The organism is Paenibacillus sp. OAS669 (assembly GCF_014873645.1).
GTDB lineage: Bacteria > Bacillota > Bacilli > Paenibacillales > NBRC-103111 > Paenibacillus_S > Paenibacillus_S vulneris.
In genome coordinates this window covers 288,358-346,028 of record NZ_JADBDR010000002.1, presented here as the reverse complement: position 1 = coordinate 346,028, position 57,671 = coordinate 288,358, and the positions used below count along the sequence as shown (strand labels likewise).

Annotated in this window: 36 protein-coding genes (2 of these 36 only partly in view); 1 reads left to right on the top strand and 35 read right to left on the bottom strand. The window is 50.0% G+C overall.

Annotation, left to right across the window (positions count from 1 at the left end):
- The 4 genes from GGC63_RS06860 to GGC63_RS06845 form a co-directional block, all read right to left on the bottom strand.
- Positions 1–126, bottom strand: partial view of a phosphonate ABC transporter ATP-binding protein gene (locus GGC63_RS06860; RefSeq protein WP_192701657.1) — the 5' portion only. It extends 603 nt beyond the left edge of the window; 126 of the gene's 729 nt are visible here — the first part of the coding sequence; its start codon is at positions 124–126; the stop codon falls past the left edge of the window.
- 77 nt (positions 127–203) lie between these two features.
- On the bottom strand, positions 204–2,003 hold the full coding sequence (locus tag GGC63_RS06855) for a stalk domain-containing protein (protein ID WP_192701656.1): 1,800 nt from the start codon (positions 2,001–2,003) through the stop codon (positions 204–206).
- A gap of 44 nt (positions 2,004–2,047) precedes the next feature.
- A complete protein-coding gene (locus tag GGC63_RS06850; RefSeq protein WP_192701655.1) occupies positions 2,048–3,823 on the bottom strand; it encodes a stalk domain-containing protein in 1,776 nt (591 codons plus the stop codon).
- A 62-nt stretch (positions 3,824–3,885) separates the two neighbouring features.
- Positions 3,886–5,022, bottom strand: coding sequence for a glycerate kinase (locus GGC63_RS06845; protein ID WP_192701654.1), 1,137 nt, complete (start codon positions 5,020–5,022; stop codon positions 3,886–3,888).
- 263 nt (positions 5,023–5,285) lie between these two features.
- Here GGC63_RS06845 and GGC63_RS06840 point away from each other — a divergent pair, with 263 nt between their 5' ends.
- Positions 5,286–9,155 (top strand): hypothetical protein, encoded by a 3,870-nt coding sequence (locus GGC63_RS06840; RefSeq protein ID WP_225948004.1) that lies wholly within the window; start codon positions 5,286–5,288, stop codon positions 9,153–9,155.
- 137 nt (positions 9,156–9,292) lie between these two features.
- Here GGC63_RS06840 and GGC63_RS06835 read toward each other — a convergent pair whose 3' ends face one another.
- From GGC63_RS06835 to GGC63_RS06685, 31 genes are all read right to left on the bottom strand, one after another.
- A complete protein-coding gene (locus tag GGC63_RS06835) occupies positions 9,293–10,402 on the bottom strand; it encodes a Gfo/Idh/MocA family protein (protein WP_192701652.1) in 1,110 nt (369 codons plus the stop codon).
- 25 nt (positions 10,403–10,427) lie between these two features.
- Positions 10,428–11,678 (bottom strand): extracellular solute-binding protein, encoded by a 1,251-nt coding sequence (locus tag GGC63_RS06830; RefSeq protein ID WP_192701651.1) that lies wholly within the window; start codon positions 11,676–11,678, stop codon positions 10,428–10,430.
- Positions 11,675–12,130: a MaoC family dehydratase gene (locus GGC63_RS06825; RefSeq protein WP_192701650.1), complete on the bottom strand. Its 456-nt coding sequence runs from the start codon at positions 12,128–12,130 to the stop codon at positions 11,675–11,677. Before GGC63_RS06825 ends, GGC63_RS06830 begins: the two co-directional genes overlap by 4 nt.
- Positions 12,131–12,134: 4 nt before the next feature.
- The gene (locus GGC63_RS06820; RefSeq protein WP_192701649.1) at positions 12,135–13,292 is read right to left on the bottom strand and encodes a CaiB/BaiF CoA transferase family protein; all 1,158 of its coding nucleotides are present in this window, start codon (positions 13,290–13,292) and stop codon (positions 12,135–12,137) included.
- Positions 13,289–14,455 (bottom strand): extracellular solute-binding protein, encoded by a 1,167-nt coding sequence (locus GGC63_RS06815; RefSeq protein WP_192701648.1) that lies wholly within the window; start codon positions 14,453–14,455, stop codon positions 13,289–13,291. Before GGC63_RS06815 ends, GGC63_RS06820 begins: the two co-directional genes overlap by 4 nt.
- Positions 14,456–14,517: 62 nt before the next feature.
- A complete protein-coding gene (locus GGC63_RS06810; RefSeq protein WP_192701647.1) occupies positions 14,518–15,867 on the bottom strand; it encodes a four-carbon acid sugar kinase family protein in 1,350 nt (449 codons plus the stop codon).
- 33 nt (positions 15,868–15,900) lie between these two features.
- Positions 15,901–17,157, bottom strand: coding sequence for a ribulose-bisphosphate carboxylase large subunit family protein (locus GGC63_RS06805; protein WP_192701646.1), 1,257 nt, complete (start codon positions 17,155–17,157; stop codon positions 15,901–15,903).
- On the bottom strand, positions 17,154–17,831 hold the full coding sequence (locus GGC63_RS06800; RefSeq protein WP_192701645.1) for an aspartate/glutamate racemase family protein: 678 nt from the start codon (positions 17,829–17,831) through the stop codon (positions 17,154–17,156). Before GGC63_RS06800 ends, GGC63_RS06805 begins: the two co-directional genes overlap by 4 nt.
- Positions 17,832–17,854: 23 nt before the next feature.
- Positions 17,855–19,846 (bottom strand): alpha/beta hydrolase family protein, encoded by a 1,992-nt coding sequence (locus GGC63_RS06795; protein ID WP_192701644.1) that lies wholly within the window; start codon positions 19,844–19,846, stop codon positions 17,855–17,857.
- Positions 19,847–19,865: 19 nt separating this feature from the next.
- Positions 19,866–21,176 carry a Gfo/Idh/MocA family protein gene (locus GGC63_RS06790; protein ID WP_192701643.1) on the bottom strand — a complete coding sequence of 437 codons (1,311 nt, stop codon included), beginning with the start codon at positions 21,174–21,176 and terminating at the stop codon, positions 19,866–19,868.
- Positions 21,177–21,317: 141 nt separating this feature from the next.
- Positions 21,318–24,605, bottom strand: coding sequence for a hypothetical protein (locus tag GGC63_RS06785; RefSeq protein ID WP_192701642.1), 3,288 nt, complete (start codon positions 24,603–24,605; stop codon positions 21,318–21,320).
- A 276-nt stretch (positions 24,606–24,881) separates the two neighbouring features.
- The gene (locus GGC63_RS06780) at positions 24,882–26,615 is read right to left on the bottom strand and encodes a hypothetical protein (protein WP_192701641.1); all 1,734 of its coding nucleotides are present in this window, start codon (positions 26,613–26,615) and stop codon (positions 24,882–24,884) included.
- 37 nt (positions 26,616–26,652) lie between these two features.
- The gene (locus GGC63_RS06775; RefSeq protein ID WP_192701640.1) at positions 26,653–29,553 is read right to left on the bottom strand and encodes an ABC transporter permease; all 2,901 of its coding nucleotides are present in this window, start codon (positions 29,551–29,553) and stop codon (positions 26,653–26,655) included.
- 12 nt (positions 29,554–29,565) lie between these two features.
- Complete coding sequence (locus tag GGC63_RS06770; protein ID WP_192701639.1) at positions 29,566–30,603, bottom strand: efflux RND transporter periplasmic adaptor subunit; 1,038 nt, start codon at positions 30,601–30,603, stop codon at positions 29,566–29,568.
- Positions 30,604–30,801: 198 nt separating this feature from the next.
- Positions 30,802–32,199: an S-layer homology domain-containing protein gene (locus tag GGC63_RS06765; protein ID WP_192701638.1), complete on the bottom strand. Its 1,398-nt coding sequence runs from the start codon at positions 32,197–32,199 to the stop codon at positions 30,802–30,804.
- A 264-nt stretch (positions 32,200–32,463) separates the two neighbouring features.
- Positions 32,464–33,831, bottom strand: coding sequence for an S-layer homology domain-containing protein (locus tag GGC63_RS06760; protein ID WP_225948003.1), 1,368 nt, complete (start codon positions 33,829–33,831; stop codon positions 32,464–32,466).
- Positions 33,832–33,953: 122 nt separating this feature from the next.
- Positions 33,954–35,288: an ABC transporter substrate-binding protein gene (locus GGC63_RS06755; RefSeq protein WP_192701637.1), complete on the bottom strand. Its 1,335-nt coding sequence runs from the start codon at positions 35,286–35,288 to the stop codon at positions 33,954–33,956.
- Between the two features lie 82 nt (positions 35,289–35,370).
- Complete coding sequence (locus GGC63_RS06750) at positions 35,371–36,699, bottom strand: ABC transporter substrate-binding protein (protein WP_192701636.1); 1,329 nt, start codon at positions 36,697–36,699, stop codon at positions 35,371–35,373.
- A gap of 32 nt (positions 36,700–36,731) precedes the next feature.
- A complete protein-coding gene (locus GGC63_RS06745; protein WP_192701635.1) occupies positions 36,732–37,757 on the bottom strand; it encodes a hypothetical protein in 1,026 nt (341 codons plus the stop codon).
- 119 nt (positions 37,758–37,876) lie between these two features.
- Entirely contained in the window at positions 37,877–39,190 is a 1,314-nt protein-coding gene (locus tag GGC63_RS06740) for an ABC transporter substrate-binding protein (protein ID WP_192701634.1), read from the bottom strand.
- Between the two features lie 396 nt (positions 39,191–39,586).
- The gene (locus tag GGC63_RS06735; protein WP_192701633.1) at positions 39,587–40,279 is read right to left on the bottom strand and encodes a hypothetical protein; all 693 of its coding nucleotides are present in this window, start codon (positions 40,277–40,279) and stop codon (positions 39,587–39,589) included.
- A gap of 22 nt (positions 40,280–40,301) precedes the next feature.
- Complete coding sequence (locus GGC63_RS06730; protein ID WP_192701632.1) at positions 40,302–41,006, bottom strand: hypothetical protein; 705 nt, start codon at positions 41,004–41,006, stop codon at positions 40,302–40,304.
- Between the two features lie 78 nt (positions 41,007–41,084).
- Positions 41,085–41,813, bottom strand: coding sequence for a hypothetical protein (locus tag GGC63_RS06725; RefSeq protein WP_192701631.1), 729 nt, complete (start codon positions 41,811–41,813; stop codon positions 41,085–41,087).
- Positions 41,814–41,847: 34 nt separating this feature from the next.
- Positions 41,848–42,804, bottom strand: coding sequence for a carbohydrate ABC transporter permease (locus tag GGC63_RS06720; RefSeq protein ID WP_412973852.1), 957 nt, complete (start codon positions 42,802–42,804; stop codon positions 41,848–41,850).
- 33 nt (positions 42,805–42,837) lie between these two features.
- Positions 42,838–43,704 carry a carbohydrate ABC transporter permease gene (locus GGC63_RS06715; protein ID WP_192701630.1) on the bottom strand — a complete coding sequence of 289 codons (867 nt, stop codon included), beginning with the start codon at positions 43,702–43,704 and terminating at the stop codon, positions 42,838–42,840.
- Positions 43,701–45,974 carry a DUF5696 domain-containing protein gene (locus GGC63_RS06710; RefSeq protein WP_192701629.1) on the bottom strand — a complete coding sequence of 758 codons (2,274 nt, stop codon included), beginning with the start codon at positions 45,972–45,974 and terminating at the stop codon, positions 43,701–43,703. The genes GGC63_RS06715 and GGC63_RS06710 overlap by 4 nt, the downstream gene beginning before the upstream one ends.
- A complete protein-coding gene (locus GGC63_RS06705; protein WP_192701628.1) occupies positions 45,971–48,103 on the bottom strand; it encodes a YIP1 family protein in 2,133 nt (710 codons plus the stop codon). Before GGC63_RS06705 ends, GGC63_RS06710 begins: the two co-directional genes overlap by 4 nt.
- 18 nt (positions 48,104–48,121) lie before the next feature.
- Entirely contained in the window at positions 48,122–51,271 is a 3,150-nt protein-coding gene (locus tag GGC63_RS06700) for a glycosyl hydrolase (protein ID WP_192701627.1), read from the bottom strand.
- A gap of 45 nt (positions 51,272–51,316) precedes the next feature.
- Positions 51,317–53,371, bottom strand: coding sequence for a beta-galactosidase (locus tag GGC63_RS06695; protein WP_192701626.1), 2,055 nt, complete (start codon positions 53,369–53,371; stop codon positions 51,317–51,319).
- The gene (locus tag GGC63_RS06690) at positions 53,368–56,544 is read right to left on the bottom strand and encodes a glycoside hydrolase family 2 TIM barrel-domain containing protein (RefSeq protein ID WP_192701625.1); all 3,177 of its coding nucleotides are present in this window, start codon (positions 56,542–56,544) and stop codon (positions 53,368–53,370) included. The genes GGC63_RS06695 and GGC63_RS06690 overlap by 4 nt, the downstream gene beginning before the upstream one ends.
- A gap of 22 nt (positions 56,545–56,566) precedes the next feature.
- On the bottom strand, positions 56,567–57,671 hold the 3' portion of the coding sequence (locus GGC63_RS06685; RefSeq protein ID WP_192701624.1) for a hypothetical protein. The gene runs 986 nt beyond the window's last position; the window shows 1,105 of its 2,091 coding nt (coding positions 987–2,091); its start codon lies beyond the right edge, outside the window; it ends in the stop codon at positions 56,567–56,569.

The following is a 57,671-nucleotide window of genomic DNA, read 5'->3' as shown; positions in this document are numbered from 1 at the left end:
CGATTTGCCGCTGCCGCTGGCACCGACCAAGGCAATAAGCTCGCCTTCGTCCGCTTGGAAGCTGATCTTTGATAATATTTGATGATCCGGCGGAAATGATTTCGATAAATTGCGTACAATAATCATCCGATCGCTTCTCCTTCTCCCACCTTAATCCAATCGCTGCCTCTAGTATAACCTATATTGATCCTTCAACACACCGCTTATTTATCATCTAAAGGATAGAAGATGACATCCACAGGGAAAGCGGAGCCCGCTGCAGGCGTAAATTCAATATCCAAAGACGGCTCTGTTCCGTCCGTACGCGCCAATATGGTATATCCTTGGTAATCCATCATGACGCCTGATGGCGGCGTTTGGATAATTTTCCCATTCACCTCGAACGGACCTTTGAACACGCCGCCGCGCGGCAGCAGCAGAACGGACATTTTGCGCGGATTATCGATATGAATTTTGTATACGACTCCGTAGTTGCCGAGATTCAAGGAATCATGCTTTCTGAAAAAATCGTCGCCTGTTACGAATGGATCCGATGTGCCGTCTCCGATAGTCAAGCTCGAAGGCTTCTTGAATGATTTGGCATCTACGTTCCATGTAACGTCGGAGCCGTTGAAGGTCCCGCGGACATTGCCTGTGTAATCGAGACGGTCGAACATGCCGATAGAGCTCAAGTCCGCTCCTGCATCCATCGCTACAAAAGAGAAATATACTTCCCCATCGGTTTCTACATCATAAATGACGTTCATCCCTTGACCCGGGAAGAACTCCGGCATTTTTTTATAATATACGGTTTGATAAGGCCCTACAGTCAGCGTTTCCGGTTTGTCACCATTATCCTGCAAAAATTCGATGGACGCTTCATTACCGATCAAGTTGGCGTAAATGGATGGATACACTTCGCCGGAGCGTGTCGTCGTGATCTTAACCGTTTTATCCGGATTCGGGTTGCGGACAACTATAGCGAATTGTACCTTTTCGTTCATTCCGTTAACATGGTCAGCATATAATCTTGCCTTGCCGTTCACCTTTTCCTGATATAAAAATCCTTTCTCGGTAAAGGTCTCCGGGCTATCGCTTACGATAAGCGGACGGTCCTTGGATAAAGAAGCCACGTTAGGCAAAGTTGGAATGTCCCGCAAATATTTGCGCAGCGTCGCTTCCTCATCCTTGACGAAGGTTCCTACAGGCTCGTGGTACACTTTATATTCGAACGGGTCGAGATAAGGCTCATTGATGATCTCTACATTGCGGCTAAACACTTCGCTCTCCGTTCCTTTACTATCTGTGACTTGAAGCGAAACCTTGAATAAACCGGGTTCAAAAATCGCCTCGGCATTCCCGGTCCAGTTCACACTTGTAATCGCATCGCCGTCGGGATCATAGCTTGTATTGGAATAAATAATCGGCTCTCCCAGACGGTACTTGTCCTTATTAACTGAAAACTGGGCGATAGGCTTGGTATTCGGCATCGTATCATTGTGAAAGGATCCGTTACCCGGCATTTGAATGTATAACAGATCGATTCGTTTCAGATCCTCGTTCACCGAAGCCTTAAAACCGATATGCTTTTCCAGCCAGGACATGGAAATATATAAGCGGTCATTGATCAGGGAAGCCGACTTCTCAAAGCTTTCCGTGATGCCATTGACTTTCAATTGTTTGGCGGGGAGCTGAAACTCCGCAAAAGCGGAAGGCGTTGTCAGCTGCACACTTTGGCTTGCTTCCTGCCATTGTACGTTAACTCCAAACAACGAAGGAAGACTGACTGCCGGAAGATAGGCTTGTCCTCTCACTTCCAATACCGGTGCCTCCAGCTTCAAGGGAGTGCCGTTCCGATAGGCTTCATCCTTTCCTATATACAACAAGGACGATACGCTTCCGGGCACTGCTTTTGCTTCAGCCGTATCCGGCGCTGCCCAAGCAGCCGGCGCAGCCGCTAGCAAGGATGCGGCCGTTATAGTGAAAGCGGTCCATACTACACACCATTTTTTTGCAAACCACATGCTGTTTTAGAACTCCTTTGATATAAAATTGATAAGAACGGAAATTATTTGGCATTTACCGGATACAGCACGAGATCCACAGGAAGCTGCGAATTTCCGGCAGACATCCATTCGATATCCAGCTGCTTCTCCGAACCAGCGGTACGATACAGCAATAAGCCTTCATTAGAGGTCAATCCTCCTGCCGGAAACGGTACAACCTTGCCATTCACGCGTACTGCCCCTTGAACGAAGCCGTTTCGCGGATGAAGGGCTACGGCCATATGAGCCGCCTGATCCAAATGTATGCGATAGCGAACGCCGGTATTGCCATTATTCGGAATCGCATCTTTAGTCATTGCGTTCGTTCCCTTCAGTGCCGGTTCCAAAGCCGCTTCTCCTATGCCAAAGGTTGTGATATCCTTGACAGCACCGGCGTCGATCTGCCAGGTAACCTCCGATACCGGGAAGGTTCCGCTTTCCTTCTCTGCCGCTACCTGATAGCTTCCGAGAATATAGGCCGTATCGCCAGGCTTCATCATCACGTACGAAACGCTTATTTCACCGTCCGTCGTGATATCATACATGCCCTGGAATACTTGACCCGGATCCAGGTCCTTGCTCATCGTGTAATACGCGGTCGCTCCCGCCTCTACAACAAGCTCCTCATCCAGCTCCTTCGAGCTTAAGAAGTCTTCGGCGGTTTTGTTGGATCTGACCTCGCCATAGACGGTAGGGTTCGGCTCCGATTTGCGTGTCGTTGTCATATGTACGGCTTTCTCTCCGTTGTTCCGCAGCACGATGGCAAAGCGGGCCGTACGGTCCATTCCGTTCGTGAACTGCGGATATAATCTAGCCGCACCATTCACCTTATCCTGGTATAAAAATCCGTATTGGGTAACCGGCTTGTCGCTTCTCCCCTTGATCAGCACGCGGTCCTCAGGCTGACGCACCAATACCGGCACCTTACGTTCGGTTGGCAACTCACTGCTTAACAATCTTTTGCCTGCCTGGAATACGGTTCCGCTCTCCTTGTAATAATAAGGAAACACCTCGCGGTCCAGATAAGGGACATCCTCTACGGTTACCGAACGTGTGAAGGGCTCGCTGACATTCCCCTTGCCGTCCTTGACCCTTAGCGTAACGGGATAAGTACCGGGCTTGTAAAAGGCTTCCTTGTTCCCTTCCCATTCATATACCGGCAGTCCTTCTGCATCCGGATCATAGCTCAAGTCAACATAGTCGATTTTCTCTCCCAACCGGTAAGACGACTTGCCGAGGGCGAACAGAGCAATCGGCTTTGAGTTAGGCTGCGCGTCATCCTTCCTCAATTCGGATTCTTTATAGGCAGTTGGCGGTGTTCCTATGAAGCTGATGTCGGCGCTCTGCATATCCGATGCTAATTCGTAGCTGATATTGGTATATGGTGCGATCCATGACAGCTGAACGAGCAGCCTATCGTTGCGGATTTCAGCCGCTGAAGCAAATTCCTCCGGTTTCCCGTTCACCTGAATGATGCCATTGTTAGAATCAAACTCAATAAATGCCTTTGGTGTAACCAATCCGACTTTATTCGTGTCGGCATCCCAATGGAGCTTCAGTTGAAGCTTCTCGGCAAGCCACCTCACAGGAACGTAAAAACGATCCTGAATAACCGTCGCCGGTTCTTCGAGTACTTCCTTTTGTCCATTGACAACGATCTCGGTTTTCTCCGGAACAAGCTGAATGTGCTGCTGATAAACCGAGACGGCTCCTGCCGATGTGGGCAGCATAAATCCTACGGCAGCAACCGTACTTAGCAATGCTCCTGCTTTGAACGATGAAGTAAGATGACGAAGCATGAATCAATAACTCCTTTTTATGTACCGTAATAAAAATTAATGCTATGAATAATTAATATAACTTATTTTTTTCCTCCGATAAACAGCCGGACTACTCTTTCGGCTGCATCTGCGGCCAATCGAGCCGCTTCTCCCATTGCCTGCTCCAGCGCCATCGGTTTATCTACCATGGAAAATACGCTAGTAACGCCGCTATGGTACAAAACCTCAATTCCTTCGCCGATAGCTCCTGCTATCAACACACAAGGCACTCCTTGACGTTGGGCCGTTTTGGCCACTCCATAAGGAGTTTTTCCACGTTCGGTTTGAAAGTCGCACTGGCCTTCACCGGAAATCACCAGGCCGGCGCCTTTCAAGTGCTTCTCCAGTTGAGCCGCCTCAATGACAATTTCCACTCCCGGCTTCAGCTCTGCATTCAGGAATGCGACGGCTCCGCCTCCCATCCCTCCTGCTGCTCCTGCTCCGGGAAGCTGTTTGATATCGGCTCCTATATCCCGGCGAACCATATCGGCATATTGGTTCAAGCAGCTATCTAACTGCTGCACCATCTCCGGTGTAGCTCCCTTTTGCGGGCCGAACACCGCGCTAGCTCCCTGAGGGCCGCATAACGGATTATCCACATCGCATGCCACGATAAATCGACTTTCCCCGATGCGCGAATCCATCGAAGAAGCATCTATCGAATCCAAATCAGCCAATGCAGCCCCGCCCAAGCCTATTGGTTCTCCTGCTTTGTTCAGCAGCCTGGCTCCCAAGGCTTGTGCCATGCCGGCTCCGCCGTCATTGGTTGCGCTCCCGCCAAGGCCAATAATGAAGGATCTGCAGCCCTGGTCGAGCGCATGGCGAATCAGCCCACCCATACCATACGTAGAAGCGAGCAGCGGGTTTCTTTTTTCCTTATCAATCAAATAGAGACCGGAAGCCTCCGCAACTTCAATCACGGCGGTTACTCCGTCCCCCAAAATGCCGTACATCGCGTTAACGTCATCCCCTAAAGGACCTTGCACGCGTACGGTATGCAGGGTTCCTCCAGTAGCATCCACCAGGCTGCGCACCGTTCCTTCGCCGCCGTCGGCCATCGGCACCTTAATGATTTCAGCGTCCGCCAGCACGCGGCGTATGCCTTGCTCCATTGCATCACAGGCTTCTTTCGCTGACAAGCTTCCTTTATATGAATCCGGAGCCAAAACAATTTTCATTGCTGCGCCCCCTTTCCTTCGGTCTAATTGGCATATCCTTATTATGCCATGCGGCAAAACGGTGCGTCCATACCAAGCGCCAAATCTCTTCGGCAGAAAGAGGAACGCTGATTCGAGACGAAGTCTGCATAGCCTGCCGTCTGAAGCCCGGGAATGGTTGTTATCAGCTACTAAATGGCATGATCCTCCCATAGATTGCCGTACGATGCTTCATTATGATAGGGATAGAGCTTATTATCAGGATATAAAGGTAAGGTGATATCATGAACTTGTCTCAATTGCGACAAAAGTTCTCTCAAGCCGACCCCCGCTATGGACCGGTTCCCTTCTGGTGGTGGAGCGCCGAGGAAGTGACCGAGGAGAGGGTGCGCTGGCAAATGCGCAAGTTCCGCGAAGGAGGGCTGCGGAACATCGGCATCATCAATCTGGCCCCTACAGGCCCGCAATATGGATCGGTCAGCGATCGCCCCGCGTTTGCAAGCGAGGATTGGTGGCGTATGTTCGAGGTCGCGCTGCGGGAAGCGGAGCGGCTCGGCATGTACCTGTGGTTTTATGACCAAATCGGCTTCTCCGGCTCGAATATGCCCGCTCGAATTGTTACGGAGCGTCCGGAGACAGCCGGGTACCAGTTAAGAAGATTTGCGCCTGGCGAAGAAATCCCTCCATTCTCGGACATTTTGCATGAAAATAAGGATTATGTGTACGCGGCGGTTCGGCAAGGCTTTAATTGGCTCGACCCAACGGCTGCATCGGAGCTTATCGACCGGGTCCATGGGGAGATGGAACGGCGGTTTCCTCACGATCTCGGAAGGACCATCGCAGGAAGCTTCCAGGATGAACTGCCTCCTATGCCGTTATGGACGCCTGAGCTTGCCGATCTTTACAAGGAACGGTTTGGCGAAGAGCTTGAGCCGCTTCTGCCTGCTCTATTCGACTCTCTCCCCGGCTACGCACAGGTCCGCCGTCGTGTCTACCGTCTTGCTGCGGAGCTTGCGGAGCAATCGTTCTTTATTCCATTAGGCGAATGGCACCGTGAGCGTGGAATGCTGCTATGCTGCGACCAGGCAGGCCCGGCAAGAAGAGCCGATCCCCATGGGGCTCAACGGCTTTACTTGGATTATTTTCGGACGCACCGCTGGTATAACGCCCCTGGAAGCGATATGGACGGCGAGATCAAGCCACATTCGTCGATGGTTCATCTGCATGGCGGCTCAAGAGTCTTCTTGGAAGCGTTCCATTCGAGCGGCTGGGGCGGAACGCTGGAAGAAACGATGCATTGGCTGATTCCGTGGCTTCAAGCAGGTGCAACCGTCTACAGCCCTCATTCGATCTACTACAGCACAAGAGGCGGGTGGTGGGAATGGGCGCCCCCAGACACCGGATGGAGGCAGCCGTACTTCGAGCATTATCCTGTCTTCGCCGATACGATAAGCCGCTTATGCTTTATGCTGAGCGAAGGAACGCATGTTTGCGACATCGCAGTCCATTATCCGTCTTATGCGGTTTGCGGACATTTATCCTTGGCCGACGGGAAGAAGCATAATGAGCACCCAATGGGAATAGCCAACCGGGACCCGAATGAAGAGGTAACCCGGATTCAAACTATATACAAACATATTGCCGGCGGATGGAGCCGTCGGGATTACCGTCAACCGGGCGCGCTGCGTAAAGCAAAGCTCGATTTCGATATTGCCGATGATAGCGCGCTGCAAAAGGCCGTTCCGAAGGGACCGAATCTGCATATTGCCGATGAACAATTTGCCGTATTGCTGTTATGCGGAACGACGTTAATGGACGAAGCGGCACGCTCCCGAGTTCAAGCCTGGCTGCAGGAAGGCGGGCTTGTTATCGGCGTTGGAGTGCCGGAAGCGGAACGGGATTTGGCCGGAGCCGTCTATGTTGACACGGCGGAGGAGGCAGCCGGGCTGATCGAGACGCGTATCCCAAGCCGGGTGAAAGGTCCCGGGGAATCGCTGCACCGCCGAACGGATGATGCGGAGCTGTTCCTCCTTCTGCCGGAAAATGGGTCCCTTCTGGCGATGCATCAACCGGCCAGCCCGAATACCCAAGGTCCGGAATCGGCCGTATACCGGCTTCGAACGAACAGAGTGCCTCAGCTGTGGGACCCTGTCACAGGTGCTATGACGCCCCTAGAATATCAAAGAGAAGGCGAATGGATCGAGTTGACGGTGCCTTTTTACTCATGGCCCGCAGCGCTTATCGTTTGTGTGGAGCCGGATGCTGCGGATCAGCTACTAGACGTGGCTCCTCCTATATTGATTTCTTCTTCCGCCCCCTTCCCTGCCGCTGTCTTCAACAAAAGCGGGCAGACCGACTACAGGGTGCTTCCCGATAACAGCTGGCTGATCCGCGTGGAACCAACACTGGATAACCGGTATGGAGATTTCGATTTGCACGGCAGCGGAAGCGGGCTTGTACCAGTTGAGCGACGCAGTATGCGCATGAGCTTGGAAAAGGAAGCAGCCGATGGAATAAGCTCTGGTTGGCATTTGCCCGGCTTGGATGATGACGGTTGGACGACCAGGCTGTGGAGCGAGGCCGCATATTGGCTAATATGCCGAGGGGAAGAGTTTCGGGAGGAACAGTCAAGTCATAAGGTCTACAGCACCGTCTTTGGTGATCTGTCCATGCGGTCCTGGGCCGGGCGGATGGGTCGTGTTCCGCGCCGTTTTCTGAATTTGGGTGAGCTTGCCAAGGGGGAATTCGTTTGTGCCAGAACCTACGTTATGGCTCCTTCGGCTGGCCGATACTGGATCCGCACGGAAAGCAATTCGAATATTTCCGGCACTGTCAACGGCAAGACGATTGATTGGAGCGGCGGCCCGGAGGAGCAAACCGCGTGGATCGAGCTGCGTGAAGGCCCCAATGAGCTGCTGCTCAAAGCACAAGCTATCGGTAAAGGCCTATTGAGAGCGGCGGTTGAAGTGAACGAATCCGCCCGCGCTCCTCTACCCAAATGGCTGTTCACACGGAATCCGAATCTGGAGTCCAGCCTTTCGAAACAGATCTATTGCAGTGATGACAATCCCGTACAGCGTGTCCGGCTTGTGTTTGCCGCGCGCGGTCGCGCGTCCTTGCTCGTAAATGGTGTTAGAGTGACCGAGCACGGCGATTTTAATCCGTATATTCGGCAAGGCCAGGAAGAAGTCGATATTACCGGATGGTGGCGTAACGGGACAAATGAAGTTCGCTTTGAATTGCCTGAAGGCAAAGGAGAGGTTTTTGCTGACGGTGTGATTGAACTTCTCAACGGAGAGACGATGAGCTTCTTCACTGGAGAGGATTGGACGGATGAGCAAGGCAATGCGCCAGGTATACATCATTTCTCTGTCCTTCAGTTCGCGGAGACGGAGTCACTGTGGATCACCCCAAGACCGCATCCGCTACCAGGGGTGGGATGGCTGATGCCTGAATCCGTACCAGATAATCCCCCCCTCCCGTTTATCGCGGATCCGGATTATATTGGCCGTACAGTGTGGCTGCGTTTCCCTCTTCCTGTCGGTGCAAGAAGAATGCAGCTCGAATGTACGGGAGAGCCGCAAGTCTGGATTCATGGGACAGAGTATCACGTTCGTGATGGGTACGTGGAGTTCCCTCCTCAACCGGCCGGAGCCGTGGCCACTATCCGAATCACGCCGACAGGCCCCGCTGCAGAAGCGGCTGTTCTGCTGGCTCCGATAAGGTTTGAAACGGTTCCTGCACAAGGAAGGCTGGGCGATTGGCGGACCGCTCTTTGTCTGCCTCATCACAGCGGAGCGGTTGAATATGAGACTATCGTCGATACGGAAGCGCTCCAAGGCGCTGAGCTGGACTTGGGACACGTACGGGGCACGGCGGAAGCCTGGATAGACGGGCAGTCCTTAGGAGTCCGCCTCTGGAGACCTTACCTTTTCAAGCTGCCTTCATTGCCTAAGGGACAGCATCGGCTTCGTCTGCGTGTTACTAACACGCTCGGCACCCACTACGAAATCGGCAGGCCCACCAGCTTGGTCGGCGGCAACCCCGATGTGATGTACTGGAACCGGGACCGCACGGAGGAAGAGCTTGGCTGGCAGGAATGGTTCCCGAGCGGGGGTCTGTACGGCCCTGTTCGTATCGTGAAGCATCGGTAGGATATGATATAGGACGAACCGAAAGACGACCGTTCCGAGGATGGAATGGTCGTCTTTCGGATTCGTTCAAGTGTGCTGAACCGTTTCATTGCATATCGATTTTGTCAAAATGTAAATTTATACCATTTTTCTCGAACTTACTCTCGTATTTCCTGCAAATAAACCGGCCTGTTTTCGGCCATGGAGCGGTAAGCAGCAAACACGGTTTGCAGGGTGATCAAGTTATCTTCGATGCTGTTTTCCGGCTGCCGGTCTTCTTCAATGGCTCTCATCAATTCCCCCATGGTTCCCATGAACGCATGAGGAAACCATCGGCCTTCCAGCTGCGGCGCATACATGCAGCCCCGCTGCAGCTTGTTGCTATACAACGCTAGGGTATCGCCTCGTCCCGATGGGTAATTGTACAAAGCCCCGTTCGTCCCTTTAACAACTCCCTCGGTTCCTTCAAATCGAAATGTGGCGTACCAATCGTCCTGGGGCATTCCGTTATTGTGACTATCGTGGATTAAACCGCGGGCCTCACCAGGAAACTTAAGATGGATCATGGTGCGGGTTTCCCCGCGATACGGTTGGCCAGGAAATCGTGCTCCGTCCGCATATACATATTCCGGCTGAAGGCCCAGCACATAGCGTGCAGAATCCAAATAATGAATGCTGTGATACATGATTTCGAGCGTATCTATTTGGGTAAGCCAAGGCCAGTTCTCCCATGGGGTATGCACGTTGACCTGAATGGATGCTTGAAGCGGCTCCCCAATCCATCCGCGCTTTACGATGGAACGGCTTGCCTGAATACCCGGAGACCACCGCATCTGTTGGTTGATAGCCGCCTTAATACCCGAAGCGGCGCATACGTCAACTAAAGCCTGCGCTTCCTTATAGCTTTCAGCCAGCGGCTTCTGGCAAAGGATATGCTTGCCGTGACGGGCTGCTTGCCTGGCAATGTCCGGTTGAAACCGGGCGGGCACCGCAATATCGACGATCTGCACCTCCGGATGTTGGAGAAGCTCTTCCAGCGTTGAAAATACGATCGTGTCAGGATCGTTTCGGACGGCCGATTCTGCTTTGTCCCTATCCTTATCATAGATGCCTACTACCCGAAACCCGGCCATCCTATAAGCCGGTAAGTGGGCTTGAACAACGATTTCGCCCGCGCCTACAATGCCAATCCCTCTGCTCAAGTCCTTTGGCAGTCCAGGCTTATAGTCGATTTCTAAATAACCTTCGTTCTCTTCTTGCGGGTCCATGTAATCTCCCTCCAATCTATAGCAATCAGCAATAGCCGGCCCGGGCTAAAATGGAATCGACCTGCTCCGCCGCACGACCCAAAGCCTCCGGCACCGGAACCCGAAGGTGTAGCGCGTCATCGACCATTTGGGACAGCACCTCGTTAATGGCCGGATACTCTGGAATCGGGAGCGGACTTTTGACGTTGCGGTGCACGGTCTCCATCTGCTCATAATATGGAAACTGCTTTTGCACCTCCTGATCGCGCCAGGTAGACAGACGCGTGCCGTTTCCGCCGCACAAGGAAGTCATTTTATCCATCTTGGCCGATGCTGTTTCCTTAATGAATTGGTACGCCATCTGCCTGTTTTTACTGCCGGCGGCTATTGCAAGCACCCAATAAATATTCAGCGACATATGCACGCCCAGCGGTCCGTCCCCCCGAGGGATAAGACCTGTACGGACCTTGCCTGCGATCTTGGACATCCCCGGCATTTCTGCGACGGCGGCGAAACCCGCCCAGTTCCACATCATAGCGACCCCGCCTTGTGCAAAGCAGTTCCCGCTGCGGACGCTATCCATATCCAATGCTTCTTGGGGGACTACCTGATGCCTGTGGATCAGATCAACCAGGAATTGCAGGGCTTCCTGACCGGCACTACGGTGAAAAGCCGCTTTCCAATCCCCGGTCACCAGCTCCCCGCCCCGGCTCCATAAGTGGATCAAGAAATCATACACATTATTATGCCCGTCAGGAAACGAAGCGGTTAAAGCACCGTACATCCCCTCATCCGGGCGCGTAAAATATTGGGCGACATTTACAAACTGGCTCCATGTCTCGGGCACTTGAAGAGGATAGCCGTAGTGCTTGGCAAACTGCTCCTGCTCCGACGGATCGCTGAACAAATCGCTGCGATAGATCAGCATCTCCGGGCCGTCATGGTACGCGATGCCGTATAGGCTGCCGTCCTTGCCGCTTTGAAGCTCCCTCATGCTGGGAGACCATGCATCCGGCCAGCCTTCCGGAGGATCCTCCTTAATATACTCGTCAAGAGGAAGGAGAAGGCCCTTTTGAATAGCTTCGGGAAGCCAGTCCGTGACGCACAGAAACAGATCATAGTCTCCAGAAGCAGCCTCCTCACCGCTAATCATACGGTCATAGAGACGATGAATTTCTTCAAACTCCCGGTCTACCCGCCAGCCGGTCAGCTTCTCAAAATGCTCGGCCTGTACGGCAAATGAGGCTTCAAAGCCCTCAAACTCACGCGAGATGAGCTTCAAGCGATTCGGTATCATGCTTCGGCACCCTCACGCTTTCTCACCATCAGCAAATGATCGCATACCAGAACCGTATCCCCATGCTGGTTGAACGCCTCACAGCGCTCGCTGACGATTCCATATTCACTTCGTCTGGGATGATCCTTCTTCTCATTCACGGTCACTCGAACCCGAATTGTATCCCCTATAAACACCGGTTTAATAAACCGAAGACGATCATATCCATAGGAGAACGCTTCGGGATTCACTTCTCCGGCCGTCATCCCTACCGCTACGCTAAAAATAAGTGTCCCGTGCGCGATTCTTTGTCCAAAGTCCTGCTGTTTGCACCATTCGGCATCCATATGATGAGGATAGAAATCACCCGTCTGTCCTGCATGCATCACAATATCTGTTTCCGTTATCGTTCTGCCGAACGACTCCCTTACCGTGCCGGTTTCATAATCTTCGTAAAACAAAGAACGGATCATTCGCTTACAACACCTCCGCATGGATTTTATCGTTGTGCTCCCCGATTTTGGGCGCTCCTACCGGAGATAACAGAAGATTTCCGTCAATACGAATCGGGCAGCGTGTGGCCGTAAGCATCGCTCCGCTACCGTTCACGGTCTGCTGGGTCATGTTCAGATGACGGAACGCTTCGTGCTCCAGCAGCTGCTTCCAGTTCAGCACATCGGCGCACCAATAATCAGCCGGCTCCAAACGGGCCATCCAGTTCGCAGTAGGCCGTCCTATTAGATGCTGCTTCAAAATGGCCTTGATTGCATCCCGATGAGTAAACCAGCTTGAGGGATCATGGAACGCTCCAAGCTGCTCGCATTCCAGCAATTGGCCGAGCTGCACGACCGAGCCCATGGCCAGCGCGATGTAGCCGTCCTGCGTCTCGTATATTCCATAGGGTGCGCCTAAGTAGGCATTGGCATTGTTTACGGCACTTCGCTCGGGCAGCTTTCCCCCATCGTTCATATGGGTCGTTAATACCTCGAACTGAAAATCGAGGATCGACTCGAGCAGGCTGACCTCAACGAGGCCGCCTTTTCCCGTAACAGATCGGCGCACCAGGCAAGCGAGGATGCCCTGCACCAGATGGGCCCCTGCGAACATGTCGGCGACGGATAAACCGAACGGGACCGGCGGCTGATCTGCATTGCCGTTCAACCATGCCAGACCTGACAGCGATTGCACAAGCAAATCCTGCCCAGGTTTGTCGGCCCAAGGTCCTGTTTTGCCATAACCGGTTATCTCTCCATAGACGAGACGGGGGTTCCACTCTCTTACTGCATCATAATGCAGGCCGATCCTTTCCATGACCCCGGGACGAAAGTTTTGAATCATGACATCCGCTTTTTCGATCAGGGTCCGAATGAGCTTTAAGTCGTCCGGATTTTTCAAATTGGCCGAAATGCTTTCCTTGTTGCGGTTAATGGAGTGGAACAAGGTGCTGTCTCCGTCCAGCTCCAGGTTAGAGACATAAAGCCTTCGGCAAAGATCGCCACCATCGGGCCGTTCCACCTTGATAACTCTCGCACCGAGATCGGCTAAGCGCAGAGCAGCGGAAGGTCCAGACAAAAACTGGGCGAAATCCAGCACCAGCAGCCCTTCCAACGGTTTGAATGCGGAATTCGAAGTCATCCTATCCGCCTCTCTTTCGAAATGTCCAGCGATTCGCGGTACAATCGGTTCATTTGCTCCCATATGCGTCTGGCGTCCCCGCCTTGCATCATATATTCTCGAACATGGTCGCCGGCATGATCCTGAAAATGCAAATACCCGTTATAACGCGGTCTAACATATGCTCTGTCCAGTGCAGGCAGCGTTTGTTTAAAATAATCGTGCGTGCAGCGGTTCGTCTCTTCATCGATCCAAGCCATTCGGTGTCCCGGTTGCCCTCCTGCCATTGTATACAAGGTGCGCTGTACTTCCTCACTTGCTGCATACTGCGCATATCGAACCGCCACCTCTCGATGCCGGCAGGCGGCCGATACGGCAAGCCCTGTCCCCCCAAGCGTGGAACGCAGCGGACCGAAGTCTTTGTAAGCGGCCAAATCCCCGAAGCTCAGCGGCATTCTGCTGTAGCCCGCTCTGGCATAGTTAGAATAACCGTAGGCGAACGGGCAGTAGCCTATCTCATCCGATGTACTCATATACTCATAAACGGCAATAGGATTCATTCCGAAAATTTCGGGCCGGCAATACGATGCAAGCTCTCTTAAGGCTTCCAACGCCGCCTGCGCTTTCTCAAAGGAAACGATCGTTTCGCTGCCGGCAAAGGGCTCTTCCCCATGAGCCAGGCAAAGCATGTAAAAATTCATCAGACTGTCGATCGGAATAGCTGGAAAAAGAACAAGATTTTTTTGAGCCAAGCTTATCAGCTCCTCCCAAGTGGAAGGCACATGCTCCTCCTCCCGCTCCAGCACATCGGAAAGCCAGGAAGCGACAGGAGTGGCCGCATCAATCGCCAAAGCCGTTTGACAGCCGTTGAAGCTATAACTGGAATGGGACTGGCCTACAGAATTCATCACTTGGTTCTGCAAAAAATCTTCCGGTAAATACTCATTCAATGGGAGCAGCACACCGGATTCAGATGCATAGCCTGCCCAAGGATGATCAATAACCAATAAATCGTACTTCTCCGTCAAAGCTTGTATAGGCTCGTCGGCAAATTGCTGTAGAGAACGTTTTTCCCATAGAATCGTCACTTCCGGGTACATCTCCGCAAACCTCTGCGAAGTCGCCGCCATCGGGAGATAACCGCGGGTATGATCCCAAGTAATTCCTCGTAGCACGATGCTCATTATATCCTCCTTTTGAAAACGATTTCCTTTTCGTTCGATTAAAAAGCGCGTCGGCTGCACCTTTAAGCAAATCCTCTTCGCACTTTCTCAAAAAAATCAACTGGTCCTACTTGACCGCCCTTTAAAACAAGCTCCAAGCCATCTATCCGATCATCCTCCGAGTACGCCTTGCACAAAGGTCCACCTGGTACCATGGGTGCAATCATCTCCAAGGCATACACATTCAGCTGCTTTACGGCAAAACCTGAGGTATCTCCTCCGGCAAATAGAACTCTCGTCAGCCCGGTTGATGCTATAAGTTCCCGGGCTATCCCGCCTAATCGCTCTCCGATCAACTGTCCGCTTGCTGCAGGGTCATAACCTTGCTCCCTCAGAATCCTTTGCAGCGGTTCGATCGAAGCATCCTCAGGTCCCAGCGCCGTGTACAGAATGACGCTTTTCCCCGCAGCAAGCAGCTCCTCAGCATTCAGCACCATCCTTTCGAGTCCTTCACCGGCCGGGGTTACAAGATCGGTAGCGGGAATGTGTATGCCCTCGAAGCCGTTGTGCAGCGCCCATTCGATCTGACGCTGCGTTACCGGAGAGCAGCTGCCGGATATGACCAGAATTCGGCCCACAGGTCCCGCTTGCGCAGCAGATGAGGATTTCTGTATGAATCCCTTGCTTTGCCAATAGGCTGTAAGAGCATTATTCACCCCAGAGGAACCAACCGTGAATAACGGGGCCGCTTCGCTCTCACGGCCCATAAGGCCTCCGATCGCGCCCAGATGCTTTTCTGTCAAAACATCAAACAGAACAATATCCGGCGCGTCATCGAGCAAGCGGTTATACCGCTCCTCAAGCTGCGATCCTTCCAGCTCCAGATCCAGGACGCTCATTAAACCAACGGAAAGACGGGTTTGCTGGCCCAAATGAATCCGCAGATCGGCTTCGCGCATCGGCGTTATCGGATGCTTGCTCAGGTTGGGGTGCCGATCCAGCCTCACGGTCTCCTCACCCATGGCCGCATAATGATTTCCGAACACCGTATATCGCCCGAGAGCAGGCGATCCGGCCAATATGGGCGTAAATCGCTGCTCAGGATATAACTCGCGTCCGATTTCAATCACTTTGCCAATGCTTCCTGTCGTTGGCGAAGAGTCGAAAGTCGAGCAAATTTTATAATGAACAACAGATGCGCCGAAGGCTCGGAGTTCAGCCAGAGCCGGCCTCAAAGTACGTTCCAGCTGCTCCGGCGACATCGTTCGGGTCACACCCGCCACACCGAAGCCATCGTACTCTGCGAACTTCTCGTTCCACATCATTCTGTCGGGGATGTCCAAAAATAAGATTACGCGCAAACCGCCATTCGTAAGTGCTTCCAGCACATCCGTGGAACCGGTAAAATCATCGCCGTAATAACATATCCGCATTTGCCTCTCTCCTTCCGCCCAGTATTCTGCCGCTTATGAACCGAGCGTATCCAGCGCCTGTCTCAGCTCTGGACGGGTCTTCGCATATTGTTCCAGCGGAATTCCCGCAAGAGCCGCTTCCCACCCCTGCACAAAGCTTCGGAAGCCGGCACCAAAGCCTCCAGGGTGTCCATGAATTCCACCGCCGGCTATGTTCATCAGGTCAACGGTTTTCATCTCTTGGTACGTTTCATGAGCAGAGCCCGCCCATTGCTTGGATGACAGCACGGGGAGTGCAGTATCATTGGGTTCGAACATCGGGGTCAAGCATTGCTGCACCCCCTGAATGACAGAAGCGTTATCCTCATAAAACTTGTTGTTCAGCCCGTTGACGTGAAGATGATCCACTCCGCTTAACCGGCACAGCTTCTGGTAGGCGGAGAAAGACATGCCCAAATAAGGGTATCGCGACATCATCCCCCACTGGTTGCGATGGCCGTGAATGCATACAGGAGCATGCTTTCGCAAGTGGGCTACCCCAGCAAATCCGACGCTGTTGATGCTTACCATCACGCAGTTGCCCCCGTGCCGCACAACGGTTTCCAGATGCCGCAGCATCGGATCTATATCATCCGTAATGTTGAACGCATACATGGTTTTTTTGCCGGTCCGGTCTGCAGCCCGTTCAATCTCCTCCATAGCTGCTTTGACTCTCTCCTCTAGAGGAGCGTACGGAGGATTGCCATGAACTTCGTCATCCTTGATAAAATCGATGCCTGAGGAAGCCAGATCACGAACAATTCCCCTCAGCTGCTCAGTAGGCAAGCCGATATTCGGTTTGATAATCGTACCTATGATCGGTCTTCCATATACGCCTGTAAGCTTTCTAGTCCCTTCAATGCCAAATTTCGGCCCTTCGTATCTTTCCCGAAACGAGGAGGGAAGCTCCAGATCGAGCAGGCGAATCCCGGACAGCTCTTCCAGCTCATACAGGTTACCTGCAACGGTAGCCATTACATTCGGGATAGATGGGCCTATATTATCGTACGGAAAGGCAATCCTCACAATACCGCGATGGTACAAGCCTTTGGTTCCGGCAGGAACCTTGGCTCCCGGAAGCGCCGGGAATGGAGAGCTTTCCAATGGCTCGATAGAGACAATACGGGCGCGGTGCCGCTCCTTCAAGCTCTCCGTTTCATTAGGCAAAGCCATGAAGGTTCCTGTGGACTGCTCGCTTACGATAATGTCACAGGCCTTTTCCAGTGAAAAGGCCGTTTCGATCCAGTAGGTTGCAATCACCTGATCCGTCAAATGGAGTTCACCTTCCCCATACGCTCTAGCTCGGCCTTAACGGCCATCACGCCCAATCGCGGGCTGGAATACACCGGAAGATTCGTCGCCTGCTGAAGCGCTTCCTCCATCCTGACCATCGAGCCTTGTGCCAGCACAAGCACATCGGCTTGCTGCGCAACCGATCGGGCTGCTTCCAGAATCAGCCGGTCGTGTTCTTCCGGTTGACCGGAAATCAACGCTTGATAGGCTCCCTTCGCCAGAGCATCAACTACATAAACGTCGCGATTCTGCTTCCCCGCTTCTCTTTGAATCAACCGCTTGGTCGGCTCCAATGTCGTAGGCAGAGTGGCCAACACCCCGATGTTACGATACTGGGATGCAGCCAAAGCTGCCATGGCCTCATCGATTTTGATAATTGGAATGTCCAGAATGGGTCTAGCCCAATCCGCTACTTCTCCCACCGATGAGCATGTATTCAGAATCACGTCGGCTCCTATCTCCTCCGCATGACGGTAATACTGTGTAAGCCGGCGTGTAACTGCAGGAGTTACATATCCTGAACGAATAACATCGGCAATAAGGCTGTCGTCGATAATACTTACCAGCCGGCAATCCGGCAGGACCTCCCGAAATATAGGCTGGATTCGTTCCGACAACCCTTGACCTGTATAAATGGCAGCAACTGTTGCCATGAGATCAACCTCCTCTTATTGGTTTAGCCTGCCGAATGGTTTGTGAAAAGCTCCGCATCCGCAAGCCGCCCGTCCTCCTGGAGCCATTGGTACACATCAGGAAGATCCATGTGACGAAGCATACCGGGAATAATAAAGCTTAAGGAGTCGGTTTCATCATAAAATGGCTCCCTTATCCAATCCGCAATGCTGCTCATGCTGTTGTCCAGACGGATGCTTTTTACCCTGGTGTCCAGCAAAGCCGCTAACCCGGCATACATCGCATATCTGCCGTTTCCGTAAAGACGAATATCACGCGAATCAATATGCTTCAAGCCGAACAGCAGTTGAATGGCTCGCAGGACATCGTAAGTACGTACGGCAGCCATACTGTCACCGAGCCACATCATCTCGTCCGTATGCCTGTCGATAATGCCGAACCGCTTAAACGGTTTGTCCGTTGGCGAATTCAAATGCGGCAGAAGAGGCCCTATTCCCGTCGGATTTAATACCATGGCGATTCGTCCGGATGCGCAAGTTTCTTCTATCCACCGGGCATGCTCCTCAAGGCGGGACGTGCCTCCATCCCACACAGCCATCGTGACGGGAAGTTTTTGTCCATGGAGCTTGGAATCATAAAACTGAAGTGCATGATTCAGAAGCCCCGGCTGGCTCCACCAAATCGTGCGCATCACCCACAGATTGTTGATCTCCCCGCCCCCGGAAGGCCGAGGATTCAGGTCGCAGGACTGCCTGTTATAAAATACGGTCCTTTTAAGCCACGCCATAGCATTCTTTTTGCGCTCCGCCTCAGAAATGGATTCACGTATGCTTTCAAAATAGGAAAGTCTATCCACATTCTCGTCAAATACGCTCTTGGCCTGAAGTATTTCTCCGATGATTTGACCACTTCTTGTACACCACAGCTGCTCATTCGGAATCAATTCGATCTGATCCTCGGAGGGCGTCACAGAGGACCCGAGCAAATGCTTGGAGAAAAAAGCAGCAGCAGCCTTGGCCAGCGGTATCGTAAACTTGTGAACATTCTCATCTTCAAATAGAATCAGATCATCGCTGCGCTCATGCATTTCCCAAAACCGGCGGTTGACGGATACAGTATGACGCGGTCCTTCAATAGGCACAGAATCATAGGTTGTAGCTAGAATAAGCACAGGTCTCGGAGCCATGGCCAGGACAATATCCTCATGATCGAAGCCATAGGCCGAGAAGCCGGGCCATTTTTGCTCCGCATCCTGCGCCTTGCCGGTCAGCAGGAAGTAAGGCCGGTTCATGATAAACCCGCCCGGTGCGGCTGCGGCTATCCGCCTGTCGTACATCATCAGGAGAGAGGTTTGAGTCCCCCCTCCGGAATGACCGGTTACCCCTATGCATTTCGGATCTACATCCGGTCTGGTACACAAATAATCGATGGCGCGCACCGCGTCATGAAGCATATACCGTGCAAGGCTGTCTCCGAGCGGCATGCATTGGCGGCCGACGTTCTCATGCTCGGTAACGCTGGTCATCGGGGCTTGCTTGGTCTCGGTATCATAATAACCGAACCTTTCCCCTTGCCCTACAGGGTCCAATGCCATAACGATTAATCCGGCATGAACCAGATAGTGGCAGACCGTTTGGTACTCGTCACAGTGCTTGGCCTGCTCACGGTGTCCGCATAGAAGCAGCACAGCTCCTCTTGGATCGGCTGCCTCTTCTGGCACGTAGACATTGGCCGTTGCATAGGCTTGTGGTCTCGGTTCGAAGATGAGCTTTTCTACCCGAAACCCATTCCCTCGCACTGTCCCTGTAATTTGCGGGTTAAGCGGAGTATCGCAGGGAGGCAAGCCACCCAGGCATTGCTCCAGGCCTTCACGGATTTCGCGCTGGCGTTCCTCGAGCATCTGCTTGTTTTTAATGGCACTGCGGGCTTCCTCTCCCTTTTTGGCCGCACGCATGGCCGATTCATATACCCATCTTGGCAGCTGGCTTTTTACATCAAAGTGGGCAATTCCTACATTTTCGAATTTATCGTACACGTCTTAGTTTCCTCCTGACTCATTTTGAACACCCTGCCTCTTCCGGTTCCTCCGATACCAATAAATCGGCAATTCGTACGGGAACCCCCGATTGGGCCGACTTCCAGATCGCTTCGCCCGTTAGTACCGAATAAGCCCCTGCTTCAGCACCGGCCATGATATCATATGCACGAAGTGGATTGGCTCCCAGGAATAAATCTTCCAGAAGCAGCGGATCTCCTCCGCCATGACCTCCCGAGCGGGGAACCACATGGATCGTTTCCTTGCCTCCGAAAAGAGGGAAGTAGTCAATCGTTTGCTCCGGCACATGGTAAGATGCTCTCTTGGACATCACTTCCTTCGTTTCCAATCTCCCTTTGGTGCCGTTAATGGCTAACCGGTATCCTTCATACGGCAGCGAAAAATTGACCGAATAGCTCAGCATCGCGCCCTTATCGTATTTGATGACAGCCGCATAAGTATCTTCAATATCAATTTCCGAATCAAAAATACAGCCGTCAGCCCGGTACCCGTTATAAGCACTCGGTTTCTTATCGATCTGAGTCAAATGGTCGTCGTCAGGCACAATTTCTTTGCTGCGCGTCGACCAGCGCATGAAGTAGCTGCAGCTCTGCTTGACGCGACAGGTACCGCAGTAACGCCCGTCTTCTTTCGAAGGATTAAGCTCACCCTCCGGGCCAAAGTAATTAAGGGCCCCGTAGGCAAAGGCCTCGACCGGCTTTTGATCGATCCACCAATTAATGAGATCAATGTGATGCGTGCTTTTATGAATAGATAACCCGCCGGAATGCATTCTTTTGCGGTTCCAGCGTTTGAAGTAGCTTGCTCCATGGTATGTATCGAGATACCAGTTCAAATCAATAGAAGTAATTCTTCCTATTTTCCCTTCCAGGATGATTTCCTTGATTCTGGTGTGAATCGGGGCATAACGATAATTAAATGCAACGTAGAGCCTTCCCCTGCTGCTGTTCTGAGCGTCCAACACTCGCTTGCAGTCGGCTCCGGTAGTCACCATCGGTTTTTCCGAAATCACATCCAACTGATGCTCCAAGCCCTTCACTATATAATCGGCGTGGCTATGGTCCGCCCCGGCGACAATCACTACGTCCGGCCTGGTTTCCTCTACCATCCGCTCAAATTGCTCGGGAGCGTACACAGACACTCCGCTAAGCGCTGGAAACTTGCGGAAGCAGTTGGCAAACCGGGCCGGATCCGAGTCGAGCAGCCCTACAATCTCGCAATATGGTTGGAATGTGTCCAGCATAGAGCTTATAAACATCCCGTTTGCTCTGGTGCTGACACCGCAAATCACATATCTTTTTTTTGCCAAGTTGTTCTACCTCCCATCTTCTCTAAAGTATACAAAATGGGGGAATGCAATAAATTAGTAAATCCGATCTTGATTATAGGGTGATTTGGCTGTGAAACGTAAAAAAAAGCCTCTGCCGATACACGACAAAGGCTTGGTACACTACTTCACTGCAAAAATGAAGTTCTTTGGCTTATTATTTGGGCCATCTCCGACGATGGTAAAGCTCTGCAAATTCACATTTTTAGCGTCATAAACTCCGCTTTTCGGTTTAAACACGAGCTTGTAGTCATCAGTCATATAGAAAGTATCCTTATCCTCCTCTTTTGTTCCTGGTTTGTAGGTAATATCCTTAATAGCAAAGGATGCTCCGAATATTCCTATGAATGGAGTAAGCGAGCTGCTTTGAGTGCCGCCATCTAAATCCGCTTTGTTCGTAAAAGTATTGTTTGTGGTATCGACTACTTGAATCTGTTTTACTAGCTTATCATCCCAAATATAACGGCCATCAATGTTTTTGGGAGCAATGTTAGTAACCGAATTTTCCTTAATAGCGCTCGTTCCCATCTTTAATTCCTTGAAATTCAATTCCGATGCAAATGCACTAAAACTGGCTTTCACAAGCTTTGTACCCATGGGTGTATTTACTGTGACTATGGCATCCGTGCTTCCCGGATTCAGTCCGATGATCTTGGATGGAAGATTGGGTTTATCGACAGCAAAGAGGCTCGGATCGGCAAATTTGATACTGGTAACCACAGGGGCTGCTCCTTTTGGAAATTTAGTAATTTCATTGCCCAGTTTATCTTTAATCCCTACCTCAATTGATTTATTCACCAGTTCCGGCTTGTTTTTGAAAATAAATGCTCCATCCTCCTGGGTAGCCTTAACCTTTTTATTATTGTTTTTGCTCTCTAACAGTGCATGATCTACAAGATATTTCCCGACAGCGAACAAACTCGTATCCGATTTTACGAAATAAGTCAAATCCTTATCAAGCTCCTGATACGTGTAGCTCTGTGCCTCCGCCGATTGGGTATGCAGCTCTGATTCGATCGGCCATTTGGTCGGATCTGCCTCCTTGGGATCTTTCTTTGCTTTTACCAGTGTTGCCACCACTTTATATATACCCAATTTTTTTGCATCTGCTATCAGATTAATACTACTATTATTTGCTTGGCTTGCTTTTACTCTTATAATAGGATTCGCGTCGTTCATCGTAAGCTTCGCATTACCATTGAAGTTTGCGGTAAATGCCCCTGCGGCTCCACTGACTTTTTCCAGCCTGTATTGTACCTGATATTCATCGGGGGCAGTCTTAAATTCTGTATCGTATTGGTCTTTAATAGCGTACTTTATGGTACTAATTGGATCCGTTACACCTTGGATCACCGTAATGGTTTCCGCCGGTTCGAATCCCGATTTTTCCAGCCTCTCAGCCACTCGTGCAGTCTGCACCGTATAATCGGCCGTCGCCTTCTGGTTGGCATCTTTTAGGTACACTTCAATTGACGCTGACCCATTATTCGTAGCTTGCACGACTATCTTGCCTTTATTGGCCCCGCTAATGGCAATTGGTTCCCCATCAGCAAGCGAACCCAGTTTAAGAACTCCCGAACTACGAACTTGAATCTGGCCAGCTTTGTACAAGGCTGCGATTTCATCCGGGTTGAAGCTATATCCTTCCGCATCCCTTATTTCCAAAGTGATTCCTACATCGGTATCCCCCACTGCCAATTGCGAAGTTAAATCCGCAATCTTGAGACTGGACGCCAGCTTGGGCGCGAACAATGCGATTTCTTGCTTCACAGTCTGACCGGATCCTACCGCCATTAAATGCAGGGTAGTCCCCTTATCTTTATCGAAATCGTCCCTAGCTACGAGCTCCAGCTCCGGGTAATTATCGTTATCATAATCAACGAACACCTTGTTCTTTGCATTTTCAAACAGTGCTTCGCCTTCAAAAATGGTAACGATCCCTTTGTCCAACTCCTCAACATCATCAACGAGACACCCGTATTGGTCATACGCTCTAAAAGATAGGTAGACTTTCCCACCGGGCTGCAGCTCTTTATTATCTTTAAAAGCCAACTTGCCTGTTTCAATCTTGGAAACGAGCAAACGGTCCCCGACGATAAAATTATTGTTCAAGGTCAAATTATGCTGTCTATCGTAGATAGAAACGAAGATGGAAGAACCGCGTTTTTCCTGGCTTAAGTCCAGCCTAAAGGCTTGTTGACCCGGCATATGTTGCATGCCGATTCCTGAACTGACTCGGATATCGAAAGCTGCAGCTGGCAAGGTGGTTTGCTCTCCGTACTGGTTTACCTGCTTAAAGCCAACGATTACCTTTGAACGAGCCAATTGATCCGATGCGCTCGTAAATTCAAGCTTCTTGACCGTTTCATCCTCCGCGGAAAATTCTACGGTCTTTTTGGCTATAACCGCTTCATCCAATCCTGACAATTCAACAGAATAATTTCCTTTCGTCAATTTGTTATCCAATGTAATCGTCGCGCTTTTTTTATCTGCAGCCCATTCTGTTAAACCGGAGAGAGCGCTGCCATCTTTCTTGACAGATAATTTGGCCTTGGCTGCATGTGCCGCATCCACCGCGGTTTCAAAGCTCACCGATACTTTGCTTGCCCCTGCCGCTTTGGCTTCGGTCATAGTCACCTTAGCTGTTTCCGTTTGACCCTCGAGAACCTTGCGTGTTTCAAATGCGGCTTCGGCAAGTGTTCTGCGGGTAACCACCCGATCCGTACCATGAAACCGATTATCATCAAGGTTTTGCATAATCTTCAACTGCAGCGCCATAGTAACAAATCGGCTCGCTGCTTTTTCCACCTTATCCTCGTCTCGGACACTATCGTCCGTGATCGGTGTAACATTCCTTGCCTCATCGACCTTACCGAGTCCGTAAATCAAGAATTTGGCAAGATCCTGTCGGGTTACGAGAACAGTCGGGTCAACAGCCATTCCTTCGTCATTGATAAGCCCCAGAGCTCTAAAAGATTCTAAATACTTATTTGTAAGCGCTTCATTATCACTGACGGAGAAAATGACTTTGGAAGCCTGAACGAAATCATCCCGGGTAACCGGCAGATTAAAGCCAAAGGTGTTCTCAGATTCCGGTTTAAGAACGCCGCTTTTAACAAAAAGATCAAATTTGTCCTTCAAATCCTGGGGCATCATTTTTAGGTCTTCGTAATCATCGGATGTTTTTGCTGCTTTCGCTTCGTCTGCTTTCGCGTCAACTGCTTTTACTTCAGTTCCCTTTGCTTCAGCTGCTTTTGCCTCATCCGCTTTTGCTTCGTCTGCCTTCACTTCATCTGCTTTCATTTCATCCGACGTGACCTCGGAAGCTTCATTTTCAGCATAAGCAAGCGGTAGAACGGATGTCGACAAAAGGAATAACGACACTGCACAGGCTATGTATTTGCTGTTCATTGATACACCTTCTTTACTTGGATTTAGGAAACCTTGACTTTAAACCCTCGGTGCTGCTCGAATATTGGCTTCAGGCTCTCCCTCCCCAATGACCTTAACTCTGAATCAATGCTAATCTCTGTTATAAATAAAATAGTATGAAAACGCATTCGTGTTATAGGGGATTTACAGCTAATTTATAGGCATATGTTTTCTTGACAAAACCGATAGCTCCTTTAGCAAGGAGACAGCCGCCCTTCGATAGCTGAAACGGCTGTCTCTTCCTGTACTGCCTTATTACCAGTAAAACTCCTTCTCCAGCCTGCGATACTGTCCTGCCCTCATAGGAGCCTGGCTCCTTATTTGACGGTGATTGTAAAATGGATGATGAATGCCTTCTGGGCTAAGATGAACCACATCATCTCCCCGCCATTGCGTAATGAACTCCTCGCCTACCGCTTTTTCAACCGTTTGTCGTTGACTTACCGGGAAGGTAACTGTAATCCTCTCTCCCTCATGCGCTTCCCCTAAATTAAGAAAACGCTGATTGATCCATATGCTTGGATCGCTGCCGGTCTGTGTCAGCACCCTATCTCCTTGCTCACGCCGAATCAGCACTTTGGCATATCCTGCCCAGTCCGGGATACGGATTAACAGTCTCGGTATATTTTGATGAATGTCCAGATCCAATCTGCCCTCGTGCGGAAGATGACTGCTTACATCAAGCCAGCGGGAGCCGCGATTGAGCAGAAAGTTCACACTTACCGTGCCACTACGTTCTGTAATAGTATTACTCCAGCCCATGAACAGTCCTCTGGTGCCTGAACCGATGCAGCAGGTTTGCAAATCATTCGTATGTCCTCTTCCCCCGTTGACATCACAGCAGAAATCGTTCGGTGCGGAGTAGCCTGCGAAGGCTCCCTTTGCCCGCTTAGCTACGTTGCAGTAAGACTTCATGCCTACGTCATCATTCTCTTTATGATCGGAGTCTACCACCCAGTCCAGGTTCAGCAGCTGCGATTCGGTCAAGTGATTGCGCAGGAACCGCTCGACGATTCCCCAGTATTCGACATAGCCGCTTTGTGCCAGCATAATCCCTGTCGAGATCAGATCGACCAGCGAGCAGGTTTCGTGTTCGAAAGCCTGATCGTGGATATCACCGGGCGTCCATCCAAAAGCAGTGCACCAGGTCAGAGCCCAATCGTAGCTTTTTTTCACAAAATGAGTGATGGAGGCATCCCGGGTATGCCAGGCATAGCGAGCCAATGCATCCAGCGTGCCGATACGGGTATGGAAATGTCCACTGCGATAGGCTAGAGCATCATTAAAGCTTCCGTCCGGGTTGAACACACCGCTGCGACGAATGATTAATGCCGCAAAGTACTGGCACAGCTCGAAAGCGTCGTTGTTGCCTGTCAATTCGTAATATTTCAATAGCGGCATGATCAGTCTTCCGCAGAATGCAGCAGGATCCGGTGCAAGCCTTAATTGAACCGCATTTGCGGAAGGCCAGCCGTTAACCGTATACTCCGAAGCTGGATAATACCACACATCTCTTTCTTTGATGGCAATTCTTTTAAGTGCGGCGACATGCTTGTCTGCGACCTGCTTGATCTGGCTGTCTCCCGTGGACATGTACCACGAAGTCAATGCGAGAATGACGGCACGCTGATCAATCAGGTTGGCTGTGGGCTCCCAAGGCGCCTTCGGATTTTTCAGCCGATAGCTGAGTCCGTCCTCCTTAAAGAAGCTCAAGAAGTTTTCCCGGTATTTCGCTTCGATATCCTTTCCTCTTTCATCCCCAGTCATGTGCCTGGCCAAGATGAGCGCATCGATCAACCGTCCATGGCTCGAACCGTAATCCCAATCACCATGGGTCAAAAATGCCGGCTGCTCCATCAAATTTGCCGCAAAAAACGGAATGTACCCATGATCCTCGTCCGCCATCCCAAGAATAGCCCCGAGGACATGCCCTGCCCTCTCCTCCAGCATAAGGGTATCGGGAATTTGCTTTATTTCACTTGTGCTCATTCTTCTATTCTCCTTTTCTTAGTAAAATATATTTGTGTTAATCCTCACCCAATTTGACGGCTTGATGAATACGGATTCGGGAGACAATATGCGCCAGGATCGCCAAGCCCGTTGTAATCATCACGGTGACAACCCAATAAAGCCGAACCTGATCCTTGGGATCAAATGTCACTTTGAAAGGCGGTACTTGTGTTTTCGGATCGAAGGACATTTCGAACAACGGTACAAACAGCTGGCTTGTAATCCCGCCGGTCGTCACTCCAATCACAATAGCTGCTCCTGATATCAATACCTGCTCACCGATAAGGATGACAAGCAGCTGAAAAAAGGAGATTCCCATAGCCCGTAAGATTCCGAATTGAAGCGTTCTGGCGTGGAGCGATAATACCCAGTACAGCAGGAAGCCGAAAAAGCATATGACAATGGAAATTAAAAAGCCCAATGTCATGACCCCATTAATAGCCATCTGGAACGGATCCTTGATCGCCTTAATTTGCTCCTGCTTCGCATCCCTAAGCGCTTCGATCTGATAGCCATGGTCCGTCACCGCTTTATAGACCGCCTGGCTGCTTGCATCCGGCTTCAGCTTCAGCCACACCTCATAGGGCTCCAAAGCAAGATTATTCTGAATATAGGACAAATGCCCGATGACGAGCATGGGTCTTTTAACCTTCGTCGCTCCTGTTTTGCTGGAAACGGTTATCGTCTCATTCGTACCTGGATTCGGATTCCACGACGGCCAATAATCTACGATCCCGTATACCGTGAACTGGACTCCTTCAATCCCCGACCAGCCGACGGTTATCGTGTCCCCTGATTTCAGGCCATATTCCTCCGCCAACGATCTCGATATGAGGACGGCCGACGGCTTGGCAGCAATCAGATTTAAGTAGCTATTGATGTGATGGTCGAGCAGCCCCGGGCGCATCCAGCCGGTTTGACCGAATTCCTTCGTTTCGATTCCCATCAGCTGCACCGTATCCTGAGACTTGCCTCGCGTGAACGCGGCATCCCTCTTTCTGAAGACCTTGGCTGCATGCTCAACACCCGGAAGCTGCGTAAATGGAAGAAAGGAAGGCTCCGTATACTGCGTTCTGTGCGGGGCCGAAGGTTCGGTCGCTGCTTCTTCGGTCTCACCCCCCTCATCCTCCTGCAATCCGACCAGGATCGCTGGAGGGGCATCATTTTCCCATCGAATTTGCATTGTTATATCGGCACCGGCCGAATACCGGATTTTATCGGTAGTGTTTTTGTTGATAGTTCTTGTAGCGCTGGCGCTAAACAATCCTGTGGCGATCGTTATGATCAGAAATACCATAATAAATTGATATTGTAGCGTTGACCGGCTGACCTGAATCAAGGTGAAGTATAATGACGGAGGCCACCAGCGTCTGCCCATCCAGTAAATCAGCTTCATGAACCAGGGATACAAACGCAGCACCAGGAGTCCCATTCCCAATATAAAAATGGCCGGAATAAAGAACAGCAGCGGATCTACTCTTAAATCCCCCGATTTTAAACCGAGCGACAGCAAGTCCTTAATTCGTGTTTTGTACGTATACAGCCCATACAGGGAAATTCCGATTAAGATCAAATCAATGAAATAAATATGCCAGAAGGAGCTTTTCTCCTGACGCGCAGATTGCTGCTTGTGCCCGACAATAGTAGCTTTCGTAGCCAGAAAAACAGGAATCAGCGTCATCACTAATGAGCTTCCGACTGCAATCAGAGCGTACAGGAAGGCATCCTGACTCAGCGATACATCCAGCTTGGCCCGTTGAACAAACTCCAGAAATCCGCTGGAAGCGCCCAATACCTTGGTCAGATACATTCCCACATAAGGTCCGATACAGAAGGCTACCGCGCCTAATATCAAGCTCTCCAAAATATAGCTTGCTATAATTTGCAGCCTGCTTGCGCCACGGCTTCTTAATACGGCAATTTCCGTTTTCTGCCGGTCCGTAATTAAATTGGCTACCATGTATAAATAAAATCCAAGCATAAGAACGACAGGTACATTGAGCGACCAAAGCATCGTTTTCAGATTGGCTTCTTTCACGTAATAGGTACCTAGTGTTTTCAATGCCGGTGCATTATAATTATGCGTTTCATAATGCTCATCCATATGCTTGTCAATGGAAAGATGAGTAGCTATGAACGTATCGACGGTATGAAGCGTCATTTCCTTATAATCCAGCGCCCAGTACCAATAGCCCGATTGGACATGTAGCTTGCCGCCTTGGGTAAAGTCTTTTTCAAACAATGCATAGTCAATCAAAAAGCTGTTCTTGTAGCTGCTCGGGATGTTATACCAGAACACGTCCGTATAATCGCTCCGGTCCCATACCCCTACCGGCTTGATGCGGATGGTTTCCTTCGTTGCTTCGTCCTGAATGACAAAGACTGTGTTCAGGACCATTCCTAGTTCCGTTAAGGCTTCCTCCACCACAAGAGCTTCATAAATCCCGTCTACCGGAGCTTGGGCAGGCATACGTCCATCTACAAGCCTCATATGCCCTTCCATTCCATCAATGGCCGTAATATCGGCCGATCTCTGCCTGCTTGTATCCACTTTATCGGGCTCGGCGGGAAGTACTTTGTATCTTTGTGTGGATCTTTCGCGGACAAAGTATTGCTCCGGAATGCCGAACCGGGTGCCTATTTTTCTCAAAAAGTCATCGGTATCCGCAAGATGTCCGTTCTTTTCTTTATCCTGACCGCTAGGCAAATTGACTGACAGCCAATAGATCCCCGGGTACTGGCTGCTGCTCATCTGCATCTGCTGCAGCTCTTGAAGCAGCAATCTTTGCAGTATCGCATTCGTATAGATCGGCATGCTGCTTGCCAGCGCGACGGACAATATTAGGCCGAACAGCAGGCTCAGCTCGAGCCATTTATTATTGACCATCTTGCGCAGGATCATGATAACTATTGACACGCTCTTAGCCTCCTAGTTGGCTAAAATAATTTTCTGTCCCTCAGTGATGCCTTTGCGTATTTCGACTTCCGTAGCAGCGACGATACCTTTCTCCACATCGACTTCCTTGCGGCTTTCTCCCTCCAGCACCTGAACATAGTCACGTCCCATATAGCTGCGCAGCCCCGCTCTCGGAATCACAATGACCTGCTCCCTTTTCTCTGTTACGATGGTGATATCAGCTTGGGAGCCTATCGTGACCTCTTCTGGCAATTCTCCTTTCACATCAATAACCAGTGATTTATTGTTTTTTTCCTGAACCGTTTTATTATCGCTTGGCGCTGCGGTTAACGGTGTCTGGACGACTTTTCCCGCATAAATCTTGTCTTTCATCTTTACCGTGACATCCATATTAATTTCCACCCCAGCCAAATCGTTCTGACTTGCAGCCGTGTAAATCAGCTTCATCTGCGTAGGGTCCGAAAGCGTAACCATTTGCTTGTAAGCGGCCACCTCTTCACCGGGTTTAATGGTATCGATGAAGGTGACGATGCCATCGGCCTTGGCTATCAGCTTGGAATTTTCCAGCTGGGTTTGCAGTGACTTCAACTGGATCTGGGCACTCTCCATATCCAGCATTTTCAACTGTACTGATGGGTTATCCGAGCCTTTGTCGGCTACCTCCTGAACGAGGGCTATCTTGGCCTTTTCAATCGCAATTTCCTGCACTCGTATCTTCGTTTCCAGCTCTCCGGTTTCCGTAGATGCGATAAGATCCCCTGCCTTCACCCGATCTCCCAGCTTGACATTGATCGAGATCAGCTTCCCTGCGGACGTTTTGTAATACAGGTAATCCGTTTTATCCGAGGCAAAGGTGGCTACTCCGGTGATTTGCTTTACTATGTCAGCTCGTTTGGCCTCAAAGAGGCTTAACGTTTCTTTGACAGGCTCGACAAGCGGCGGGGCAAGCTCCTCTTCTTCAACCGGCAGCAATGAACATCCGGTTAGGGTCATGAGCATACTTGAGATACTAATCACAATGATAAATTTATCAGCAATTCGCTTGGACATTTTGACCTTCCCCCAGTGACGCACGTGGCTGCAAAATCGGCGCGGAATCGTTAGAAATTTTGTTATCACCACCTTACTATGAAAACGTTGTCTCATTTTAGGGGATTCATTTCATTTTTATAGGTTATTTGCTCCATCCGCCGGTTGAAGCAAAAAACTCCAGCCCGCAAGCTGGAGTTTCGTCTTTAAAGTCCTATCTTATGGAGTTTGAATGGCCCAGAGCACTTGAGCATCGAACAGCTTCCACAATTCATTAGTAGCATTTTCCTTCATGGAAGAGGAATTGGAGCCGAACGATACGGTACGGGCAGCTACAGGCTCACCCAGGATGTTTTTCGATCCTTTCTCGTAAGCGGCAATGACCGGCTTGGAAGGATCACCCGCAGCCGTTGCAATAACGATAGCATCAGCGCTTGGCTTGGAATAACTGATAACATCTGGTTCATAATAAATTTGAACATCTCCTTTTAAACCGGCGGCCAAAGGATGATCGGAATTCGTAATCGTAATTTTCGATTGTTTTTCGATATTCGTTTTTTCGGAAACGGTGGAGAAATCAGCGTCCCCGAACGAAATAAGCTTGTTGTAAATAATAGGAATAGGCAAATCTTTTAGCTTTTTCTTGACATATTTGGAGTTGGTCGACGAACCGATAACTACCAGATCATAGCCTTCAAATGCTTCCGGTGCGATTTTGGCGCTTGACAGACGGGTAACCTCGAAGCCTAAAGATTGCAAACGGCTGACAAGAGGCTTCTCATCAGGTGCCATCTCGGTTTGCCCTGCCCGAATATCACTTGTAACAATCGCTTTCTTTCCTTTAGCGGAAACCTTCGGAGTGTCCGTGTTCGTTGCCGGCGGTGTTGCCGGAGTTTCTTTCTTCGGATCGGGTGTGGCCGTAGGTGCTGGTGTTGGTGTTGGAGCTGGCGTTGTTGTGGTGGTGCCTTTTCCTTCAAACAGCTTCTTGGACTCATAGCTTGCAAGCACAAGCATCTTACGCGTAGCGGACGCTTTTCCTCCAAAGGTGCCGTCGTCCTGCTTCGTCATAAGATTCTTTTCAAGCGCAAGGGCTACATAGCCTTTTGCCCAATCGTCTACCGAGTTATCCGATACAGGAGTCGCTTTCTTCGCAGCGTCATCTAACCCGAGTCCACGAATAAGGAATGTTGCAAGCTCCTGACGGGATACTTCCCCGGACGGATTATAGGTGGTACCGGTCGAATCATAGCCATTAGTAAGGCCGGCTTTTTTCAGTGCTTCCACATAAGTAAAGGCCCAATGATCTGTTCCTACATCAGTGAAGGATGGAGTTGTAAGCGTTTTATCCATTGGCAGTGAGAAAATAATGGCTGCTACCTTGGCGAACTGTGCGCGATCCATCTTGGAATCCAGACCGAACGTATTGTCCGTCAATCCGCTGAACACCCCTGCACGGATCAGCTCGTCAAACTTGCTCTTCTGATCTTGAGGCAGATTCTTCAAGTCGTTGAAATCTTCCACGCTCTTAGCGGCCGGAGTGTCTGCAGCGGAAGCAAAAGGAAGAATCATGAATACTAACAGGAAACAACATAAAAGCGAAGAGATAATTTTCTTCATTTGAGGCACCTTCCTGACTTTTAGTTAATTTCACAATAAATCAAGCAGAGCTTTGATAAAGAACCGATTTTTAGATTAGGCCGAACACCTCCACGGCAGCAAATGGGTATAATTCCTGTTACCCTTTTAAAATAATACGAAATGAGAAATCGTTTATAGGGACATAATCGCATCCTTATAGGTTTATTGTTCCTAGTTCATCTCATTTAAACGATGAAGTTAGCAAAATAAAAACCCCAGCTCGAGGCTGGAGTTTCAGTGAACTTAAGATTCCGGAGTTTGAATGGCCCAAAGCACTTCCGCATCGAAGAGCTTCCAAAATTCATCGGTGGCATTTTCATTCATTTGCGTACCCAAGTTGGTAAAGAAAAAAGCAGATCGTGCCGGTACTGTTTCCCCTAGTATATTTTTGGAGCCCTTCTCATAGGCAAAGATGGTTGCTTTGTTGGGTTCGCCTTTCACAGTCGCGACTACAATCGCATCCTTGCTCGGAACCCCGTATGTAAGTCTATAAGGCTCATAGTGGATCTGCACATCTCCGGTTAAGCCGGCAGCCAGCGGATGGTCCGGCTTCACAATCGAAATCTCCGTTTGCTTCTCGGCATTCGCGTTTTCCGAGACAGAAGATAGATCAGCATCTCCCATGGTACGGGAATGGCTATAAATAATCGGAATAGGAAGCGATTTCAATTTCTTCTTTACATATTTGGGATTTGTCGACCAGCCGATATAGGCGAGATCATAGCCTTCAAATGCTTCCGCAGTAATTTTTGTACTGGCCAAACGAGTCACTTCGAATCCAAGAGATTGCAGACGGTTTACAACCATATTATCGTCCTTGCGAAAATCGGGATTACTCGTGTTCACATCGCTAGTCATAAGAACTCTTTTTCCTTTTGCAGAGACTTTGCCTGAATCCCCTTTATTCGGTGCAGGCGATGGCAGTGGTGATGGAGATGGAGATGGAGACAGCGGAGGGGTCGGGCCGGCCAATATTTTTGTTGCCTCATAACTTGCAAGGACCAGCATTTTACGTGTTGCCGGTGTCTTGCCTCCAAATGTACCATTGTCCTGCTTCGCCATGATGTTCTTTTCCAGAGCAAGCGTTACATAACCCTTAGCCCAATCGTCCACGGTGCTGTCCGAAACTGGCGCTGTTTTTTGAGCAAGCTCTTCCAAGCTAAGACCGCGGATAAGAAATGCAGCCAGTTCTTGGCGGGATACTTCTCCAGATGGATTATACGTTTTGCCCTCCGAATCATAACCATTCGTAAGCCCCGCCTTTTTCAACGCTTCTACATACGTGAAAGACCAATGATCGGTGCCCAAGTCGGTAAAGGAAGGAGTTGTAAGCGCTTTATTCGTTGGCAACGAAAAAATAATAGCAGCCACTTTGGCAAATTGCGCTCGATCCATCTTGGAGTCCAAACCGAATGTATCTTCCGAGACGCCGCTAAACACGCCACCACGAATCAGTTCATCGAATTTAGCTTTCGTTTCTTGAGGGAGAGTCTTCAAATCCTTGAAGTCTTCTACCGATTTGACTCCCTCTCGAGCGATAGCTGAAGCAAATGGAAGTACGGTGAAAGATAAAAGAAAAAAACATAATACTAAAGCGATTATTTTTCTCAATTCGGACACCATCCTCATTTTCGTATTGATCCACCTAGAAAATCATTTACCTTGCACTTCAAACTACAGCTCGGATATGCCATCCACCACCTCCTTTCGTAATTTTTTCCGACAAGCAGATATTATTTGCCGGCAGCCTTATTCAGCTCCTCCCTGGCCGCTTTCTCCGCTAAGATCGCCTTGGTCTCCCTCTCCTCCGTCATTCTCAGCGCTGTAACGCTATCCTTGGATTCCAGGAAAATCAATGGGGCGAACACGCCTTGCGTATTAACAAGGTGGTAAGTTAAACCTGGTGCGCGAGGTGGAGTAGCATCCGCATATTTGCCGTAAAAAACGGATTCGGTGTGCTTGCCCTTCAGCTGCGGTAAATTTTTACCGAACGCTTCTTTCACTGCCTGTGTTTGCAATGATCCGACAACGCCTTCCTTGGACAGCTCAATTTGTGCTTCTTCGCTCAGCAGATAAGATACGACCTGGAAGGCCTGATCCTTCTTCGTCGATTGTTTCGTAATGTACAGCGAGTTAACGTTCGGCTGATATCTTGTATCGGGCAAATCGTTAAAAAATGGAACCGCAGCGATATCGAAATTCAAGTTTTTATTATCTTCGTAGAATTTTACAATTCGATCTACAGAAGCAATGGCCATAGCAATGTTGCCTTTGGAGAAATTTTCAACTGTATCGAATTGGTTGGCCGGAATCTCATAGAAACGACGCAAATTGTCAACCAGCTTCTTCCACCCATCCGTATTCAAAACCGCCTTGTCTTCGGTTGGATGCAAAGGATTCAAGGATAGCTGATTATTGTTCATATAGTGGCCGGGATTTTGCGAATATCCTTTATACGTAATTTCCCCTTCTACGCGGGTCAGCTTCTTGGCCAATTCATATGCCTCATCATAAGTCATGCCGTCCTTCGGGTAATCTACGCCGAATTTGTCAAAGATATCTTTATTATAAAACAGAATAAAATCGCCGATTTGGAACGGAAGTCCATAAATAGCCCCGTCCTGGGTAATGTTCTTCATTCGCTCCATAGCCGGTTTGTTCAGCTTCTCCGTATCGAAGTTATACTTCTTGATCAGCTCCCTCATGTCATACTGAAGATCATTATCGATAATGTATCGATTCAGATTCAATTGAGAGTCGTCCATGATAATATCAGGAATGATCCCGGCTGCAATCAGGTCCTTGTACTGCTTTCCCGGGTTATCCCAATGAATATGCTTAATTTTCAGATCGGGGAACTTCTTTTGGAGCGGTTGAGCAATCTGCTTTTGAAAAATATCTTCTTTAACATAAAAAGCAGGCCAAACCGTGTAAATCAACAATTCATTTTCCGGGGAAACAGGTGCTTCGGACTTTCCAATGGTTGCCGCTTCGTCCGATTTACAGCCTGCAAGCAAAATGGTCATTGCAGCAAAGGCAAACGCGGCTTGTTTCCATGCTTTATTCATTGGACGTACCTCCTTATCGGCTATAAAAGCAAAGCACCCTCTATCATTTCATCAACAATGAGGGTGCTTTTAGAGTTAGTTATTATTTTTTTGCCGCCTTTTCGAGCTCGGTCTTGGCAGCTTTGTTGGTCTCGATAGCTTTCGTAGACTGCTCCTCAATCATCCGGAGCGCCGTAACGGAGTCCTTCGATTCTTTGAAAATAAGGGGCGCGAAAACATTTTGCATCGGAACGTCGTACCATAGCAACCCTGCCGCACGTGCAGCCGGCGGCATCGCCGTTTTGCCGTTAAAGATCGCCTTCGTATTTTTTCCGCGCATTTGCGGCAGGTTTTGACCGAAAGCCTCCTGTACCGCCTTGGATTCCATTGGAACGACGACGCCTTCCCTCGCCAATTCTACCTGATGCTCCTCGGACAGAATGGCAGCCATAGCCTGGAACGCAAGATCCTTCTTCGTCGATTGCTTCGTGATGTACATCGAATATAAATTCGGCTGATATCTCGTATTCGGCGCTTCGCTGAAGGAAGGCACGGAAACGACGTCGAAGTTCAAGTTCTTATTCTGCTCATAAAACGAAACCAGATGGTCCACCGTGGCTACAGCCATGGCAATATTTCCTTTCGATGCAAACACTTCGACTGTATCGAACTGATTGGCTGGAATATCGTAGAACCGGCGCATATTGTCTACGATCTTTTTCCATTCCGGCGTATTCAGGCTGGCTTTGTCTTCCTTCAGGCTGAGCGGTGACAGGGACAGCTGATTGTAGTTCATATAATGTCCCGGATTTTGTGAGTAGCCCTTGTACGTGACCTCCCCCTCCACTCGGGTCAGCTTCTTCGCCAGCTCATAGATCTCATCGTAGGTCATGCCGTCCTTCGGATAGTCTACACCGAACTTGTCGAAGATGTCTTTGTTATAGAACAGCAAGAAATCGTTATTATTATAAGGCAGGCCGTACAGTGTTCCTTCCGGCGTCAGGTTCTTCATTTGGGCTACATGAGCCGGATTTAGCTTGCTCGTATCAAAGTTGTATTTTTTGACCAAATCTCCGATATCGTACTGAAGATCGTTATCAAAAATATACCGCTGTACATTCATCCGGGTGTTATCCAGAATGATGTCCGGAATGGTTCCGGCAGCAATCAGATCCTTATACTCACGGCCCTTATCCCAATGAACATGCTTGATCGTAATATCGGGAAACTTTTTCTTAAGAAATTGCCCGATCTGCTTATCGAAGTTCTCTTCCTTTGCAAAATACGCTGGGTAAACCGTGTAGATAAACAGTTCGTTGGGTGAAGACTTGGGCGTAGTCGGATTATCTTCCACTACAGGTGAGGATGTACAGCCTGCCAAAAGCGCTAGTGACGAAGTAAACAAGATGGTTCTCGATACGGATTTCTTCATGGTTTTTAAGTCCTCCCTGGTTTCATTCCGTTCTAACCGTTTTGCAGCGTCCATAAAGCCAAGTTATCCAGCAGCTTCCAGCCATTATCGGTTGTATTTTCATGCAAGCCGTTATTCAAGAAGAAGAATGAGGTACGCGCCTTTACTTCATAACCATTATCGGCTTTCGAGCCTTTATCGTAATAATAAATGGCCGCTTTGTCTTTATCTCCAGGAGCGGTTGCTATCACTTTGGCCTCCTTGCCTGGAAGACCATAGCCGATCCCGATTTTGGAGTTCGTTTCCTTATAAATATCCACAGTACCCGATAACCCGCCAGCTACTTTATGTTTGCCGTCCACGATGTCGATCGATTTGACATTAAACACATTGGCGTTCTCTTCAATAGACGATAAGCCTAGATAGTACATGCCATGATTTTTGACATAGACAGTTGGAATCGCTACCTCCTTCATAACGCCTTCCTTCAATATTTTGGAATTCGTGGTTTGGCTGAAATACAGCAAATCATAGCCTTTTGTTTCACCAACCGTGAAATCCCGGTCCGCCATATTGGTAACCTTAAATCCAAGCGCTTTCAATCTGTCAGCAACCAGTTGATCCTCCTGGGCGTTTTCCCGGCCTACCATTAGCACCTTTTTGCCGCTTGCGGATACTTCCGGTTTTTCCGGCGCAGGAGTCGCCTCAGGCGCTTTGCTCGGCGCAGGCGCTGCTGTTTCCGCCGGCTTAGGGGCCTCCGCCTTTGCTTCTTCGACATTAGGCTTTTCCTCAGGCGCTTTGGTAGCTGCCGGTGCAGGCGTTGGTGTTTCTGCCGGGGCTTTCGTTTCTTCCGGCTTCGGTGTTTCCGCAGGCGCCTTTTCATCCGGTTTAGGCGGCGCTTCAGGCGCTTTGGTTTCCGCCGGCTTCGGAGTCGCTGGAGCATCCGTCGGCGTAGATTGAGGCGACGGGGTAACAACCCCCTTCAACGGATTGTCGGACGCATTATTTTGAGAAGATCCGCATGCTATGATGGATATCGCCATTAAAGCAATAATGAGCAAGCTAAAAATACGCTTCATTGAATAGATTCCCCCTTTTAATTGTGGCTCGCCTTCCTTTGGGACAAACAAAAACCTCCAGCCTCACTATCATCGATCTTCTGGAGGTTTGTTTATTCAAGTTTCCTATTGAAGCTATGTTATTTGTTCGCTGCCTTCTCCGTCTGAATTCCCTTGGTCGTCTGTTCCTCAACCATCCGAAGCGCAGTAACGGAGTCCTTCGATTCACCGAAGATCAGAGGCTGGAAGACGATGTGTGCAGGAACGTCGATATAAGTCAAGCCGTTAGCGCGGGCCGCAGGCGGCATAGCATTTTTGCTCGCAAAGATCGCTTGCGTATGTTTCCCCTGCATCTGCGGCAGGTTTTTACCGAACGCTTCCTGTACAGCTTTGCTCTCCAACGGACCAATGATGCCTTCTTTGGATAGCTCGGTCTGCATTTCTTCCGAGAGCAGGTAGGAGATTACCTGGAAGGCCATATCCTTCTTCGTCGACTGCTTCGTGATATAAGCGGAATACATATTTGGTTGCGCTTTCGTATTCGGCAAATCGCTGAAGGACGGCATCGAAGCGATATCGAAATTCAAGTTTTTGTTTTGCTCATACCACTGAATGATTTTTTCCGATACATGGACACTCATCGCCATCTTCCCTTTAGGGAAATCGTCTACGGAAGTAAATTGGTTGGCCGGAATTTCATAGAACCGTCTCAAGTTGTCAACCAGGATCTTCCACTCCGGCGTATTCAGCTCCGCCTTATCCTCCGTCAAGCTGAGAGGTGAAGCAGACCGCTGATTATAGGTCATGTACAACCCCGGATGCTGCTGGTAGCCCTTGTATGTATTTTCGCCTTCGACCCGCGTCAGCTTCTTGGCCAGCTCGTAGACTTCATCGTACGTCATCCCGTCTTTAGGATAATCGACGCCGAACTTATCGAAGATATCTTTGTTATAAAACAGCACCAAATCGCTCAATTGGAACGGCAGACCGTATATCTTCCCTTCCGGAGTCACATTCTTCATCTGTGCCATCGCAGCGGGATTCAGCTTGCTCGTATCGAAATTGTACTTTTTGATCAGCTCGGTCATATCGTATTGAAGGTCATTTTTAAGAATGTATCTTTGCAGGTTCATCCGGGCATTGTCGATGATAATATCGGGAATCGTACCTGCAGCGATTAAATCCTTGTATTCTCTTCCTTTATCCCAGTGCACGTGCTTGATCGTGATATCCGGAAACTTCTTCTTTAAGTGTTGGCCGATTTGCTTATCGAACACTTCCTCTTTGGCATAAAAAGCGGGATAGACCGTATAGATGAAAATCTCATTATCCGGCGATTTCGGCGTATTTTTCGATGCCTCCGGTTCTACCGGATTAGCGGGTGAGCTGGTACAGCCGGCTAGCATGGAAACAGCTGAAGCTATGACGAGTGAAGATTTCAGAATCTTGTTCATTCCTCGGTTAAACCTCCTTTTAAATTGGCCCGTTATATCGTTTCAGGACTACCTCTTCTCGCTAAAGCAGTTTGTAAAATAATAGGATCGACCTCCCTTTGTTGATGTCTGGCCGTTGAAGTACGTTCCCCCTGCAAAGATACCGTCAATATGAAAACGCTTTGAAAATTATGGATGAACGGCCGCCGTCAAAAAATGACTTACAGGATGTACTTTTACTTTATTACGAAACCGGATTTCATTCATTGGGGGAGATTTCGTTTTTATAGGTTGTTTGTTGCATCTTTTCCTGAAACGAGGTTCGGCCATTCCTTCATGTAGAACTGGATAATGCATCAATCGGCTTCGCATGGTGAATGGAAAAAGCCTCTTCCCGTTAAGGAGAGGCCTGCTTCCCTATTTGCTTCCCGCAGCCCATTGGACGGCGGCATCGAAAAGCTTCCATCCGTCCTCGGTTTGATTAATTTCTTCCCCGCCGACCAGGTAAAAGTAAACTTGTCTTGCAGGAACCGTTTCGTTCTTAAGCGTTTTCGAGCCCTTCTCGAAAGCACAGACGACTGCCCTTCTCTCATCATCTGACGCAGAAGCAATAACAATGCCGTCCTTTGCCGGAACGACGAAACCGATCTTGCCTTCCGATTGATACACGTTCACAGTCCCCTGCAAGCCCGCTGCCATCGGATGGTCTGCCTTCTTGATCGTTACCGCTTTGCCTGCAAAATCACCTTGATCCACATCCGACTCCTTACCCGACAAATCGATATCGCCCATATTTTGAGCTTCGGCATAGATGACAGGTACCGGAGAGTTCTTCAGCTTATCGCCTACCTTGTTGGAATTTACCGTGGAGCTAACAAAGACTAAAGAATAGTTCAGCGCTTGCTCTGCCGTCAGCTCTTTGTCCGCCGTTACGAATACCTCATATCCAAGCTCTTTCAAGTGCTTGACAACGATAGCATCTCCTCCGCCTTCCTTACCGACGAACAGTGCTTTCTTGGAGGCTGGAGCCTGCGTTGGCGAAGAAGCGGAACAAGCCGTTACAATCATGAAAATTAAAATAACGGATATCATGCCTGCAATGCGTTTCATCCTGCAATCCTCCCATCAGGGGCTACTTTTTCCCTAACGCCCATTTGACTGATGCGTCAAACAGCTTCCACCCTGCTTCTGTCTGGTTGATCTCTTCTCCGTTGAACATGTAGAAGTACACTTCGCGCGCTGCGACCGGATTGCCTTTGGCATTTTTGGCACCCTTTTCATAGGCGAAAATGGTAGACTTCTGATCCTCATTAGGCACCGTAGCTACGACGATAGCTTCTTTGCCGGGAACGGCGTAGCCCATTTTCCCATTGTCCTGATATACATCCACCGTACCCTGCAGGCCTGCAGCCAGCTCATGCTTGCTATCCTTGATCTGTATCGTCTTGGCCGCATTCGCTCCCGTAAGGGCACCGTATCCTTCCGTTTCGGTCATCCCTGTATCGCTGGTGGATTGAGGCTCGGCATAAATCACCGGCACGGGAACATTGACGAATTTATCCTGTATTTTGTTGGAATTGACGGACTCGCTGACATAAATCAACGATTGATCTTTGGTATGATCGACCGTAAGCTCCTTATCGATGACAACTGTAACCTCAAGCCCATGCACTTCCTTCAAGCGCTTAATGGTGATGGCGTCTCCGCCACTGTCTTTTCCGACGAACAGCACTTTGTTACCCGCATTTTTTCCAGTAGTACCGGCAGGTGAGGCATTGCAAGCCATTAAGGTAATTACCATAGCCATAGCTGTGATCATTCCAAATAAACGCTTCATCCAAGGACCTCCTCAAAATTGGGATTGATGAAAACCGATCGAGAAGCCTATCCATCAGGACCGCGTGGAGTTGCCCCACTATTTCGCTCCGTTGGCAGCAGCCCATTCGATGGCCGCATCAAACAGCTTCCAGCCGTTATCCGTCAGCTTCTCTTCCTCTCCGGTAGGCATGGAGAAATACACTTGTCTTGCAGGAACAACCTCGTTATTGATGTTCTTGGAGCCTTTTTCGTATCCAAAAATCATGATCTTCTTATTATCGCCGCTGGCTGGATACTCAGCGATGGTTACGGCATCCTTGCCCGGATGCAGCCCGTAAGAGATTTTTCCATCTTCCTTATAAATGGCGACAGTATCCTTCAAACCGGCTGCCAAAGGATGCTTCTCATTTAGAATATGAATCGTCCTGACTTTCTCTTCTTGACCGAATTTCTGCACCCCGACCAAGCCTGCTTCACTCGCAACCTGGTTTTTGGCAACCACGATAGGAATTGTCGAGCTCTTCAGCTTCGAGTCGATTTTGGAGGAATTAACGGATTCACTCACATATATGACTCCGTAATCCTTGGCCTTCTCCAACGTAAAGTCAGCGTCCACGATGTCCATGACCTGATAGCCCAGTTTTTTCAAGTGGTTGATAAGGAACGGATCGCCTCCTCCTTCTTTTTTCCGGATGAGTAGCACCTTCTTGGCATTAGCCGACGCATTGGCGCTAACCTGTGAGCTTCCGCCTCCCCCCTGTGCAGAGCAGGCCATCAGGGAAGCAGCCATCATCAGTGCAACCAGCATTGCAAGTAACCGTTTCATCTTATGAAACCTCCATTTCATTCAAAAATTGAACCTATTCCACCAAACCGGTTCTTTCTACGCCCTCAATAAACCATCGCTGGGTGAAGGTATATAAGATCATCGGAGGGATGATCATCAGGAAGGTCGTCGCCATTCGTATGGCTTCATCGGTGACGGAAGGCCCATATACCTCCGCCTGCTGTTTTAGTGCCGAGGCAATTCGGGATATGCCCATGGACAGCGGAGCGGTCTCAATATCCGCCAAATACATGCTCGGAAGGTAAAAGTCGTTCCATGTCCAAATGAAGGAAAACAGGAACACTACCAAAATCGCAGGCTTGGCAAGAGGCATCATTACCTTGTAAAAAATTTTGTATACGCTGGCTCCGTCGATCCGTGCCGCTTCCTCCAGCTCCTTGGGCTGGGTGGAGAAAAATTGGCGGTAAATGATGACAAACAAAGCTCCCTTTAAGCCCAGACCGAAAAATGCCGGTACGATGATGGGATAAATCGTATTTAGCAAGCCCAGCTCCCGGGCATAGATGATATTTGGCAAAATGGTTACCTGCATCGGGACAACAAAGGTCAGCAGCAGGAAAAAGAACATCACGTTCTTGAAGGGCACCTTCAATCTGGCAAAAGCATAGCCGGTAACAGCGCACGACATCGTTTGAAATACAGCTACGGAAAGCGCAAGCATCAAGCTGATGCCAAGCGCCTTCGGATACTTCAGCCAGTCCCACGCATCCTGCAGATTCCCGAGATACACGATTCTCGGGAACCAATTGACCGCCGGATCCAGCAGGTCATCTGCATTTTTGACCATCGTAGTGACCATGTGCAGAACAGGCTTCAAATAGATGTACGCCGTATCCAGCAGGATCAAGTAAATGAACACCCGGAACAGCAGACCTTTATCCGCTTCCCTGCCGACGATCCTGTACCGGATATCGGATAAGCGGGTAAGCAGCGCCAGCTCCTGGCCTTTCTTCGTTTTTAGACCGATCACAAGCTTCACCCCTTAGACAGAATAATTTCGGTTTTATGCAGAATCCCTCTGTGACTTGGTCGCCTTGCTGAAAATATAGAAGATAATCGCCAGGAAAAAGCTGATGATGAGGAAATAAATCCAAATCAACGCGCTATACTGACCGTACTCGCTGTCCCTGACTCTAGTCAAAATCGGGTTGGTCGGGAAAGTGAACAAATCAACCACCGTGTAGATCATATTCAAAAAGATAAACGGAGTCATCGCTGGAAGCGTAATTTTCCAGAAGGTCTCCCAAGGTCCTGCGCCATCAATCCTCGCCGCTTCATAAGCCGAGTTCGAAATGGTTTGCCTTCCCCCCAGGAAGATCAGAATTTGGACCCCGGAATACCACAGAATCAATACGAAGGAATCCAGAACGCCGATCAGGGGCCCTGACCAGGTAGCCGACAAGTTGGCTTTAATGAGACCGGATACGTTGTACTTGGACATGAATCCAAGGTCGCCCTCCCCTTGGGTCAGAAACTCCTTGACCACTTCGCCTGTGGACAGGATAACCGGAAGAAAGAAGACGGCGCGGAACAAGGTCCGTCCCGCAAACTTTTGGTTCAATATGATCGCAATCAAGAGAGCGAAGATGACGATAATCGGAATCATAAAGAGCGCTTGCCTTAGAAAAGGCAAAAGCTGGTTATACAGCATATCGCCGTTTTCGAACAGGATGTACCGGTAATGAGTAAGACCGATGAATTGCGTCGTCGTTTTGGTGGCGGTGATCGTCACCTTCTGAAAGCTCATAAATAGAGAGTAGCCCAATGGAAACGCCATGAAGACCAGAAAGCCGAAGAACCATGGGGCAATGAAAATCGATCCCTCTACATATTCGAGCAGGGATGCCCGTAAGCGCAGCTTGGTTTTCATCCTTTATCCCCCCCTCGAATAACGGCAAAGCTTTGTGCAGGCACCACCGTGCTTCCTGCCTGGTAGGAATCCCTGCTGTAGTTGACGATGATACGTTTTCCGTTCGAATAGGTTGTCTCCTTAATGTTAGGAGCCAGCGTTTTGTGATTCACGATGAACTGATTCTGCACATCTCCCAGCGCATCGTTGTACTGCCGGTATTGTTCGACGGCAATTTTCTCCCAATCGGTGAAGTGGGTATTGTAGTACCGGATGCCGTAAGCGTTCACGAACTCCTTGGTCTCCGCCCGGCTAAAGATGAAGGACGGCACCGCCCCGTACTCGATGTCCCTTAAGAAATCGTTGACATCCTCCTGCCGGTTATTCGCATATTCCGACGAGTAAGTGATTAACCCGTGTGCGGCAATCTGGGCAAAAGGAACCGCATCATCCGTAAATAAATCATAGGAATGATCGTAGACCAGATTTTGAATATGATTCACTTCCGGCAGCACGAAAAAGCTGGATTTATTCCCCTTGACGCCTCCCAGCACATCCTTGATGTTTTTCAGGATACGTTCCTGAATGTCTCTGGCTTCATCCCGAGGGGATCCGAACGAAGTATTATAATCGCTGAACAGTCTCTGCCCCAGCCGGTTAACGGCAAGTCCGTCCACTCCGAGCTCCTTGTATTTGCTTAAATCCTTCTTGACCATCTCTTCCACGAATTTGTCACTAACCACCGGTACCCGCGAGTTGTTGTACAATGTATTCACAGTAAGCTTGCGGCCGGCAAGATTGACAACGGCGTTGAATTTTTCCTCAAAGCCCCCGGCCCCTGTGTTGTTCAGGCCGTATTCGGTGTCCAGATACACGGGAAAGCCTTTGCTGTGCGCGTTGTCGATAAGCGATTTCATCCCTCTATCACCGCCGATTCGCTTATCTGCGGGCAGTGACTGACCGAACGAGCTGTAACCGTTCTGCTGCCAGCCCATATACGTAATCGACATATTGCCGACGCCTTTGTCAGATAAGGAATTGATCATTTGATTGACGTCTTCCGTGTTAGTCAGGTTAATATAGCGGTCTGTGAAAACTCCTTTTTCACTGTCGCCTCCAATGACATCGACATGCATCGGAATATTCGTGTTTTTTGCCTCGAAGCGCTGTACCCCTTTGTCTTTCATCAAATACTCGCGATATTTTTGCGCCATTCCCACGTAATCCGTCTGCTGGCGATCCAGAATGTAATAACGAACGACGCGGTCGCTGCCGAACAATTCATTTTTGTTATAATCGACAAATCCCCATTCATCAGGTGAGTTCCGGCTTGTAAACTGTAGGAAGCTTGATCGGAAGTTCATCGTTGTAGTGATCCAGTTGTAATTACTTAAGACACCGGATGGGGCTGCCACAATATTGGCATATTCCTCACCGTCCTGCAGGACCGCCAGAAATCCTTTGGAGCCGGTTTTCATCCCGAATACAGGCATAATGATTTTATTGCGGTTATTGCTTAACCCTGTAAAAGTATTGTCCGGTCCGAATACGCTTTCATCATACAGCTTATTAACATTCAGCTGATTATCCTTGAATCGGATTAAAGCGCCTGCCCCGTCCGGTACAAACATATATCCGTCCTGGCCCGTCGAATATTCGGCGCCCAAGAAAGGAAACAGCCTTACCCAGACAAGACCCATCTTCGATTCCTTGATGCCTTCTCTGACAATTTTCGTCTCGATGTAGTCCTGCTCGATTTTTACTTCGATGGGGATGGTGAAGCCCGTTTCGGGTAATTCATAGGTCAAGGCGAATCCCCCTGGAATCGTCTTGATCTCCTTCACCTTTCCACCTTCTGCCCCCAAATTTGTTTCCTTCGGCTGCAGAATGCTCTTGGAAAAATCAACATACTGGACCATCAGCGGCGAAGCCAGATGCTTCTTCCAGTTCTCCGAAATCTTCTCCTGCGCCCAGAATTCCGGATTCGGGTAGGACCGGTACACATTGCCATTGCGTTTGTCCTCCACCTGGAAATGTCCCGTCGTATCATTCACCTTTAACCGGAGAATATCGGTGTCCGCAATGCTCTTGAAATCACTGTCTTTGGGCAGCTGGGAGGGTGCACCTTTTTGTGCCGGCGCCTGGCTCTCCTGCTGCGGCAGGGCGGCAATCCCCTTTTTCTCCGCACGAAATTCAAATTTCGCATTAGTAACAAAAATCAGGACGGCGGCCAAGATCAGGATCGTCACGATCGCAGTAGATTTATTGATTTTGCTCAGTAGCCCTGTCATCTCAAGATCGCCTCCTGAACCATTTCATAGAATAAGGAAACCAAATCGTTCGTCAAACCGGTTGTTACAAAAATCAGGACCCCGATTACGATCATCGTACACAGCGTCAGAAAAATATTAAGAACACATTCCCCAACCGTGTAGTTATGAACCCACTGAATTTTCCAGAACATCAGCAATCCGATCCATACCACGGTCCCCTCGGCTATAAAGTTATATATCGAGGACTCGGATAAAGTCATCACATTCGATAGGAAGGCCAGAGGGATTCCAATGATAATGTAGGGCACCAGCGCATAAGCACTGCCGATAAAGATATCCCGGAAGCGTCCTTCTCCCCGATAAATAGAGCTGACGAGATAATTGGCGATGATCCATGTAATCCATACAATAAAAAACTGCGTAAAGATCGAGTACACATCAACGCGGGTCGCCATATTAAATGAAAAACTCGTAAAATATTCCTTGAAGACAAGAGCCGCGTACACGCCGAGCAGGATTAGAACAGCCGCTGTATAGTTGCCTTTCCCCTCATAGCGGACCGCTGTGAAGCCATCGACCGGATGCTTCAAGATATACATGGCATGCTTCAGGTTTACAATAAAAGAATTCCGGGATCTGCGTCTGCCGCGCCATTTACTGCGAAGCTTGCTCTTGGCCGTCAGCTTGTCAGTAACGAATATCAGGATAGCACCGAAGAACACGATGCTTGCGATCCAGGAGAAATATTTCTGGAAAAATCTCATTCTGATTTGCCAAAAGGCTTCCGAGTATCCCTCATGGTCGCCCGCTTCCTTAAATAAGTCTCTCGCTTCCTCGAAGCGTTCCTTTTTATAAGCGGCTTTGGCCAACCCTAGAATGGCTGGAGTAAATTGCGCATTCATGCGAAGCACATCCTGCCACGGCTTCTCGCTGGCTTCGTAATATCCGGCAAGGGTTTGCTGATTCGCCTGATTCACCTTTTGCCCGAATTCGGATAAACGGAACATCTGCACGATATTTTCTTGGTCGTCCAGGACGAACAGCTCATTTCTTGAGTTGACGTCAAGCGCTACGGGACTTTTCAAAAGACCGACCTGTGAGGAGCCGACAGCCGAAGGACCTCCCCAGAAATAGAGCAGATTGCCGGAAGCATCATAATGGCTGATATACTTGAACTGCTGGTCGATGACAATCATATTGCCAACCTGGTCGACAGCCACATCCGTTAATTGAGGCGTATTGACGAAGCCTTTGGACGCAGGAAGCATGGCCGCATCCATAGCCCGGTATTCACCGAACGATTTCTGGGAGCTGCGCAGCAGATTCTCGCCCTTGATATTCAGTTTTTTCAGCTGATCCGACTTGACCGTTCCGCCCGTCACCGTATAGATATAACCGTTTTTATCCGTAGCGACACTGTTGATCGTCTCCGGCTTTTTGGCCACCTCGTTAGCATACATTTCCTTCGTGTACAGCCAGCGCTTCATAGCGTCCAACGCAGAAATCACCGTCTTGTTCGCTCCGAAAAAGCCTTGAAATTTCCCCATCGAGTCGAGCAGCACCAAGCCTTCATATCCGCCGTGAACGGCTATGTAGAGAAAGCCGCGCTCATCGACCATGACTTTCGAGGGATCGAAAACGAACGTGTCCGGAATAAATCGGGAATCCGGACGTTTAAATTCCTTTTTCAGCTTGCCGTTCGCGTCCAGGGAGACGACTCTTTTATTGCCTGTGTCGGCAATATAGATATCCCCATCCGCCGTTACGAATACACCTTCCGGCTTGACAAGCGGGCTCTCCGGTACACTGATATAACGAATCAGCTGCCCCTTTTCGTCCATATGCACAACGCGGTTGTTGCCCGTATCGGCAATATAGATTTCGTCCTTCGCATCGATAAAAATATCTTTCGGCGTCTGCATGGTTGATTTGATCTTGGCCCCAGGATTATTAGGATCGGTCACGAACAAATTCTGCCCGATAACTCCAATAGGATAGTACGCCGGTTGAAGCCATATCAGATTCTGATTGTTATCCTTCGTAAACGTGGAATATTTGACGGCCGCCTCCGCTGTTGCGGGAAGCAGCGCGGTACATAAGATGATCAAGGACAGAAGCAGCCTCCACCTATAGCATCTCGCTTTCATGCTCAAACCTCCTTTACCTCATTGTTCGTCTAGACCCTGTTCGTCGGGAATGACCTTCCGATGCAGCCTGACGGGTCCGAGCAACCCATAAGGCCTCACATTGTACTCTGGCGTATAATCGCTGCCTTCCTTCCGGAAGGAGGCCCAGCTGGTTGTCGAAGGGTCGCCCGAAGCCGCATGAAACGGTCCCAGCATGTTGCGCGGACTGCTCATGACCTCGATCTCTACCCGATTCACCCCCGGGGTTAGCAGCGGCGTCAGGTCTAAACGATTAGCGGCTCTCCAAGGGATATGGCCGGCCGTCTCCCCGTTGACCCTTACTTCCACTGTAACAGCTGAATAGTCACCCAGTTCGAGCTCCGTCCTCCATGCCTTGTTATCCTTCCTGATATCCACATCAAAGTGGTAGATCATACTGCCGCAGTAATGGTAATAGCCTTGTGCACACCAGTCTCCCAAAGTCAGAACTTCGGGCTCCGAGGTGATTCTGCGTTCCTTGTCGACCCCGAAATCACCGGCTACATAGATATCTTCAACCTCCATCCGCAGGTGATACTTACAGGAGAGGATGAGTTCATTGCTTCCTAGTTTCAAGCCTGGCAGGAGCACCTTGTCGAAGGAGCGATCCAGAAACCATCCGCTTGGATCCGGGTTTACCTTCTTCCCGTTGAGACTTATGTCGTAATACTCGGCGGATTCAACAATCAGGAACACATCCCCTACGGGTAATTCAGAGACATCAAAGGCAAACTTGAACTCAACCGGGACTCCATTCATTGGATGGTTTTCGTAAATCCACTTGTAACGCTGTTCAATTCCGTTCCCGTACACCTGCTTCATGCCAAGTGTTTCCCGAACAGCCCTCTGGGCTTTCCAAACATCAACAGCCTCCGACCAGCCAGCGTCTCCCATACGGTACGAGCATCTATCCAAGGTCAGTATGTTCGGCAGGGTGCGAGAAAACGCGTGCGGAGTATCAAGCTCCACAGTGACTTCTTCTTTAGGCTCAACCTTATCCGGTATGGCTTGCAGTATCTTTTCTTCAGACCGGTGTTCGTTACAAGAGAACACGTAAAGCTTGGAATCCGCAGGGCCAAAGCAGGCTTCGAAGCTTATGCGGCTTTCATTTACCTGAATGGGAGCAACAGCCTTCTTCACCCCGGTAAGAGCACACCATTCCTCAACCGTTCCGTTTCCTTCCAGGGTGACTGTCACATGATGGGAGTGGTCACGATCATTATTCACGATAAACAAGACCTGGCCTTCCCCGTCGAACAGCTCACGCAGCATATACAGCATTTCAGGCGCCTCTTCCGACTGCTTGTTGATGATGCTCACTCTTCTTGGGGCTATTCTCTCCAGCGCTTCCACCGTTTCTCGAATATCCTGAACAATGCTCATGTTTTCGTGACGGTAGAGGTTAGTCAGCCTATCTGTTGCCTGCCGCCCTTCGATCATGAACGGAGGCGGTCCTGCAGCTATTATGTTTCCGCCTGCATTCAAGAAATCGGCCAGCAATTGAAACGTGCTCTCCAGCATCGTCCGGATGGGAGGAATGACGACGATGCTGTATTCCGCCAAATTCACGGCAAGCTTGTTCTCCATGAGCTTCCCGGTTTCAGCCATAATGATTTCGTCTCCGATATCAAAATCATAATGGGCTTTAAGCAAGCCGCCGAGAAACTCGTTGAACTCATGCCCATAATGGTTGACGGCGGAAACATCCTTATCCTTCCCCCTTGCCAGAAACCCGTATGGTCCCGTACCGACCATACTCCATGCTGTGGATGAAGGATGCAGCACCAGGATATCGCGAACTGGTCTCCCCTCGGTCAGCACAGCGGATAAACGGGCAAAATAATCTTCTACTACGTGGTTGTACTTCCACCAGGATGTATTGTAGTTAAAGACCGGCGGGTAGTCCCTTTTTCTGCATCCTTTGATCGAGTACAGCGCCAAATGCTGCGACCGGACGTTGACCCCGAGTACATATTGAAAATCACCGATCCATTTCTGCCCTTCGAAGGTAAACCCCCATCCGGTACAGCCATAGGTCTCCGTTAAGACATACTTACGTCCGTATTGGTTGGCGACGCTGGTGCATTGCTTGACTGTGATATATTCCTTTGTCTGCTCGTTCAGCATATCGATTCCTGGTACTTGTTGAAACCGGTAGTTCGGCATCACCGCTCCGCATACCCGGGTAGCGGTTCCCATGTTGTTCTCCCATAAATAATGGCCGGTGAAGGCAATGCCATGATCCCCACACCATTCTCCGAGCTGCTTCGAGTAGGATTCGCTGAATCTTTCGGTCAATGTCCTCCAATAATCATGACGGGCTTGAGCGGAATAGTCCCCGTCGAAGTACATATAGGGAATGAGGTCCATCAGATCGTACCCGCGCCGTTCCTGAAAAAACTCAGGGAACGACCAGCTCCATGGGAGCCATCCCCGCCCTTCCGTAAATTTGCAATGACGGTCATGCACGCTCGGCTCATCAGTGAACACTCCACGAATGGTTGTGCCGAAGTGATCTCCTACTTCCCGTTTGTAGGCTTCGTAAGTGATATCCAGGAAACAGCGAACCGTGTCCGGATTCAGATGATCCGGCGGCGCTTCGTTATTGAACCACTCGCTTCGCTCGGATATTTCTACACGGAATACAAGAAGCACTTCATCTTCCCTCAGGTCATACGGCTCATCCAAGCGCAGTTTTGTACAGTGGAGCAACTGCCTCTCGTCGATGACTGCCTGGAAAAGAGCAACCGCATCGGCATAGTTACCGTTATCGTTAGGTGCCCCCTTCCGCACCACTTCCATCGTGAGCCCTTTGGCGCGGAAAGCGTCACCGCCTCTCGCCTGAACGAGGCCTCCGGCGAACCCGGAGGGCCAACGGTCTTCATCGTACAACCAGACCTGCATGCCGAGCTCGGCTGCAGTATCGACCGTTCGGCGCACACAATCCATCCATGCCGGCCCCATATATTCGGTTTCCAAGCCGTCGCGGGAATGGATGAAGAAGCCGCCCATTCCCTGTTCCTTCATTTGGCTGACTTGGCGCGCAAGCTCCTCTGCATCCAAATCGTCGTTCCAGGCCCAGAAAGGGGCCGATCTATGCTCGACAGACGGTTGATCAAATTGTTGTCGTAATCTTCCCAGTGCGTTCATCGCAAAGGACCTCCTTATGCAAAAACTGTCCCCTGTAGCCGGCAATCAATAGGCCGCGGCATGACTGTGCAGGATCATCACTTGCTTCGGCTCAAGCTGAACTTCCCCTTGGACGGAGATTCCGGTCAAAAGCTCCTTCTGTCCCTGTTCTCCCGTATGTATGGATAATCGTTCATCGCTATGATTCATAATGAAGGTAAAGCGGCTGTCGCCTTTCTCACGGCGGGTAACCTCGATTCCCGGCGGCGCGGCGGCTATAGGTTCGATTCCTTTGCTGTCGCACAGCTGCTTCAACCATATTTCCATAAATTCGCGGCTCGGATCCGTCGCCGCATACCATGCTTCCCCTTTGCCGTAACGGTTCCTCGTCAAAGCCGGCGATCCCTTGTAAAAGTCGTTTCCGAATACGGCCATCGTATCCGCTCCTTCCGGATGAACGACTTCACATACGAGTCCGCATTCGTACGCACCCTCGAGGGGACCGAGTTTTTGCTGCATGAGCATCGTATTGCGTTGATCGGGAAACATCGCGTCGATCTCCTCTACCCAGATGCCCAGCAGCTTGCGGAGCTCACCCGGATACCCGCCTGGAGTAACCAGATCGCTTTCATTGACGATTCCGCTGTAAAACGTCGTGACCCAAGTTCCGCCGTTCTCGACATACTTCTCAAGCTTCTCCGCCAGCCCTGGCTTTACCATATAAAGCAGAGGAGCCAATAGGATGTCGTAGGCGTCAAAATCGGAATTCACATGAAGCAAATCAACCGCGTAATGGTTGACATACAGCGCATCATAATATTTTTGAATTTGATCCAAATATTTCATGTAAGCCGAAGGGCCGCCGCCAAGTTCAACCGCCCACCAATTCTCCCAATCGAATAAGATCCCGATGCGGCTCCTGGTCTGCGAATGAAGCAGCAAGCTGCCGAGCTCCTTCAGCTCGCTTCCTAGCTCCGCGCATTCTCTAAACACCCGGGTGTTCTCATGCCCGGCATGATCGATAACCGCTCCGTGAAATTTCTCATAGGCGCCCAGAGAACGGCGCAGCTGGAAGAACATGATCGACTCCGCTCCGCGGGCGATAGCTTGATAGCTTCTAATCCGCATCACGCCTGGCCGTTTCATCGGATTGACCGACTTCCAATTGATCACGCTTGGGCTCTGCTCCATCAGCATGAAGGGGGCTCCGTCCTTGATGCCGCGCATCAGATCGTATCGCAGCGCCATATAGCTTTCCGGCGTGTGATTTTCCGGGTAGATGTCCAGAGCCGCTATATCCAGGTACGGCGCCCATTTAAAATAATCCAAAGGCTTATAAGTCCCGTTCCCTTGAAAATTGGTCGTCACGATGGCATCCGGGATGATTTCTTTAATCGCACGGTATTCAATGAGATAGCACTCAAGCCAGCTGTCCGAATTGAACCGGAAGAAATCGAGAGTGATGCCTTGAAAAGCCGTCTGATCGGAATTTCCTCCCGATAACCCCTCGCTAAGGCCGCTTGGGATGACAATCTCCTCCCAATCATAGAAGGTATGCCCCCAGAACTTGGTATACCAAGCCTGATTCAGCTTCTCTAACGAACCGTAACGCCGCTTCAGCCATTGCCTGAAGGCCTGCTCGCAGTTATCGCAGTGGCATCGGATGCCGATCTCGTTATTCACATGCCACAGCAGCAAAGCCGGATGGTCCTTGTACCGTTCGGCCAGCTTGCCAGCCATAATTCCGGCATAATGGCGGAAGGTCGGACTGTTCGGGCAGGAGTTATGCCGCCTGCCGTATTTCCTTTTCTTGCCATCCCCGGTTACGGTCAGGATGTCCGGGTACTTCCTGGCCATCCATGCCGGATGCGCCGCCGTACTCGTACCCAAGCAAACCCGTACACCGTTTGCGTGCAGCTTATCCATCATGTCGTCCAGCCAATCGAACCGGTAAGTATTCTCATCCGGCTGGTTTAACGACCAGGAGAACACGTTTAACGTAGCTATATCGATCCCGGCCATTTGGAACAGCCGCATATCCTCATCCCAGATGTCTCGGGGGAATTGCTCCGGGTTGTAGTCCCCACCGTACATAATTTTAGGAAATCCGGATGCCCTCATGGGCTCACCTCCAGTCTGTTACCAGCTTCATCATAATGCTCGGTCCCGCTTGCCACCGGCTCCGGCTGATGCTTGCTCAGCTTCATCGGTGTGCGATCCCTGTTGGAAAAAGGCTTTAACCTTACGGTAAATGTAGTCTTCACCGGCTTTACCAAGTACTTATCGAGCGGAGGAGCTTCCCCGCAGCTGTGATTGCCGATCGGAGCCTGCCTGCAATCCATGTGAATGACGGTTTCCTTTAAACGGACCAAATCGTACGTATGCTTGGCTTTGCTCAAATTCTCGGTGGAATAATGGCTCGCGCCTACATTCAACGTCGGCATGCCTCCAATCCATAACCCGATCCCGCGAAGATTGGTCAGGGCCGCCCAGCGAACATCCGCCTTGTTGCCGTTCTCCTGAGGCTTGATGTACGGCACGAATTGATCCTCCACCTTACCGCTGTACACTCCGAGCCTCCCGCTTTCCTTACGGTCTTCATAGCATTCGTGAGGCCCGAGTCCAAACCAGGAAAACTGCTCGAAACCTTCCGGCATGACCATCTCCAATCCAAGCTTGGGCAGAGGAGGAAGCTCCATTCCTTCCCGCGGTTCGACGCAAGTCGTAATGACAACATCTCCGCTGCCATACACCGTATAGGTCATAAATACTGTGAAGCAAGCCGGTAACCCGGCTGCTCCAAGGGTGCTCTTCACTTCAACCAGCAGCGCCTGGGAAACAAAGGGACGTACGGTAAACTCCGTTACCCGCTGCTGCAGCGCATCATAGCCGGCCTTCTTCCATTCCTTCGATTGCCGGGAATCGTTGTCTATAGCAGCCCTCCATAGTTGAACCTTTGGACCTGAGGCCAATAGAGATACATCGTTATATGAGAACGCAGACAGCAGCCCGCGGGATTTGTCTATTTTCAAAGAAAAATCTATACCTTGTATATGAAGAAACGTATCCGTTTCCATTGTTTTCAGTGACGGCATCGAAGCTATTGGCTGGTATGAAATCGGCCGCCCGGCTTGAGCTTCGGGAATCTTCAAGTCAGCCCAGGCTACTTCATGCCCTTGAGGAGCCCAGAGCGCTTCCTCCCTCAATGTAAAACGGAGATGCAGCCAATACTCGCCGCTTTGAAGCTTATGATTTACATTCCAAGGAATGAAAACCGACGCTTGTTCTCCGGCTGCAAGCTCCATCTCGGGAAGCTCGCCTTGCCCGACGATATCCCCGTCCCGATACAGGAACCAGGCGCCTGTAAGATGCTCCAGAGATAAGAAATCATAGCGATTGTGAATGCTGATGATCCCTGACCCTACATCGACCGCTTCTATCTTCACCGGTTCCATAACCTTTTTGACTTCTAATATGGAAGCCTTCTTTTTCCTGTCAGGGAAAAGCAGCCCGTCAATACAAAAATGTCCGCTGTGAGGATAGTCGTTAAAGTCTCCACCGTAAGCGTACCAAGCTTCGCCGGAATCGGTTTTCTGCAGCAGCCCGTGATCGGCCCACTCCCAGATCAGCCCCCCGGCCAAGCGACGATAAGTATACACCGCATCCCAATATTCCTGCAGGTTCCCTACCGAATTGCCCATCGCGTGGGCAAACTCGCACATAAGAAAGGGCCTGTCGTCTTCCTTCTTTCCCTCCTCGATCAATGCGTCCAGAGAAGGGTACATGCAGCTGACAATATCAACGATGGGCGCATCCTTGGCACGTTCGTAATGAATCGGCCGGGTCGAATCCGTTTCCCGGACCCATCTTGCCATAGCATCATGATTGCGGCCATAGCCGGATTCATTTCCCAGCGACCAGATGATGATGGAAGGGTGGTTCTTATCACGCTCTACCATCCGCTGAACACGATCGAGGAAGGAACGCTCCCATGCGGGATCCTCCGCCAAATAGCTTTCATTGCCGATAAAATGGCATCCGTGAGTCTCCAAATCCGCTTCATCAATCACATAAAGTCCATAGCGGTCACACAAGTCAAGCCATCGCTTGTCATTCGGATAATGGGATAACCGAACTGTGTTCATATTATGCTGCTTCATCAGGCGGATATCTTCAATCATCGATTCGATAGGTGTAGTAAATCCGAGCTCCGGATGGAATTCGTTACGGTTAGCCCCTTTTAATATGACCGGTCTTCCATTAACAAGGATCTGGCCATCCTGAATCGCAATATCTCGAAAGCCGACGGTCACGCTGCCCGTCTCCAGAACTTGTCCCTGTTCATCCTCGAGCTGCACAAGCAGAAAATACAAGTTGGGCGTTTCCGCCGTCCATTGCAGGGGAGCCGCGACGGGAATCATTCCATCCACGGTTTGTTCCTCTCCGCCGTTCAAAGCCTGAACGGGATACACTTGATCGCAGACGGTCTGTCGGCTGCCGTCCAAAAGCGTCAGCTTGATTCGATGCAAGCCGTTAGCAGGGACATCCTCAATATTTTTTACTTGGAGACGAACGGATAGCTCCGCATCTACCTTAGCCGGATCGGTAAATCGCGTTTGTATCGCGACATCCCGAATGTGGACGGACGGTACGGCTTTCAAATATACATCGCGAAACATCCCGCTTAACCGCCACTTATCCTGATCCTCCAGATAGCTGCCGTCACACCATTGATACACCTGTACGGCAATCGTGTTAGCCCCTGGCTGAATCAGTGCAGAAATGTGAAATTCCGACTCGAGATGTGCACCCTGTCCGTAGCCTGCCAGCTTTCCGTTCACCCACACATGAAAAGCCGAGTCAACCCCTTCAAAGACTAGAAACAGCTGACGGTCCTTCCATGAATCCAGAACGAAAAAGCTTCTGCGGAAGCAGCCTGCCGGATTGTCAGCCGGCACATGGGGCGGATCGATCGGAAACGGATAATAACTGCTGGAATAATGCGGACGGCCGTATCCGTGAAGCTGCCAGTTGCTTGGCACCGGTATCGTATCCCAATCCTCTGCCGTAAAGCCGGGCTCATAGAATTTATCCGGCACATCTGCAGCGTTGTCCGAATACTTGAATGCCCAATTACCATTTAGCGACTGATAATAAGGTGAAGCCGCCCGTTCGTTATCCAGTGCTGTCTCTGCATCGGCATATGGAATAAAGCCTGCATGGGGAGGCTCCGTATTCCTTCCGAGAACCTCCCTATTTCGCCAATCAGGGATTGCTTGATTATTCACGCTCACGTCGTCTTCCCCCGTTCCTTCTCTATCTTTTCCCGTTTTGCCGGAAACGCAATGCGTTTTGTAACACCAGTGCGATAACCCACGACGGGTTCCATTTGTTGCTGTGCCCTCGATGATTCCAATTGGTTTGAAAAAATCCTTCTCCCTGTTCGCCCACGACGGTAAAGTTCCAATCCCCAGGTTCCCTGCAAATACCCTGACCCATGGCACCGAAGATCATTTGTCCCAACCGCTCGTACATCGGCTTGCCGGATCGTTGACCGAACCGATTAAATTCATAGGTTGGGAAGAAGACGTCCAGATGATGATTTTGCACGCTCACCCCAGGCCAACCGACTGCACTGAACCCTTCCTCTCTGAACTTCGAGCCCTTATCGTAGGCTGGATTCCACAGGTAGACATAGGTCAGCAGCCAATCTGCCGATAACTCCGCCCATTCTTCGTAGTGCTGCTTGCCCGTAATTGCCCATAATTCATAAGCGGCTAGGAAGAAGTACATACCCGCTTCCTTGTCTTCACACTTCGCGTCCAGGGTTGAACGCGCAAATGGCCTTTCGAACGTCCTGGCATGCAGGTCGTAATAGGTTTGCATCATGGCTTCGGCCTGTTCCAAATATTCGGTATCACCGGTTACAAGACAGGCTTTCACGATGGCGATCAAGCATGGCAAGCCTGCCGCGGTGATCATCTCATCTACTGGACTTCCGTCCATATGCCATGCCGCCGGGATGATGCCTGAAGGAAGTGTTCCTCCGGCGATAAAATCGCTCATTTCCTTTAACGCCTCTACCCAAGCTGCCGGAATTTCCCTGCCCTGTTCCTTAAACAAAAGAATAATATCGGCCAGGTCGGCCGCCGTTTCGCCATAGGCTCTGCTGGACATAACAGGCTGCTGATTCCAGCTAAAATCATCCCATACTCCTTCCATGAGGCGATACGAGCTGTGTCTCACGCCGGAGACGTCCGTACGGCTCCCGTCAACGTAAAAGTTCACAGCCTGCACGCAGCGGGAGATCCTCTCCTCCTGATCATAGTCAAAGCCTAGCCGGGCGTCGCACCATGCCAGCTTCAAGCATTGTCCTGTCCAGCCGTACATATAATGCAGAGGATGCTTGGAAACGTTGCCA

Coding starts and splice junctions, on each gene's coding strand:
- GGC63_RS06855 (WP_192701656.1), bottom strand. CDS start 2,003: ATGTGGTTTGCAAAAAAATGGTGTGTAGTATGGACCGCTTTCACTATA.
- GGC63_RS06850 (WP_192701655.1), bottom strand. CDS start 3,823: ATGCTTCGTCATCTTACTTCATCGTTCAAAGCAGGAGCATTGCTAAGT.
- GGC63_RS06845 (WP_192701654.1), bottom strand. CDS start 5,022: ATGAAAATTGTTTTGGCTCCGGATTCATATAAAGGAAGCTTGTCAGCG.
- GGC63_RS06840 (WP_225948004.1), top strand. CDS start 5,286: ATGAACTTGTCTCAATTGCGACAAAAGTTCTCTCAAGCCGACCCCCGC.
- GGC63_RS06835 (WP_192701652.1), bottom strand. CDS start 10,402: ATGGACCCGCAAGAAGAGAACGAAGGTTATTTAGAAATCGACTATAAG.
- GGC63_RS06830 (WP_192701651.1), bottom strand. CDS start 11,678: ATGATACCGAATCGCTTGAAGCTCATCTCGCGTGAGTTTGAGGGCTTT.
- GGC63_RS06825 (WP_192701650.1), bottom strand. CDS start 12,130: ATGATCCGTTCTTTGTTTTACGAAGATTATGAAACCGGCACGGTAAGG.
- GGC63_RS06820 (WP_192701649.1), bottom strand. CDS start 13,292: ATGACTTCGAATTCCGCATTCAAACCGTTGGAAGGGCTGCTGGTGCTG.
- GGC63_RS06815 (WP_192701648.1), bottom strand. CDS start 14,455: ATGAGCATCGTGCTACGAGGAATTACTTGGGATCATACCCGCGGTTAT.
- GGC63_RS06810 (WP_192701647.1), bottom strand. CDS start 15,867: ATGCGGATATGTTATTACGGCGATGATTTTACCGGTTCCACGGATGTG.
- GGC63_RS06800 (WP_192701645.1), bottom strand. CDS start 17,831: ATGGCAACAGTTGCTGCCATTTATACAGGTCAAGGGTTGTCGGAACGA.
- GGC63_RS06785 (WP_192701642.1), bottom strand. CDS start 24,605: ATGAACAGCAAATACATAGCCTGTGCAGTGTCGTTATTCCTTTTGTCG.
- GGC63_RS06780 (WP_192701641.1), bottom strand. CDS start 26,615: ATGAGCACAAGTGAAATAAAGCAAATTCCCGATACCCTTATGCTGGAG.
- GGC63_RS06770 (WP_192701639.1), bottom strand. CDS start 30,603: ATGTCCAAGCGAATTGCTGATAAATTTATCATTGTGATTAGTATCTCA.
- GGC63_RS06765 (WP_192701638.1), bottom strand. CDS start 32,199: ATGAAGAAAATTATCTCTTCGCTTTTATGTTGTTTCCTGTTAGTATTC.
- GGC63_RS06755 (WP_192701637.1), bottom strand. CDS start 35,288: ATGAATAAAGCATGGAAACAAGCCGCGTTTGCCTTTGCTGCAATGACC.
- GGC63_RS06750 (WP_192701636.1), bottom strand. CDS start 36,699: ATGAAGAAATCCGTATCGAGAACCATCTTGTTTACTTCGTCACTAGCG.
- GGC63_RS06745 (WP_192701635.1), bottom strand. CDS start 37,757: ATGAAGCGTATTTTTAGCTTGCTCATTATTGCTTTAATGGCGATATCC.
- GGC63_RS06740 (WP_192701634.1), bottom strand. CDS start 39,190: ATGAACAAGATTCTGAAATCTTCACTCGTCATAGCTTCAGCTGTTTCC.
- GGC63_RS06735 (WP_192701633.1), bottom strand. CDS start 40,279: ATGAAACGCATTGCAGGCATGATATCCGTTATTTTAATTTTCATGATT.
- GGC63_RS06730 (WP_192701632.1), bottom strand. CDS start 41,006: ATGAAGCGTTTATTTGGAATGATCACAGCTATGGCTATGGTAATTACC.
- GGC63_RS06725 (WP_192701631.1), bottom strand. CDS start 41,813: ATGAAACGGTTACTTGCAATGCTGGTTGCACTGATGATGGCTGCTTCC.
- GGC63_RS06715 (WP_192701630.1), bottom strand. CDS start 43,704: ATGAAAACCAAGCTGCGCTTACGGGCATCCCTGCTCGAATATGTAGAG.
- GGC63_RS06710 (WP_192701629.1), bottom strand. CDS start 45,974: ATGACAGGGCTACTGAGCAAAATCAATAAATCTACTGCGATCGTGACG.
- GGC63_RS06705 (WP_192701628.1), bottom strand. CDS start 48,103: ATGAAAGCGAGATGCTATAGGTGGAGGCTGCTTCTGTCCTTGATCATC.
- GGC63_RS06700 (WP_192701627.1), bottom strand. CDS start 51,271: ATGAACGCACTGGGAAGATTACGACAACAATTTGATCAACCGTCTGTC.
- GGC63_RS06695 (WP_192701626.1), bottom strand. CDS start 53,371: ATGAGGGCATCCGGATTTCCTAAAATTATGTACGGTGGGGACTACAAC.